Origin of the sequence: Zhongshania aliphaticivorans, assembly GCF_902705855.1 — a bacterium.
Taxonomy (GTDB): Bacteria; Pseudomonadota; Gammaproteobacteria; order Pseudomonadales; family Spongiibacteraceae; genus Spongiibacter; species Spongiibacter aliphaticivorans_B.
In genome coordinates, this window is sequence record NZ_CACSIJ010000003.1 from 1 (window position 1) to 56818 (window position 56818).

At 49.9% G+C, this 56818-nt stretch carries 54 protein-coding genes and 1 pseudogene (1 of these 55 cut by a window edge); 21 read left to right on the forward strand and 34 right to left on the reverse strand.

Annotated elements, in window-relative coordinates; genetic code table 11:
* A pseudogene (locus GVJ32_RS18285) lies at nt 1-185 on the forward strand (IS30 family transposase); the annotation flags it as partial.
* A 102-nt stretch (nt 186-287) separates the two neighbouring features.
* Complete coding sequence (locus tag GVJ32_RS03740; protein ID WP_159238725.1) at nt 288-1151, forward strand: dienelactone hydrolase family protein; 864 nt, start codon at nt 288-290, stop codon at nt 1149-1151.
* A 46-nt stretch (nt 1152-1197) separates the two neighbouring features.
* Here GVJ32_RS03740 and GVJ32_RS03745 read toward each other — a convergent pair whose 3' ends face one another.
* From GVJ32_RS03745 to moaA, 6 genes are all read right to left on the reverse strand, one after another.
* Nucleotides 1198-2658 carry a TrkH family potassium uptake protein gene (locus tag GVJ32_RS03745; protein WP_159238726.1) on the reverse strand — a complete coding sequence of 487 codons (1461 nt, stop codon included), beginning with the start codon at nt 2656-2658 and terminating at the stop codon, nt 1198-1200.
* 48 nt (nt 2659-2706) lie between these two features.
* Entirely contained in the window at nt 2707-3330 is a 624-nt protein-coding gene (locus GVJ32_RS03750; protein ID WP_159238727.1) for a DUF502 domain-containing protein, read from the reverse strand.
* A gap of 91 nt (nt 3331-3421) precedes the next feature.
* Entirely contained in the window at nt 3422-4810 is a 1389-nt protein-coding gene (locus GVJ32_RS18390) for a VWA domain-containing protein (protein ID WP_159238728.1), read from the reverse strand.
* A 5-nt stretch (nt 4811-4815) separates the two neighbouring features.
* On the reverse strand, nt 4816-5748 hold the full coding sequence (locus GVJ32_RS03760; protein ID WP_159238729.1) for an AAA family ATPase: 933 nt from the start codon (nt 5746-5748) through the stop codon (nt 4816-4818).
* A gap of 25 nt (nt 5749-5773) precedes the next feature.
* Nucleotides 5774-6259, reverse strand: coding sequence for a cupin domain-containing protein (locus GVJ32_RS03765; RefSeq protein WP_159238730.1), 486 nt, complete (start codon nt 6257-6259; stop codon nt 5774-5776).
* Between the two features lie 11 nt (nt 6260-6270).
* Nucleotides 6271-7275: a GTP 3',8-cyclase MoaA gene (moaA, locus tag GVJ32_RS03770; protein ID WP_159238731.1), complete on the reverse strand. Its 1005-nt coding sequence runs from the start codon at nt 7273-7275 to the stop codon at nt 6271-6273.
* Nucleotides 7276-7394: 119 nt separating this feature from the next.
* On the opposite strand from moaA, the gene GVJ32_RS03775 reads away from it, so the two are divergent.
* The 3 genes from GVJ32_RS03775 to GVJ32_RS03785 all read left to right on the forward strand — a co-directional run bounded on the left by GVJ32_RS03775 (nt 7395) and on the right by GVJ32_RS03785 (nt 9728).
* Complete coding sequence (locus tag GVJ32_RS03775) at nt 7395-8036, forward strand: hypothetical protein (RefSeq protein ID WP_159238732.1); 642 nt, start codon at nt 7395-7397, stop codon at nt 8034-8036.
* Between the two features lie 230 nt (nt 8037-8266).
* Nucleotides 8267-9274: an aromatic ring-hydroxylating oxygenase subunit alpha gene (locus GVJ32_RS03780; protein ID WP_159238733.1), complete on the forward strand. Its 1008-nt coding sequence runs from the start codon at nt 8267-8269 to the stop codon at nt 9272-9274.
* 115 nt (nt 9275-9389) lie between these two features.
* Nucleotides 9390-9728, forward strand: a complete 339-nt coding sequence (locus GVJ32_RS03785) for a hypothetical protein (RefSeq protein WP_159238734.1) — start codon at nt 9390-9392, stop codon at nt 9726-9728.
* On the opposite strand, the gene murI is transcribed toward GVJ32_RS03785, so the two are convergent.
* Complete coding sequence (gene murI / locus GVJ32_RS03790; RefSeq protein ID WP_159238735.1) at nt 9715-10500, reverse strand: glutamate racemase; 786 nt, start codon at nt 10498-10500, stop codon at nt 9715-9717. The genes GVJ32_RS03785 and murI overlap by 14 nt on opposite strands.
* Nucleotides 10501-10523: 23 nt before the next feature.
* A complete protein-coding gene (locus GVJ32_RS03795) occupies nt 10524-11003 on the reverse strand; it encodes a peroxiredoxin (protein ID WP_159238736.1) in 480 nt (159 codons plus the stop codon).
* Nucleotides 11004-11177: 174 nt separating this feature from the next.
* Here GVJ32_RS03795 and GVJ32_RS03800 point away from each other — a divergent pair, with 174 nt between their 5' ends.
* The 4 genes from GVJ32_RS03800 (at nt 11178) to GVJ32_RS03815 (ending at nt 14050) form a co-directional block, all read left to right on the forward strand.
* The gene (locus GVJ32_RS03800; protein WP_200841331.1) at nt 11178-11942 is read left to right on the forward strand and encodes an adenosylcobinamide-GDP ribazoletransferase; all 765 of its coding nucleotides are present in this window, start codon (nt 11178-11180) and stop codon (nt 11940-11942) included.
* A gap of 127 nt (nt 11943-12069) precedes the next feature.
* Nucleotides 12070-12624, forward strand: coding sequence for a glycine zipper 2TM domain-containing protein (locus GVJ32_RS03805; RefSeq protein ID WP_159238737.1), 555 nt, complete (start codon nt 12070-12072; stop codon nt 12622-12624).
* An 81-nt stretch (nt 12625-12705) separates the two neighbouring features.
* Nucleotides 12706-13107: a PA2779 family protein gene (locus GVJ32_RS03810; protein ID WP_159238738.1), complete on the forward strand. Its 402-nt coding sequence runs from the start codon at nt 12706-12708 to the stop codon at nt 13105-13107.
* Between the two features lie 67 nt (nt 13108-13174).
* A complete protein-coding gene (locus GVJ32_RS03815; protein WP_159238739.1) occupies nt 13175-14050 on the forward strand; it encodes a PA2778 family cysteine peptidase in 876 nt (291 codons plus the stop codon).
* 107 nt (nt 14051-14157) lie between these two features.
* Here GVJ32_RS03815 and GVJ32_RS03820 read toward each other — a convergent pair whose 3' ends face one another.
* The 4 genes from GVJ32_RS03820 to GVJ32_RS03835 form a co-directional block, all read right to left on the reverse strand.
* Entirely contained in the window at nt 14158-16473 is a 2316-nt protein-coding gene (locus GVJ32_RS03820) for a Tex family protein (protein WP_159238740.1), read from the reverse strand.
* An 84-nt stretch (nt 16474-16557) separates the two neighbouring features.
* The gene (locus tag GVJ32_RS03825) at nt 16558-17238 is read right to left on the reverse strand and encodes a TetR/AcrR family transcriptional regulator (RefSeq protein WP_159238741.1); all 681 of its coding nucleotides are present in this window, start codon (nt 17236-17238) and stop codon (nt 16558-16560) included.
* 141 nt (nt 17239-17379) lie between these two features.
* Entirely contained in the window at nt 17380-17862 is a 483-nt protein-coding gene (locus GVJ32_RS03830) for a phasin family protein (RefSeq protein WP_159238742.1), read from the reverse strand.
* 181 nt (nt 17863-18043) lie between these two features.
* Nucleotides 18044-18520: a hypothetical protein gene (locus GVJ32_RS03835; RefSeq protein ID WP_159238743.1), complete on the reverse strand. Its 477-nt coding sequence runs from the start codon at nt 18518-18520 to the stop codon at nt 18044-18046.
* A 310-nt stretch (nt 18521-18830) separates the two neighbouring features.
* On the opposite strand from GVJ32_RS03835, the gene GVJ32_RS03840 reads away from it, so the two are divergent.
* Nucleotides 18831-19634: an alpha/beta hydrolase gene (locus GVJ32_RS03840; protein WP_159238744.1), complete on the forward strand. Its 804-nt coding sequence runs from the start codon at nt 18831-18833 to the stop codon at nt 19632-19634.
* Nucleotides 19635-19653: 19 nt separating this feature from the next.
* Here GVJ32_RS03840 and GVJ32_RS03845 read toward each other — a convergent pair whose 3' ends face one another.
* The 9 genes from GVJ32_RS03845 to GVJ32_RS03885 form a co-directional block, all read right to left on the reverse strand.
* Nucleotides 19654-20856, reverse strand: coding sequence for a class I SAM-dependent methyltransferase (locus tag GVJ32_RS03845; protein WP_159238745.1), 1203 nt, complete (start codon nt 20854-20856; stop codon nt 19654-19656).
* Between the two features lie 131 nt (nt 20857-20987).
* Nucleotides 20988-22640, reverse strand: a complete 1653-nt coding sequence (locus GVJ32_RS03850; protein WP_286187524.1) for a phosphoenolpyruvate carboxykinase — start codon at nt 22638-22640, stop codon at nt 20988-20990.
* A 69-nt stretch (nt 22641-22709) separates the two neighbouring features.
* The gene (hslO, locus tag GVJ32_RS03855; protein WP_159238747.1) at nt 22710-23561 is read right to left on the reverse strand and encodes an Hsp33 family molecular chaperone HslO; all 852 of its coding nucleotides are present in this window, start codon (nt 23559-23561) and stop codon (nt 22710-22712) included.
* A 56-nt stretch (nt 23562-23617) separates the two neighbouring features.
* Nucleotides 23618-24025, reverse strand: coding sequence for an RNA-binding S4 domain-containing protein (locus GVJ32_RS03860; protein WP_159238748.1), 408 nt, complete (start codon nt 24023-24025; stop codon nt 23618-23620).
* Nucleotides 24026-24039: 14 nt separating this feature from the next.
* Nucleotides 24040-24708, reverse strand: coding sequence for a GMP/IMP nucleotidase (gene yrfG, locus GVJ32_RS03865; RefSeq protein ID WP_159238749.1), 669 nt, complete (start codon nt 24706-24708; stop codon nt 24040-24042).
* Nucleotides 24709-24734: 26 nt separating this feature from the next.
* Nucleotides 24735-24914, reverse strand: a complete 180-nt coding sequence (locus tag GVJ32_RS03870; protein ID WP_103685121.1) for a hypothetical protein — start codon at nt 24912-24914, stop codon at nt 24735-24737.
* Nucleotides 24915-25119: 205 nt separating this feature from the next.
* Nucleotides 25120-26346, reverse strand: a complete 1227-nt coding sequence (locus tag GVJ32_RS03875; RefSeq protein WP_159238750.1) for an acyl-CoA dehydrogenase family protein — start codon at nt 26344-26346, stop codon at nt 25120-25122.
* 30 nt (nt 26347-26376) lie between these two features.
* Entirely contained in the window at nt 26377-27471 is a 1095-nt protein-coding gene (locus GVJ32_RS03880; protein ID WP_159238751.1) for an acyl-CoA dehydrogenase family protein, read from the reverse strand.
* A 140-nt stretch (nt 27472-27611) separates the two neighbouring features.
* Nucleotides 27612-28190 (reverse strand): TetR/AcrR family transcriptional regulator, encoded by a 579-nt coding sequence (locus GVJ32_RS03885; RefSeq protein ID WP_159238752.1) that lies wholly within the window; start codon nt 28188-28190, stop codon nt 27612-27614.
* Nucleotides 28191-28389: 199 nt separating this feature from the next.
* Here GVJ32_RS03885 and GVJ32_RS03890 point away from each other — a divergent pair, with 199 nt between their 5' ends.
* Nucleotides 28390-29481, forward strand: coding sequence for a ketoacyl-ACP synthase III (locus GVJ32_RS03890; RefSeq protein WP_159238753.1), 1092 nt, complete (start codon nt 28390-28392; stop codon nt 29479-29481).
* A gap of 61 nt (nt 29482-29542) precedes the next feature.
* Here the strand turns inward: GVJ32_RS03890 and GVJ32_RS03895 are convergent, their stop codons facing one another.
* The 3 genes from GVJ32_RS03895 to GVJ32_RS03905 are packed head-to-tail and all read right to left on the reverse strand — an operon-like array spanning nt 29543 to nt 32938.
* Nucleotides 29543-30787 carry an SAM-dependent methyltransferase gene (locus GVJ32_RS03895; protein ID WP_159238754.1) on the reverse strand — a complete coding sequence of 415 codons (1245 nt, stop codon included), beginning with the start codon at nt 30785-30787 and terminating at the stop codon, nt 29543-29545.
* Nucleotides 30788-30815: 28 nt separating this feature from the next.
* The gene (locus GVJ32_RS03900; RefSeq protein WP_159238755.1) at nt 30816-31601 is read right to left on the reverse strand and encodes a DUF1365 domain-containing protein; all 786 of its coding nucleotides are present in this window, start codon (nt 31599-31601) and stop codon (nt 30816-30818) included.
* A complete protein-coding gene (locus GVJ32_RS03905; RefSeq protein ID WP_159238756.1) occupies nt 31598-32938 on the reverse strand; it encodes an NAD(P)/FAD-dependent oxidoreductase in 1341 nt (446 codons plus the stop codon). Before GVJ32_RS03905 ends, GVJ32_RS03900 begins: the two co-directional genes overlap by 4 nt.
* 104 nt (nt 32939-33042) lie before the next feature.
* On the opposite strand from GVJ32_RS03905, the gene GVJ32_RS03910 reads away from it, so the two are divergent.
* Nucleotides 33043-34281: an MFS transporter gene (locus GVJ32_RS03910; RefSeq protein WP_159238757.1), complete on the forward strand. Its 1239-nt coding sequence runs from the start codon at nt 33043-33045 to the stop codon at nt 34279-34281.
* The gene (locus GVJ32_RS03915; protein WP_159238758.1) at nt 34274-34822 is read left to right on the forward strand and encodes a chalcone isomerase family protein; all 549 of its coding nucleotides are present in this window, start codon (nt 34274-34276) and stop codon (nt 34820-34822) included. Before GVJ32_RS03910 ends, GVJ32_RS03915 begins: the two co-directional genes overlap by 8 nt.
* 55 nt (nt 34823-34877) lie before the next feature.
* Here the strand turns inward: GVJ32_RS03915 and GVJ32_RS03920 are convergent, their stop codons facing one another.
* The gene (locus GVJ32_RS03920; protein WP_159238759.1) at nt 34878-36002 is read right to left on the reverse strand and encodes a beta-ketoacyl-ACP synthase III; all 1125 of its coding nucleotides are present in this window, start codon (nt 36000-36002) and stop codon (nt 34878-34880) included.
* Between the two features lie 262 nt (nt 36003-36264).
* Between GVJ32_RS03920 and GVJ32_RS03925 the strand changes: the two genes are divergently transcribed.
* Both GVJ32_RS03925 and GVJ32_RS03930 read left to right on the forward strand, forming a co-directional pair.
* Nucleotides 36265-38706 (forward strand): acyl-CoA dehydrogenase, encoded by a 2442-nt coding sequence (locus GVJ32_RS03925; protein ID WP_159238760.1) that lies wholly within the window; start codon nt 36265-36267, stop codon nt 38704-38706.
* A 15-nt stretch (nt 38707-38721) separates the two neighbouring features.
* On the forward strand, nt 38722-39030 hold the full coding sequence (locus GVJ32_RS03930; RefSeq protein ID WP_159238761.1) for a DUF2007 domain-containing protein: 309 nt from the start codon (nt 38722-38724) through the stop codon (nt 39028-39030).
* 195 nt (nt 39031-39225) lie between these two features.
* Here GVJ32_RS03930 and ilvD read toward each other — a convergent pair whose 3' ends face one another.
* Nucleotides 39226-41067, reverse strand: a complete 1842-nt coding sequence (gene ilvD, locus GVJ32_RS03935; protein ID WP_159238762.1) for a dihydroxy-acid dehydratase — start codon at nt 41065-41067, stop codon at nt 39226-39228.
* A gap of 227 nt (nt 41068-41294) precedes the next feature.
* Here ilvD and GVJ32_RS03940 point away from each other — a divergent pair, with 227 nt between their 5' ends.
* On the forward strand, nt 41295-42410 hold the full coding sequence (locus GVJ32_RS03940; protein ID WP_159238763.1) for a mechanosensitive ion channel domain-containing protein: 1116 nt from the start codon (nt 41295-41297) through the stop codon (nt 42408-42410).
* 55 nt (nt 42411-42465) lie between these two features.
* Here the strand turns inward: GVJ32_RS03940 and GVJ32_RS03945 are convergent, their stop codons facing one another.
* The gene (locus GVJ32_RS03945; protein WP_159238764.1) at nt 42466-42945 is read right to left on the reverse strand and encodes an NUDIX domain-containing protein; all 480 of its coding nucleotides are present in this window, start codon (nt 42943-42945) and stop codon (nt 42466-42468) included.
* 135 nt (nt 42946-43080) lie between these two features.
* Between GVJ32_RS03945 and GVJ32_RS03950 the strand changes: the two genes are divergently transcribed.
* Nucleotides 43081-43869, forward strand: a complete 789-nt coding sequence (locus GVJ32_RS03950) for an SDR family NAD(P)-dependent oxidoreductase (protein ID WP_159238765.1) — start codon at nt 43081-43083, stop codon at nt 43867-43869.
* A 21-nt stretch (nt 43870-43890) separates the two neighbouring features.
* Here GVJ32_RS03950 and hemW read toward each other — a convergent pair whose 3' ends face one another.
* Nucleotides 43891-45039, reverse strand: coding sequence for a radical SAM family heme chaperone HemW (gene hemW / locus GVJ32_RS03955; protein ID WP_159238766.1), 1149 nt, complete (start codon nt 45037-45039; stop codon nt 43891-43893).
* A 134-nt stretch (nt 45040-45173) separates the two neighbouring features.
* Here hemW and GVJ32_RS03960 point away from each other — a divergent pair, with 134 nt between their 5' ends.
* Nucleotides 45174-46367, forward strand: a complete 1194-nt coding sequence (locus GVJ32_RS03960; RefSeq protein WP_159238767.1) for an IS4 family transposase — start codon at nt 45174-45176, stop codon at nt 46365-46367.
* A 132-nt stretch (nt 46368-46499) separates the two neighbouring features.
* Here the strand turns inward: GVJ32_RS03960 and GVJ32_RS18295 are convergent, their stop codons facing one another.
* The 6 genes from GVJ32_RS18295 to trxA form a co-directional block, all read right to left on the reverse strand.
* The gene (locus GVJ32_RS18295; RefSeq protein ID WP_235035035.1) at nt 46500-46958 is read right to left on the reverse strand and encodes a septal ring lytic transglycosylase RlpA family protein; all 459 of its coding nucleotides are present in this window, start codon (nt 46956-46958) and stop codon (nt 46500-46502) included.
* Nucleotides 46959-47132: 174 nt separating this feature from the next.
* A complete protein-coding gene (locus tag GVJ32_RS03970) occupies nt 47133-48266 on the reverse strand; it encodes a PepSY-associated TM helix domain-containing protein (protein WP_159238768.1) in 1134 nt (377 codons plus the stop codon).
* Nucleotides 48267-48290: 24 nt separating this feature from the next.
* Nucleotides 48291-50390 carry a TonB-dependent receptor gene (locus GVJ32_RS03975; RefSeq protein WP_159238769.1) on the reverse strand — a complete coding sequence of 700 codons (2100 nt, stop codon included), beginning with the start codon at nt 50388-50390 and terminating at the stop codon, nt 48291-48293.
* A gap of 1020 nt (nt 50391-51410) precedes the next feature.
* Nucleotides 51411-52874 carry a 4-hydroxy-3-polyprenylbenzoate decarboxylase gene (ubiD, locus tag GVJ32_RS03980; protein WP_159238770.1) on the reverse strand — a complete coding sequence of 488 codons (1464 nt, stop codon included), beginning with the start codon at nt 52872-52874 and terminating at the stop codon, nt 51411-51413.
* A gap of 131 nt (nt 52875-53005) precedes the next feature.
* On the reverse strand, nt 53006-54274 hold the full coding sequence (gene rho, locus GVJ32_RS03985) for a transcription termination factor Rho (RefSeq protein ID WP_103685142.1): 1269 nt from the start codon (nt 54272-54274) through the stop codon (nt 53006-53008).
* Nucleotides 54275-54498: 224 nt separating this feature from the next.
* Nucleotides 54499-54825: a thioredoxin TrxA gene (trxA, locus tag GVJ32_RS03990; protein WP_159238771.1), complete on the reverse strand. Its 327-nt coding sequence runs from the start codon at nt 54823-54825 to the stop codon at nt 54499-54501.
* Between the two features lie 84 nt (nt 54826-54909).
* Between trxA and GVJ32_RS03995 the strand changes: the two genes are divergently transcribed.
* The 3 genes from GVJ32_RS03995 to waaA form a co-directional block, all read left to right on the forward strand.
* A complete protein-coding gene (locus GVJ32_RS03995; protein WP_159238772.1) occupies nt 54910-55875 on the forward strand; it encodes a Ppx/GppA phosphatase family protein in 966 nt (321 codons plus the stop codon).
* Nucleotides 55872-56525: an isoprenoid biosynthesis glyoxalase ElbB gene (gene elbB / locus GVJ32_RS04000; RefSeq protein ID WP_159238773.1), complete on the forward strand. Its 654-nt coding sequence runs from the start codon at nt 55872-55874 to the stop codon at nt 56523-56525. The genes GVJ32_RS03995 and elbB overlap by 4 nt, the downstream gene beginning before the upstream one ends.
* A gap of 94 nt (nt 56526-56619) precedes the next feature.
* Nucleotides 56620-56818 carry the start of a lipid IV(A) 3-deoxy-D-manno-octulosonic acid transferase gene (waaA, locus tag GVJ32_RS04005; protein ID WP_159238774.1) on the forward strand. It continues 1079 nt past the right edge of the window, so 199 of the gene's 1278 nt are visible here — the first part of the coding sequence; the start codon lies at nt 56620-56622; its stop codon lies off the right edge, out of view.

Consider the following 56818-nt stretch of genomic DNA (forward strand, 5'->3'; position numbering starts at 1 on the left):
GATTAAATGAAAATACGAATGGGCTACTACGGCAGTATTTTCCAAAAAGCACAAATTTGAAGTTGGTGTATAAGGCAGAGGTAGATAGAGCTGTGAACCGACTAAATACCCGCCCAAGAAAAGATTTAGGTTTTAAAACACCGGGTCAATTAATGGGTGATTACCGGGCTGCGATTGCAGCTTAAACCTTGATGCACTTCGGATTTGAAACCGCGATATACAAAATTCAAGAAGGTACAATCATTACGTTAAATAAATACGCGTGAATCAATTAGGTAAAAATAATAATGTCTAAGCACAGCCTAGATACACCCGAATGGAAATCCGGCACTTCGAAATCCGCTCCCATCGTTGAGGATTACCCCGATTTTGAACCGGGGAGTTATACCTTTAACGGTGTGTCTCGGCCTGTTTATAAATCGGGAGAAGGCCCTGCGATTATTGTGATTCATGAAATTCCGGGAATTTATGATGAGGTGTGGAATTTCGCTCGTCGTTTAAATAAAGCAGGATTCACAACGTATTTACCATCTTTGTTGGGTTCCCCTGGGATGCCTTACACGACAGGGAATCTGCTTAAGTCGATGACAAAGCTGTGTGTCTCCAAGGAATTTAATCGCTTTGCATTTCGAGAAGAGGCGCCTATTGCTGAGTGGTTAAGAGCCCTAGCGCGTGATGCGCACCGCAGTTGCGGCGGGCCAGGTGTGGGTGCCATTGGTATGTGTTTTAGTGGCGGCTTTGCTCTGGCGATGATGGCGGATGAGGCGGTTATTGCACCGGTGTTATCTCAGCCTTCTATGCCGTTAACCATAAGCAAAAAATTGCGTCGTGATATTGATGTGAACGCCAGCGATATTCCTAAGATTAAAGCGCGAATGGAGCGGGATGATATTTGTCTTATCGGGCTTAGGTTTAGCGGCGATAAATTGGTGCCGGGAACACGATTTAAATATTTAGTTGAGACCTTCGGTGAGAAGTTTGTTGGTATTAGTATCGATTCTTCTAGTGGGAATGCACATAATATTAAGTCGAATGCGCACTCGGTGTTAACCCGCGATTATGTAGATGAAAAAGACCATCCAACGTATCAGGCGTTTCAGAAGGTGTTGGCTTTGTTTAAAAAGCAGCTTTTTAGTGCCAGTGAACAGTGATTAAATTTACTAATAGAAGCAAATAGCGGGTCTTATACAGGGCGCGCTAACTTTTCCAATAAGTTGGTGTTAGCACCAAAATAATCGTCATAAATTCTAATCGGCCTAATAACATTCCTACACTTAGAATCCATTTGCTGCTGTCTGGCAGCGTAGAGAAATTACCGGCTGGACCAATGGTGTCGCCAAGACCGGGGCCGACGTTCATTAATGCAGTAGCTGCGCCAGTGAGGCTGGTGGTGAGATCTAAGCCGCTTAGCGCGAGCAGCAAAGTTATAACAACGAGTGACAACAGCATAATAAATACGAAAGTCACAGCAGATAGCACAATGCTGTCGTCTACTGCACGGCCGTTGTAGTGGCGTCTTATCATGGCGCGAGGATGTACTGCGCGCACGATGCTTTCTTGCATCATCATAAATAATAATTGGAAACGGAAAATTTTAATGCCGCCGCTGGTAGAGCCAGAGCAGCCGCCAATAAACATGGCGAAGAAAAAGGCTGCTACCGCGAGGTTGCCCCACTGTGAATAGTCGCCGCTGGCAAAACCGGTGGTGGTAATAACAGACACTAAATTGAATGTGGCGTAGGTGAATGCGTGTAGTAAATCGATGCCGGTATCTGACATGAGGTGCAGCGTCACGATAATGCTAATAATTAAAATAGTAAGTAAAAAGCCGCGAATTTGTTGGTCGTTAAAAACTCGCCAATTGTGTTTAACCAAAAAGTGAACATAGATTGCAAAGGGTAGAGCGCCGAGGATCATAAAGGTGATGGCGACCCAGTGACTGCCTAAGTCAGCGAATTGTGCGAAGGAGCTGTCGGAGGTGGAATAGCCGCCGGTGGAAATGGTGGTCATGGCGTGATTGACGGCGTGAAAGCCGTCCATGCCGGTGAACATAAATGCGAGTGTGCACAGAAAAGTGAGAATGATGTACACGTAAATGATCATCGTAACCATGGTGCGTGAGCGCGGCATAGCTTTGTCGGACCAGTCGGATGATTCGGTTTGAAATAATCGCATACCACCGACTTTCAAAAAGGGCAGAATCGCAACCGCCATGCCGATAACACCAAGGCCGCCAACCCATTGCAACATGGAGCGCCATACCAATATGTCGTGGGCCATAGTGTCTAGGCCGGTGAGTACGGTGGAGCCGGTGGTGGTGAGACCAGACACCGATTCAAAAACCGCATCGCTTATACCGCAAAAGCCGGGAATTAATAAAAACGGCAATGCGCCGGTCAATGAAATTAATACCCACGAGGTTGTGGTGATTAAAAACATTTGGCGCGGGGTGAGCATATTAATGCGGTGCGAGCGGGACAGCAGCCATCCCGCAGCGGCTAGACCTACGGTTAGCGCAATGGCATTGCTGAAGGCAGCGGTATTGCCAGTGTGGTAAATGATCGCCATTAACAGCGGTACCGTCATCATCAGCCCAAAGACCAGCAGAATTAAACTGCAGACTTTTAGCACCGGTTTGATGAGGGTGAACTGGGTCATTATTGGATCGCTGTCATTGTCTTTTGAATGCTCGCTTATCGAAGCAAATTAATTAACTGGCGATTTGATAATACCCAGCTCAGCAGAGCCAGCACCACAGGAAATAATTGATTTAAAGGCGACATCGAGTTTTATATCGGGTCGCGGTTCTACGCATTCTGGTGGTAGGTGGTAGACAAAGCCAGAGGTGGGGTTGGGGCCGGTGGGTACAAACACCGTGTACCAGCCATTGCTGTGGCGGCTGGTAATGATCGCGGTGGCCCGCGCAGGGCTTTGGATGCCGTACAGTTGCACCACGGCGGCTTCGCCCTTGGTAAACGGCGAGTTGCTATTGGCACCGAACATTTGTTGGATAATATCGCGAATCAGCCGATAGCCGGGGGCGAAACGGGCCAAATGCGCGTCGACAAAATTTTGAATCCAACGGCCGGCACTGGTCGCGACGATGGTGCCAACAATAAAGCAGCTAAGCAGAATGAGCGCTATGACTAGCACGTCTATGATAAGTGGCGGCGCGCCGGTTAAGCGGACTAGCGGACCAGTCATGGGCGCAATAAGCGACTGCACACTGTTAACCGCCCAACGCAGACCTAGCAGCAGAATAATCACGGGCGCGATAACTAAAACGCCACCGATAAATGACTGACTGATGAAATGTTTAATTCTATTCATGATGGCCCGAGCTACGCGTGGTTTACCGCAATAGTAGCGATGATGTGTGACAAGGATACCGCATTTGCGGCAAATGTAGTGCTACTGTTCTTTATCGCAGCAGGCTTAGTAATTGATCGAGCAGCCGCTCTAGTTTACGCAGCGAGCCGCATTCGGCCACGTAGTGACTGGCACTTTGGTAGCGGCGAATTTCCGAGTCGCCAGTATTCCAGCTGTAATGTGACTCTGGGTTAAACCACAGCACCAGCTTGGCTCGATGATAAATACTGCGTAGTGCCTCGATGCCGGTGTCGCCGCCGTTGCCGCGGCCGTCGCCGAGAATGATCACACAACTGCGGCGATTGAGTTTGTCTTCTATTTGATTCCAAAAGCTATTTAGCGCCAAGCCGTAATCGCTGCCGCCCAGACCATGGCGCTGCTGAATTATGGCCATGGCCTCGTCGGCGGGATATTGCTTAAACAAGTCGGTGACTTCAATACTTTGGCCGCAAAAAATAAAGCTGCGGGTATTGGGCAGCACATCGCTCAGGGCTTGCACAAAGAGCAGCAAGACCCGCGACCACGCACTGACCGAGCCGCTGATATCGCAGAGCACAAAAATGTCGCTTTTATCTTTGCGGGTGGTTTTCCAAAACCGGTGGAAGGGAATGCCGCCGTAAGCAATATTTCGACGCAGGGTTTTACCTAAATCAAGTTTGCCGCGACGTGCGCGCTTGTGGCGTTGGCGGTGTCGTGAAGCCAGCTTTTTAGCAAGTTTGCGGATCAGTGGCGGCAGGCGTTCGCGATGATAATGTTCCATTGCCGACAGCGAGGTGTCTTTTAAGGTGGCGTCGCGCAGTTGTTTGCCGGCGGCATCGTTGTTTAATAATAGTTGCCGGTCGATGACTTCTTTGACTGTCGCAATTTGGTGCTGGCGTAATTGCTCTAATAAATGGGCTTGTTCGTCTTCGCCAGCGTCTAAGAGCTGTTGAATGTCGCTTTGCTTTTGTTCGTCGTTGAGGGCATTTAAAATTTTGCGCCGATAAACCCCACGTTGGGTGCGGAATTGAATATTTTCTAAGCCCGCTTCCGCCGCTGCACGGATTACTTCGTTGAGGGTCGCGCTGTCCCGTTGGCTGCTTCCGGTTCCGCCGGAGCCTTGGCCATTTCCAGCTCCAGCTCCAGCTCCTTCGCCTTCACCGGCGCCGTCTCCTTCGCCATTATTTTCAGTATCGTCGCTAGGTTTGTCACTTGTGGTGTCGCTCGTCTCATTGGGATGAGCGCCGACTTGAGTTTGAAAAAAGCGCTCAAAGCATTCAGCAAAATTACTGTGATCATCGACGGTTTTGGCAAGGCAGCTGGCGAGGCCATCGCGCAGAAGTGAGGGGTCACTATAGCCGAGGGTGGCGACTACACGCATTGCGTCTAGGGTTTCTGCCGTCGATATCGCCAAGCCATGATTTCTCAGGTGGCGAATAAATTGCAGTAGGGTTTCGTCCACGGCGGTTACAGATTGCTATCGGCGCGTTTGATCAGGCCGTGTAATTCTGGGCTGACCATATTGATGTCTTCTTCGTATTTGAGCAGTACGTTGAGGGTATCTTCGACTAGCTCCCGCGATAGGCTATTGCAGTGCAGCAGTAACAGACTGCGAGCCCAGTCGATGGTCTCGCTGATGGCGGGCTGTTTCTTTAAGTCGAGTTTGCGAACGCCGTGGACGAAGTTGACCAGTTGGCGACGCAACTCGTCTGGAACAGCGGGTACGCGACTTTGCACAATGCGGCTTTCCAGTTTTGCCTCCGGAAAGGGAATATATAAATGCAGGCAGCGCCGTTTAAGTGCGTCGCTGAGATCGCGGGTGTTATTACTGGTTAGAATCACCAAGGGTTTATGAGTTGCTTTGAGGGTGCCGATCTCCGGCAGCGTCACACTGAAGTCGGCGAGAATTTCTAGCAGCAGCGATTCAAACTCGTAGTCGGCTTTGTCTATCTCGTCGATGAGCAATACCGCACCGTTCTCGCTTTGCAATGATTTGAGCAAGGGGCGCGGTTCTAAAAAACGTTCGGAATAAAAAATATCGTCAAAATTATGTAGGCGCTCAACCGCATTCGCTAAGCCATCGGTACCGTCGAGAATATCGTGGAGCTGTTCCTTCAACACCTGCACATATAAAAGCTGCTTGCTGTATTTCCAGTCATAGAGCGCCTTGCTTTCATCTAGACCTTCGTAACATTGCAGTCGGAATAAAGGCTTGGCCAGCATGGCGGCGGTGGCATTGGCGAGTTCGGTTTTGCCAACCCCCGGTGGCCCCTCGATAAGGATGGGGCGTTCCAATTGCTGTGCAATATAGAGCGTGGTCGCAATGGCAGAACTGGCGATATAGCCCTGTTCGGCGAGCTTGGCGATGAGCTGGTCTATGTCCTTGCGGGCGTCGGTCATATGCTAGTCCGAAATGTTATGTAATTTAGCCAGAAACGAGCGGCTTTAGGGCCGGCCAATGTTGGGGAAATTCGCGCTGGATTTGCTCTGCAGTAGCGAGGTGGTGATCTTCAAAATCAAAGCCTGGGCACACTGCCTCGGATATCAAACCGTGGTCGCCATCGTGTAATTCAGAAGCCTTCCAGTATCCGCCGGGCACCAGCATTTGTAACTGCTGGCCGGCCGCTAAATCTGGTCCCATCACATGTTCGCTAAGACTGCCGTCGGGCGCGACTAAGGTGTAATGTATGGGGCTGCCGTGCTGCCAAAAATGCAGAATATCGGAACGGTTGCGATGTAAGTGGCCGATAGGGTTGGTTTTGGTCAGCAGGTAAAAAATGGACGACATCGCCGCGCGGTCATTTATTGTATGGCCGGATGCAAAGGTTCTGCAGAAGTAACCACCTTCAAGATGTGGCTCTAAATTAAGCTGCTCAATGAGGTCTTTGCTGGTGGTCTGTGTGCTAGTCATAGAGTGCAGCGTTAACCGCCCGTGGTGTTCATAAATCGAACAATTTGGGGCTCGTCTTCATCTAAGGAGAAGTGATGGCGTTCGGGCTTTAGGTCCATGGCTTTAATGATGGCCTCACGCAGTTTTTCGTGGTCGCCGGGGTACTCGTCGACAAGCTCTTTGAGACTGACCGAATGTTCATTGCCAAGGCACAGCAATAGGCGGCCTTCTACGGTGAGGCGCACGCGATTACATAAATGACAGAAGTTATTACTGTGGGGGGAGATAAAGCCGACCCGCGATGTGCTGTCTGCCATGCGGTAATAACGCGACGGTCCGCCGGTGTTTTCGGTGGTGGGAGTGAGGCCGTGGCGCGTTTCGATGGTGGTGCGAATTTGCTCGCTGCTGATAAAGCTGAGTGCGCGGTCGTGCTCGCTAATATTGCCCAGCGGCATTTCTTCTATAAAGCTAATGTCGATGTGCTTGTCGCGGGCGAAGTCGACTAAATCTAAGATTTCGTCGTCGTTGCGGCCCTTAAGTATCACGGCATTCAATTTCAGGCGTTGAAAGCCAGCGTCGCAGGCGGCATCGATGCCGTTAAGCACTTTTTTCAGTTCGCCAAAGCGGGTTAACTCTTTAAAGCGATCTGGCTGTAGGCTGTCGATGCTGATATTCATACCGGTCAGACCAGCGGCCTTGAGCGGCGCGGCAAATTTGTCGAGTTGGGCGCCATTGGTGGTGAGGTGCAGTTGTTCTAACTGTTCCAATTGTCCTAGACGCTCAACCAATGACATCACATTGTTGCGCACCAAGGGCTCGCCGCCGGTTAGACGTATTTTTTTGACGCCTAAGCGGACAAAACTACTGGCGATATCGTATAACTGCTCCAAGCTAAGAATTTGCGCGCGAGGCAAAAAGGTCATATCTTCCGACATGCAATACACACAACGGAAATCGCAGCGATCAGTGACCGATAAGCGCAGGTATTCAACTCCGCGGCCAAAGCGATCTTGTAGTGGGGAATCAGTGTTCATCATGGCTTGGATGTTATCACATGTGTTGAATACTGACTGCGTTACCAATATAGGATGTTCTGGAATTTATTGGTGGTTAATATAGCGATAAGGGATATTTAAATTTAATTTAGGGGCAATACATGAAAGTTTTCAATACATTAGCTTTAATTTCAGTTTGTGCAGCACTGCCTGCGTATGCGGCGGGGAGTGCGGCAAACGCTAGTAATTCGGCTGCGGCAGCGCAACCCCAGCAAAGCCAAGTTGCTCAGACTGAGACTAGCGCTAACGTGCAGTCTGGTGCTATATACGATCGTCATGGTCAACCCGTAACGGCCATGCAAGTCGGAAAAGCGCGAGCAGCCGAAGCGGCGGTGAAAAAGGCGGGTGTGGCGCCAGACTCAACTGAGGCGGCGATGATTCGCATTGGCGCGGGTCAGTCACCAGAAACCGCCTATGAACCATTTGATGGTATTTACGACGCCGAAGGTAACCGTATTAGCAGCAAGCAGGCGGCTGAAGAGCTGGCGGTTGAAGAGGTGATTCGTCGCAGCGGTGCTGAGCCAGGGTCAGAGCGCGAAGCGATAATTCGTGCTGCCGCTGGCGGGGAAGATGAAACCGATGAGGGTGACGAAGTAGACGGCGAAACCATGGAAGAGGTTGCAAAAGAAATTGCGGTTCAACAGGCTATTTTGCGCACGGGTGTGCAGCCCGGTTCAGCCAACGAATCGCTGATTCGTATGGGTGCAGATGTGATGATGGATCGTTATAAAAGCTGGAAGTAATGCATCACGTTGCGGCAATTATTGTGATTGCCGCAACGCTATAATAAAAAGTAGTTTATCGTTGTAGTTGGCGTTTTTTGCCAGTTTCCTGTCTCATTTTGTCATTGTCTCTCCAGCTTCAAAGAGTAAAGTGTGGGGCAATTGTGGGGTTCTATACGCGAACCCGCTACACACCGTACTGAGCTCAGATCGCGCAGCGGCGCGGGGCCGATTCAGCCGAGGATAAGAATATGAGTACCGATACCATTAAACGCTACCCCATGCCGATGCCTTTTGGCTGGTTTGCGGTTTCTTACTCTGACGAATTAGCGCCGAGCGAGTCTCGTGCCGTGCATTATTTTGGTCAAGAGCTGGTGCTGTTTCGTACCGAGGCGGGGAAAGCCGTGTTAATGGAAGCCTATTGCCCGCATTTAGGCGCGCATTTGGGGCACGGTATTCATGAGCGCTCGGGTACCGGCGGTGGCCGTATCGAAGGAAACAATATTGTTTGTCCCTTCCATTCGTGGAAATTTAATCCCGAAGGTGAATGCGTAGAAGTGCCCTACGCGAAAAATATGCCGCCAAAAGTTGCCGGTAAAAAATGCCTTAAAAGCTTTCCGACCCGCGAAACCAATCAGGTAGTTTGGGCTTGGTATCACCCCGATGGCGTTGCGCCTTTGTGGGAAGTGATTAGCCATGATGAAGCCAATAGCGACGATTGGTCACCGCAGGATCGCTACGAGTGGATCATTCACACGCATCCGCAAGAGATGGCGGAGAACGCCGCGGACCCAGCGCATTTTAAATATGTCCACGGCACCGCGTCTTTCCCAGAATGGGAAACCACCTATGACGGTTATTTTGTAAGCGGTTTACAGGTGGCAAATATGCCGACCCCGCGTGGCGAAGTGAAAGGTTCTATTCGCACCGGCAGTGCTGGCCCCGGCCAAGGCTTTACCAAGTTTGAAGGTATTGCCGATACGTTTTTACTTGGTTTAACCACGCCAATTGATGAGCACAAAGTGCAGGTGCGTTTTGCCTTTATTCAACCCAAGATAAATGGTGAAGTGAAAAAAGGCGGCGTTAACGCGGCAATTATCGCCAATATTGTTGGCCAGTTAGAAGAAGACAAGCCAATTTGGGAGCATAAAATTTATAGGCCCTTGCCGATTCTTTGCGACGGTGATGGGCCGATAGCGAAATTCCGTAAATGGTATAGCAAATTTTATGCGGACGGATTTGATCCGCGAGCTTTATAAGCAACTAAATTCTTTAATTATTTATAATTCTGTTTTCGTGTTGTGATCCGGTTGGGCTGTGTCCTGCCGGATTTTCTGTATACTCTGGCAAACAGTAAAACCGCCGGGCAGTGTAATGCGTATTTTTAGAACGAGTTTTATTTTTTTAACGCTGTGCGCTCCTCTAGCGCAGGCTGCGTGTATTTTACCTTTGCCACCACAACACTTTCCCGAAGGCGCGACAGCCGATGCGGAAGCGATGAAGTTTGCTAAGCGTAGAGTTGAGCGCTACCTTGAAGATAGTCGGCGTTTTTTAAAATGTTTAGATACCATGGACAAAACAGCGGTAGGTACTGGCCGCGATAATGAAGAACGACGTAAGGCACGAATTAATAACTATAACGTCGCTATGGAGAATGCGGCGATGGTGATTAGTGAGTATGAAGAAAATGTTCGGCAGTTTAATAATCGATAAGGCTCAGCCCCATATCCTTTAGGCCTTGTATTAATATCGGTGTAGCCTGTTCCTTCCCCAGAATCACTACTTCTCGCGTAGTGACGCCACTATTTAGGGCTAGCGGTAAACTTAATTCATTTAAAACGTGAAGCACTCGGCGGGCAATTGCTTCGCCAGAATCTATCCATTCTAGGTTTGGCATTAAGGCTGCTAGCGGCTTTTGTACTAATGGAAAATGGGTACAGGCCAATACCACTGTGTCCATTTCGATGGCGCGGGGGTGGCTGTAGAGTTCGGCCTTAATTTGTTCCAATACGGTATCTATCGGGCTTTCTTGCCAAAATAGTGACTCAATCGCGGGTGCGAGAACGCGGCTGCCGACGGGGATGATGCAACAATCGGAAGCGAAGTCATTGATTAACTGTGCGGTATAGGCGCGGGTAATTGTGCCGGGGGTGGCAAGCAGGCCGATTACTTTGCTCTGGCTACGTTGTGCCGCAGGTTTTATTGCCGGTACTACACCAACGACGGGTATGTTTAACGTATTTCGCAGCGCAGGTAATACAGCAGTGCTGGCCGAATTGCAGGCCATCACCAGAATATCGGCGCTGTGCTTTTGCAGCAGGGCGCTTACAGCCTGACAAATGTGCTCAACTAGCGCGCCTTCCTGCCATTCTCCATAGGGAAAGCCGCCGTGATCCATAGCGTAGAGTAGGTTTGCTTGGGGAATGAGCTGATGAATTGCGGCGCCGATGCTCAGAGAGCCGACGCCGGAATCAAAAATGAGCACGCGGGGCGCGTGCACCTCGGGGATCACAGCAGGGCGAGAATTTTTTCTGCCGCACTGACATCAACCGCGCCAGTGGGTTCTAAGGCAAGATGACTTACCGTGCCATTGTCGACGATCATTGCATAGCGGCGCGAGCGATTGCCAAGACCAAAGCCTGAACCGTCCATGACTAAGCCTAGGGCCTCGGTAAACGTGCCATTGCCGTCAGCTAGCATTAGTAATTCTTCGGCGTTTTGGCTTTTGCCCCACGCGTCCATCACAAAGGCGTCGTTCACAGAAATACAGGCGATAGTGTCTACGCCCTTGGCTTTGATTTTGTCGGCATTTACGATATAGCCTGGTAAATGCGTCATGGTGCAACCTGGTGTGAATGCGCCGGGAACGGCGAACAATACCACTTTCTTGTCAGCAAAAATGTCTTCGCTCGTAATGTCTTGTGGGCCTTTTTCACCCATAACCTTGAGTGTAACTGCGGGGATTTTGTCGCCGGTCTGAATACTCATAATGGAACCCTTTTATGTTTAGCGAATGTGGAAGCTGCTTAGTTTAGCAGAGCAACGCGACTCTGGTAACGCGCTAAAAACGTCACAATCTGATTGCCGCAGCCTGTTAGACGACTTAGCGTACAATGGTTCGCTTTACGAAGATAAAGTTTCTGCTCTAGATGGAGTTCGTCGGTGCTAGCACGTCAAAAAATACAGCGGGAGTGGCAGGTGTTCTTACTTGCGGTGGGGTTTTTAACGCGCATCCCAATTCCTGCCGATCCTGACTTTAGTGATGAAAAACTAAACGGGGCATCGCGCTACTTCCCTTTGGTGGGGCTGCTGGTGGCTGGCGTGGCAGCGCTGGTATTTATCGCGGCGCTCGCGATATTTAACAATCCCCTTATTGCGGTGTTGTTTTCAATGGTGGCGTCGATACTGCTGACCGGCGCTTTTCATGAAGACGGTTTTGCTGACAGCTGCGACGGTTTTGGCGGCGGCTGGCGTGCAGAAGATGTGCTGCGAATTATGAAAGATTCCCGTATCGGGACCTACGGCACGGTGGCCTTGGTCTTGGTGCTTGGCTTAAAGGCGGCGGCCTTGTCAGCCATGCCGTCAACCGGAGTAGTGGTAAGCGCCTTGCTGTTCGCTCATGTGCTGAGTCGCTGGCTGGCAACATCCTATTTGTTGGATTTGCACTACGTGCGCGGCGAAGGGAAGTCTAAGCCACTGGCAACTACTATGCCCTTGTCGCATTGGCTGTGGTCGGGTCTGCCGGTTTTGGTAGTACTCATAGTTATCGATTTACCGGCGTTGCTTCCTTTATGCCTCGTTTTACTGGTTTTTCGCTTTGCTTTTGCCGCTTACCTACGCCGTCGTATTGGTGGTTATACCGGCGATGCACTGGGTGCGGCGCAGCAAGTTGCTGAAATTATTATATATTTATCATATTTAACCTGATTTCATCAAAGTCGAGTGTGAATACTTCACTACTTTTCTTAGGAGATCATAGGCACTCTGAGGAATAGCATAGGTCATAGTGTTACAACGATATAAAGTCTGAGACACAGGAATTGAGGATACAGACATGAATACAAATTTATTGATTGGCGGGATATTTGGTGCGGTTGCTGTAACGGCGGCGGGTAGTTATGCAGGTTACAACAGCTATGTTGAGGACAAAAAGCCCAGTTTTGCTGAGGTTGTTGAGTCTAAAGCGGTGACTGAAACGTATTACACCAACCGTGAGGAGTGTTACGACGAAGTCGTTCAGCATCAGGCTGAAGTGAAAGACCAGAATAAGATTACCGGTACGCTGATTGGCGCGGTAATTGGTGGCGTTATTGGTAAGCAAGTTGGCGGCGGGAATGGCAAAAAACTTGCGACCGTAGCCGGGGCCGCTGCTGGTGGTTACGCAGGTAATAAAGTTCAAGGCAATATGCAGCAAAATGACGTGTACAGCACTAACGAGCGTCGTTGTAACACAGTTCAAGATCCGCAGCAGCGCGTGACTGGCTACAGCGTAACCTACACATTAAATGGGGAAACCGGCACCGTTGTTATGGATCATGAACCGGGCGATACAATCCCTGTTCAAGATGGCCAATTGGTATTGAACAAGCCGCAAACTCAAGAGCTATAAGTTTAACGAGTACTCGGAAAATAGTATGGCCGGCACGTGCTGGTCATACCATTCACCATCGTGAAATAAAGGAAGTAAATTATGCCTAAGACAACATTAAAACGCAGCGCCACGGCAATTGTGATGAGCGGTTTCATGGTCTGGACCGGCGTGATGGCGACAACAGCATCTGCTGGCGTTATTAGCACCGATCGCATGGTGGCGGAATATACGGTAGATGAGAATCGTGCCGAGATGAAAGCGGCTCTATCGCAGGACAATGTTCGTGAGCGTCTAATTGAATTGGGCGTGTCGCCTGCAGACGTTGAGGCGCGTATCGATGCGCTAACGCCGACAGAATTAGCGATGTTACAAGAAAAAATGGATCAACTACCCGCCGGTGCCGGTGCTGTTGGTTTGTTAGCCTTAGTAGTATTGATCTTCTTCATTACTGATATTTTGGGCATTACCGACGTATTCCCCTTTGTGAATGCGGCTAACTAGTGTTCTTTTCACATGCCTGTTTCTACAGGCATGTGCATCTATTCCCTTAAATGATGCAGTTTATTCATTGCCCCCACAGCGGCAATTAGACGTCCCTTTTGTTGCACAGCAAGAATATTATTGTGGCCCAGCAGCACTCGCTGAAATAGCTCAGTTTTGGGGCTTGACGGTTGAACAGCAGTCTTTAGCTAAACAGCTCTTTATTCCCGGAAAAAAGGGCTCTTTAGCGATTGAGATGCAGGCAGCGGGGCGTCAGCTTGGTTTGTTGTCTTACCCGCTTTCTAAAAATTTGTCTGCGATACTTAGCGAGGTCAATGCTGGCAATCCGGTGTTGGTGTTTCAAAACCTTGGCTTTTCTTGGTGGCCCCAATGGCACTACGCCGTGGTTGTTGGCTACGAGCTGGGTGAAGAAGAGCTCATTTTGCATTCTGGCAGCCATGAAAATTACCGTCTGTCCTTTAAAACATTTATGGCGACTTGGGCGCGAACCAATCACTGGGCACGGGTATTAACTGACAGTAGTCGTCTACCCGAGACGGCTAAACCCGCGCAATACATTGCAACAGCGAATGAATTTGAACAAGTAGGTGATCTTGATCTTGCGATGTCGTTCTACGCCTTGGCCGCTGAAAAATGGCCGAACTCAAAGCCGGTGTTAACTGCATTGGCGAATGCGGCTTTAACGCAGGGCAATACCCGTCGTGCGGTAAATCTGTTTAGCCAAATACTGCTGACAAATCCTGATGATCCCGCGCTGTGGAATAATTATGCCTTTGCGCTGCTAGAAGAAAACTGCCGCGCCGAAGCCTTGGTTGCGATTAGCAAGGCGGTGAGTTTGGCAGAAGATAAGTCGCCGTATCAGCAAAGTCGCGAGGAAATCCTCGCTAGTGAGCCTCATCAAGATAAGGAATGTACGGCGGCGGTAATGCCGCGCGAATTATAACGACAGTGCTTAAACGAGGGCGGGCATTATGATCAAGCCTAATATATTAAGCTTAAATTTATATGATGCGGCGGCGATACTATCTCGGTATCGCCGCCGTGTTTGCTTTACAGGCGACCTTTGCCGTTTTGCTTAGCTTGGGCAAATAGTGCCGCCATAGTCGAGTTGGTATCTTTCTGCGGTGCTTGCTTGGGCACAGCGGGCGCTCTGCGGCTACCGCGCCGATCACCGCCGTTATTGCTCGATTCCTGCTCGCTGGCCTTGTCTTCTAGGCGCATAGACAGTGCAATGCGCTTGCGCTGGGCATCCACTTCCATCACTTTCACTTTGACGATGTCGCCGGCTTTGACGACAGTACGCGGGTCTTTAACGAACTGGTTTGCCAGTGCCGAGATGTGCACCAAGCCGTCTTGGTGAACGCCGATATCCACAAACGCACCGAAGTTGGTGACGTTGGTGACCACACCTTCCAAAATCATGTCGGGTTCAAGGTCTGAGATCTTCTCGATACCGTCTTTGAAGGTCGCGGTTTTAAAATCGGGGCGCGGGTCGCGACCTGGTTTGTCGAGCTCGGCAACGATGTCAGTGATGGTGGGAATCCCAAAGCGCTCGTCGGCGTATTCGCTAGGCTTGATGGACTTGAGGAAGCTGCTGTCACCGATAACGTCGTTGACTGCACGGCCACAGCGGTTAACGATTTTTTCTACCACGCTATAGGATTCTGGATGCACGGCGGAGCCATCAAGCGGGTTGTCGCCGCCCATCACTCGTAAGAAGCCCGCTGCTTGCTCGAAGGTTTTGGCACCAAAGCGGCTGACTTCCATTAATTGCGCGCGATTTTTAAAGGCACCGTGCTGGTCACGGTATTCCACAATATTCGCCGAAATGCTTTGGTTTAGGCCAGAAACCCGCGCTAGCAGGGCCGGTGACGCGGTGTTTACGTCTACGCCTACGGCGTTTACACAGTCTTCAACTACAGTTTCGAGGGTGCGAGATAAGGCAGTTTGCGATACATCGTGCTGATACTGACCAACGCCGATGGATTTGGGGTCGATTTTAACCAGTTCTGCTAGTGGGTCTTGCAGGCGGCGGGCTATGGATATAGCGCCGCGAATGGTCACGTCCAGATTCGGAAATTCCCGTGCGGCGTATTCAGAGGCCGAGTAAATCGAGGCACCAGATTCGTTAACCATGACGCTAGTACAACCGAGTTCGGGACGAGCCGATAACAGGTCTTTTACAAAACGCTCGGTTTCACGGCTGGCGGTGCCATTACCAATCGCGATTAGCTCGACGTTGTGCTTTTTGATCATTGCCAGCAAGATTGCGGCGGACTCAGCGATCTTGTTTTGCGGCGGGGTTGGGTAAATAGCGCAGTGATCGAGTACTTTGCCGGTGGCGTCGATGGCGGCCACTTTCACACCGGTACGCATGCCGGGGTCGAGTCCGATGGTGGCGCGCTGACCGGCGGGGGCGGCTAAGAGTAGATCCTTGAGATTTTGGGCAAACACATCAATCGCGGCGGTGTCGGCAAGTTCGCGTAATTGACCCAACAAGTCGGTTTCTAAGTGGGTGTATAACTTGATGCGCCAAGTCCAGCGAATGACTTCTTTAAGCCATGTGTCGGCAGGGCGGCCTTCATCCACGACGTTCCAGTGCTTGGCCACCATGATTTCGCAGGGGTGGACGCTGCCTTCGTCTTCGCTAAATTTAATCGCCAAGCTGAGAATACTTTCATTGCGGCCGCGGAACATGGCCAGCGCGCGATGCGAAGGTGTGGTTTTTAGGGCTTCGCTGTGGGCGAAATAATCGCGGAATTTTTCGCCTTCTACTTCTTTGCCGGTCATAACGGTACTGCACAGCAGACCTTCATTCCACAGGAAGTTACGCAGTTGGGCAAGCAGGTCAGCGTTTTCGCTGAGGCGCTCCATAAGAATGTACTTGGCACCGTCTAGCGCGGCTTTTACATCGGCTACGCCTAGTTCTGCATTAATGTATTCAAGAGCAAGGATTGCTGGGTCTTGGTTTGGGTCGTCGAATAAAGTGTCTGCCAGCGGCAGCAGACCGGCCTCTATCGCGATTTGGCCCTTGGTGCGACGCTTTTGCTTATAGGGAAGGTAAAGGTCTTCGAGCCGGTTTTTGGTGTCGGCGGCAAGGATGTCGCGCTCTAATTCGGGAGTGAGTTTTTCTTGCTCGCGAATGCTGTTAAGTATGCTTTGCCGACGATCATCCAGCTCCCGCAGGTAGCCCAGCCGCGATTCCAGTTCCCGCATTTGGGTGTCATCTAAGCCGCCGGTGACTTCTTTGCGGTAGCGGGAGATGAATGGAACGGTTGCGCCCTCGTCGAGCAGTGCGACAGCGGCGCTAACTTGGGCTTCTTTGACGCCTAGTTCTTGGGCGATACGGCTGGGGATGGAATTCATAGGTCGTTATTGTCCGGTTTAAGAAGCCGGACATTATGCAAAAACTATGGAGCAGGTGCGAGCCTTGACAGCGCACATTTCGGTCTAATCTGAAATGGCCAAGGCCTCGAACAGCGCACAACACTCGTCATAGAAGTAGCGGTACTCTGGGCGTAAGTGTTGTGAGACCAGTGACATCACCTGAAAAACACCTTGGTGAATCATAATCTCATTGCTGGTATTGCGTTCGCGAAGCTGGTTGTAGTTGAGCCAGAAAGTGAGCGACATGGCGACGTTGTCACACAGGCGTTCAAGTAGGGCATCGTCTAGGTCTATAAAACTCTGAGCGCGTAATTCTTGTGCGACAGCACGAACCGCCTGCACTTTTAATTCTAGTAATTTTGAAAACCGCTTACTGATGTGTGGATAGCGTTGCAGTATGTCGTTGAGATTACGATATAAGTAGCGGTGATTAAATATGTGTTCAAACACAATATATAAATAAAACCATGCGTCTTTGGCGCCGAGGGTTTTTTCTATCGGCGCGTTTAAAATATCGTTGAGCTCTACTTCGAAGGCGGCAAACAACTCTTGAATAATTTCTTCTTTGCCGTGGAAATGGTAATACAGATTTCCGGGGCTGATGTTTAGCTCATTGGCAATGTCGACGGTCGTAACATTGGGTTCACCTTCTGCGTTGAATAAGCTTAGGCTGGTTAATAGTATTTTGTCGCGGGTCTTCATCCGTACAGCAGAACTCTCGTGAACGAGGTCACAAGGTGCCATGAAGCGAAGATGCTGTCTAGGTTTGAGCTGCCAATGCTTGGATTTTAAAACAGATATGTAACCGCAGAACGAAAATAGCCCCTCAGCTAGCGTATAGATGAAGGGCTATTGTGCGTCTGGGCAGCCAAGACTGCGCCAGCTTTACTCAGCTTTAGCAGCAGCTTTTTTCACAGGCGCTTTGCGAACGGCTTTCGCTTTGGGCGCGGCGGCAGGGGCTTTAGCAGCAACAGCAGGCTTACTTGCCTTGGTTAAAGCATCAACTTTCTTGCTTAAGGCGTCGAGCTTCTTTTCTAAACGTTGCATGTCATCTGCGCTGGCAGTATGACCAAAGCCAAGGCTAGCACGCATTTTACTGATGCGTTCTTCAATCGATATAGTTTTACCGATGCTAGTAACTTCGCCGAGCTTTTCGCGAGCTTGGCTTTCAAGGCGGCTGCCTTTGTCTACCAAATCGGTGAATAAACGTGGGGTTTCTTTGCTGGCTTTCTCATAACGGTCGTGAGCTTCGTCGTAAGCACGGCCGTAAGCGCCAAGACCGGCAAGCCAAATGCTTTTTGCCAGTTCACTAGCCTGATTGGTTACTTCTTTAAGGTCTTGCAGGCTTTTTTTACTGTCTTTGCTCATGGTTTTCTCCATTGCAAATGGGTCACTGAATAGAATGGTAAATAATCGTTGTTAACTACCAATCTGAAACTTGTTCTGCGCTCGAGTATGAAAAAAGCACGATGGCCAATTGGCGCATCGTGCAAAAGCATAGGTGAGATACAGACCTAGGATTTGATGCCTTAAGACAGGCATCGAATGCTTACGATGCGGTGGCTTCAGCTACGGCTTCAACAGCGTCATCGGCACTGCGAGAAACTTTGCTTTTTACTTTCTCAAAGCCTTCGCGCAGGGTTTTCATTTGACCTTCAACAGCCGCATTGCTTTCACTTTTCAGTTCTTCAAATTTAGCAATGGCCTGTGATTTAGAGTCTTTAAACTTGCTAACGACTTGTGACTTGCCGTCTTCAATTTTGCTAGTTAATTGGATTTTGCTTTCTTCAAATTTAGAAAGCGTGTCGCTTTGTACTTTCTCGCCGCGAGCTACCAAGCTGTCGAAAAATTCGTTGCGCTTGCTGTAAGCGTCTTTGCATTTGCTTTCAGTTTCTTTAAGCTTGGCTTCAGTTTGCTTCAGCAGATCCTGGCTTTGTTCAAACACTTTACCGGCCAGACCAAGGTTTGCTAGAAATACTTCTTTTGCTAGCGCGTTGGCTTTTTCGATTTTGCTTGCTTCAGTCATTCTGATGTCCTCATCTAAAAATTAGGGGTTTATGAAAAATCCAGCTCAGCTAGGACTGCATAAACTCGCTGATTGAAACCAAGGTTACGGATAAAAATTAGAAACCGCATACTAAAAACGAATTTAGCTCCGTGATTCCCCTTATTTTCTTCATTATTTAATCTTCGCTACTGTAATTACTCGATAAATCCAGATTGCACCGCTGCCAATATTGCGGTTATATAGTTGTTACTTTATGTGGGCCTTGCTGTTTGAGGTTTGCCCCAGCTGTATTAAGCGGGTCGCCGCTTCGATCGTTTGAGGGGACAAAATGAATAATAAGAACAATCTTGAGCGTGTTGCTAGCGTCAGCGCGCCGAGTATTTTCAATACCGCCAAAGAATTGCGGGTTATTTTTGAGATGTTGGCTTTGGCATCGTTTCGGTCGCGCCTAGACAGCATTAAGTGTGGTGACGGGCACCCCGTCGTTGTCGCGCCTTCATTTATGACCGGCGACGGTGGTACCGCCGCGCTGCGTACATTTTTACGGCGTTCTGGTTTTGCTGCCTACGGTTGGGAGCAGGGCCGGAATACGGGCTTGCGCGAGCAGGTGTATCTCAACTTTGAACGCCATATTAAGGATTTAGCTGCACGCTACGGTAAGAAAGTAAGCGTGGTGGGTTGGAGTTTAGGTGGGGTTTATGCGCGAACTGCTGCAAATAAAAATCCAGATCATATTCGTCAAGTTATTACCTTAGGCTCGCCAATTCATATTCCAGATATGAGTGGCGTAACCGGCCCAGTATTGAAATTGTATGAAATGCTAAATCCCGGTGCGATGACCGATCCGATGTTGGAATGGGGCGATTGCTGGCGCGATACCCCTAAGGTTCCTTCCACGGCGATCTATAGTGAGGGCGACGGTATTGTCGATTGGAATCTGTGTGTTGATAAAGATTTGGCGGCTCATACCGAAAATCTGCGGGTGCCGGGCAGTCACGTTGGTCTAACCCACAATTTGGCTGTGATGTACGCGGTTGCGGAACGTTTGGCTCAGCGAGAAGGGCACTGGCGTCCCTTTGATTTAAGTGGTTTAAGAGGTCGCGTTTACGGCCGAACTCCCGCAATTGCCTAGTGTCAGCAGACCCTACTATCTATTTTTCTTGTAGCAGCTGCTCTAGGCAATGCTCTTTAATGCCATAAAAGCGTTTTAGATGGGCGATTTGCGCTAAGACTTCGCCGTTATCACGGGGCTGTGAGCGCTTTTGAGCCAAAATCATTTTGTTTTTATTGGTATGTTCCAGCGATATAAACTCAAAAACCTGAGTGTCGTAACCGTTCGCTTCAAGTAGCAAGGCGCGCAAGCCGTCGGTGACCATTTCTGCTTCTTGCCCTAGATGAATGCCATGTTGTAATAGCGGTGCGAGTATTGACGGGCTTTTCAGCTGGGGGCGAATCTGTTTGTGGCAGCATGGCGAGCACATAATGATGTTGGCTTTGCTGCGAATCCCCATATTAATTGCGTAGTCGGTGGCGGTGTCGCAGGCGTGTAGTGCAATCATGATATTGATATTTTGTGCCGCGAAATGCTGAACATCCCCTTGCTCAAATTTAATGCCGTCGAGGTTTAGCTTGGCGGCGGTTTGATTGCATAAATCGACCAAGTTCTGCCGCAGTTCTACACCAGTGACTTGCGGTTTAATGGCTAGGCTGTCGTTAAGATAGTCGTGGACTGCAAAGGTTAGATAGGCTTTGCCAGAACCGAAGTCGGCAATATGAACTTCTGCTTGCTTTGTGAGACCGGTGTTTTCGATCGCGCCTGATAGTACCTCTATAAACTTATTGATCTGTTTCCATTTGCGGGACATGGCCGGAACGATTTGGCCTTGGGCGTCGGTGACACCTAGCGCCGTTAAATAGGGACGGTCTTGCTTAACGAAGCGGTTTTTCTCACGGTTGTGTGACAAATGCGCATTGGCTTCGGGCTTCGCCTTAGTGGTTTCAGAGCGATGCTCACTGAGCAGCGCCTTACCTTTCTTGCTAAAGCGCAGCTGAATTTCTGCCGATTGGCTGACGAGGTGAGCGTTTTTAAAGTCCGCTCCCAGCCATTGTGATAACAGTACGAGAGACTCGTCGAGACTGAGATTTTTGGTGATGTGATTGGTTTGATATTCGTAGAGAAAAGACAGTAGCAAGTTGTTTTTAATGAGCACGGGGCGCACGGTTATGCGCTTTAGCTCGCTGTCATCGCCCTGATATTTTGACAAGACTAGGCGTTGAAGCATGCCGTTATTGAATGCCTGCTGGTATTGATCACGAAAGTATTGGATCTCTTCAGGCGTGTTAGTGATGGACATGAGCTACCTAAGTTTGGAATTTGCCAAAGGGCTGAAACAGTAATTGCAGACAGTATAGTGCAAGGGCAGTGTATTTTGTTCAGACGAAAAAAAGGGCAGCCACGCTGCCCTCTTCAGCACTATCGGTTTGCTTAGGCTTTAGGGCCGGCTGCGATAATGGCGTCAGAAACATCAAACTTCTTAATGTTTTCTTGGAACAGCTTAGCAAGTTTACTGGCTTCGGTGTCGTAAGCGTCAGCATCGCCCCACGCTTTACGTGGGTTGATGTACTTGTCGTCTACGCCAGGAATAGACTTAGGAATGGTTAAGTTCAGTGCTTCTAGCGTCTCGGTTTCTGCGCCGATCAGTACACCGTTTTGTGCAGCGGCAACCACTGCGCGGGTTACTGGGATCGGGAAGCGTGAGCCAGTGCCGCCAGAGGCACCTGAGCCACCAGTCCAGCCAGTGTTGATCAGATAGACTTGTGAATCGAAGTCGTCAATACGCTTCATTAACAGTTCTGCGTATTCGCCAGCTGCGCGTGGCATAAACGGTGCGCCGAAGCAGGTAGAGAACGTGGGGTGAATACCCGCTTCTGCACCAAGCTCAGTAGAGCCAACGCGTGCGGTGTAGCCACTGAGGAAGTGGAATGCCGCAGCTTCTTTAGACAGAATCGAAATTGGTGGAATAACACCAGAGACGTCGCAAGTGAGGAAGATAACAGTTTTCGGTTCGCCAGCAGCATTTTCAATAACGCGCTTATCAACATTTTCTAGCGGATAGCAGCAGCGGCCATTTTCGGTCAGGCTGGTATCGTCGTAGTCAGCGTGGCGGGTGTCTTCGCCAATCACTACGTTTTCTACAATAGAGCCAAAGCGGATGGCATCCCAAATAATGGGTTCATTTTTTTGGCTAAGATTAATGGTTTTTGCGTAGCAGCCGCCTTCAATATTGAAAACAGAGCCCTTTGCCCAGCCGTGTTCGTCATCGCCGATCAAATAGCAGCTTGGGTCAGCAGACAGGGTGGTTTTGCCCGTGCCAGAAAGACCGAAGAACAAGGTGGTTTTACCTTCTTCGTCAACATTCGCCGAGCAGTGCATTGGCATAACGTCTTTTTCTGGCAGCAGGAAGTTCTGCACAGAGAACATCGCTTTTTTCATCTCGCCTGCGTAACGCATACCGGCTAGCAATACTTTGCGCTGTGCGAAATTGATAATAACGCAGCCATCAGAGTTGGTGCCGTCGCGCTCAGGTTCGCAAACAAAGCCAGCGCAGTTGAGGATAGTCCACTCTTCCTTGCCTTTAGGGTTGTATTTGCTTGGGCGTACAAACATATTGCGGCCAAACAGGCTCTGCCATGCAGTCTGGGTGTTAACAACAACGGGAATGTAGTGATCTTCGTGGGCGCCAACGTGCAGGTTGGAAACAAAGCTGTCGTGGTCTGCGAGGTAGTCTTGTACGCGATCCCACAGGGCGTCAAATTTTGCGCCGTCGAAGGGACGGTTTACGCTGGTCCAGTCAATAGAATCTGAAGTAGAGGGCTCTTGCACGATGTAGCGGTCGCCGGGTGAGCGGCCGGTGCGTTTGCCGGTAGTGACTACCAGTGCGCCGGTGTCTGCCAGTTGGCCTTCGCCACGGCTCAGTGCCTGCTCAATCAATTGCGCGGGGGTTAAATCTCTGTAAATCGTCGTTTCAGCACTCATTCTCTGTTTTCCTGTCACGTAATCCTGAGAGCAGCCTGGGTCTAGCAGCGGGGTCGGAGAGCAAGGAGAACCCCCATAGTGGCTGGTAATTTGGGGCGCCATTATTACAAAAAAGCCATAGTAGCGCTAACGTTTGCTAGCATAAATCTGCGTTTGGGTAATTTTGCAGAATTAATGTCGCGTAATACGGGTACTTTCATCGAACATCGCGGCGATATCAGACGGGCTAAATTGGTATAAGCGGTTGCAGAATTCACAGTTGGTTTCTACTAAACCCAATTCAAGAACGATGTCGTTGAGTTCGCTTTGCCCAATCGACATGAGTGCCTTTTCTACTCGTTCGCGATTGCATTGGCAGCGTGCAATTAGGGGCTTGGCTTCAAATAAGCGCACCGCATCTTGGTGATATAGCCGGTAAAGCAGTCCATCCGCATCTAGTGAAAGGAGTTCTTCGCTTTTGATGGTGTCGGCAATGGTGGTGAGGTGTTGCCACCGATCTTTGTCTGGGGTCTTGCTGGGAAGCTCTTGTAACATTAGACCGGCGGCACTGTTGGCGTCGGCACCAAGCCAAATACGGGTAGACAGCTGCTCGCTTTGTTCAAAATAAGTTTCTAAGCAGCGTGCCAAGCTTTCGCCATCTAGGCTGACGATGCCTTGGTAGCGTTTGCCGTGTTTGGGGTCAATCGTCATGGCGAGCTGACCATTGCCAATCAGGGTTTTAAAGTCGAGGCTCATGGCTTCATTCGCGTCGCGAGCGATGGCACGCAGTTCACGCTCAGAATTTGCCTCGGCCATAATAAGTGGCACTTCGCCGTCGCCACGAACTTGTAGTATCAAGGACCCTTCAAATTTTATGGTTGCGCTAAGCAGGCTGGCGGCGGCCAGAAACTCGCCTAGCAAATTCGCGACACCCGGCGGGTAGTGGTGAATATTGAGGATGTCTTGGTAGCTTTTTTCTAGGCGGACGTGTTCACCGCGAACGTCGGTTTTGTCAAAAATAAAGCGGCTGATTGTGTCGCTCATGAGCGTAGGGGATTCCGTGACTGAAGTGGCGCGCAATTATACCGTTTCTGCCTCGATTAGTCTGTGTCGGAGACTATTCGCTGAAAGCGATGAATCTGTCGGCGCTGCTTTTTGTTGGGCCGCTCTGGGTGAGCGAATGCTGAGCCTAGGGCTTTACGCTCAGCGGCTTGCTGTGCTCTTTGCTCGATACTTTCAGGTGTTTCTTCGTACAGCAGGGCGGCTTCCGGTGCGCCACGCCGCTGGTCAGACAGCGCGATAATCGTGACGACTTTGGTGTCGAAGCCGACTCTAAGGCTTAACTCAGCGCCTATTTGTACTTCTTTGCTGACTTTGCAGCGGTCACCATTGTACTGAACTTTGCCACCCTCGATGGCTTGTTTCGCTAAGCTGCGGGTTTTGTAAAAACGTGCGGCCCATAGCCATTTGTCGAGACGGATGCCGCTTGTGGGAGGTATTTGTGCCATATCAATTTTATGCGTCAGAGAGTTCGAGGTGGGATAGGTAGAATTTCTGCGAAACTTAGTACCGCAGGATAGTCCAAGGCGTCACGCACAGCTTGTTGGCTATCGGGTTGGCGTAGTGTAAGTAAATGCTGGATACCAAAATGGGCCGCCGCATCTAACACCGTGGCGGTATCGTCGACCAACAGCGTGCGCGCGGGATCAAAATGCCAATGTTGTTGGAGCTGGCGCCAAAAATCTGGATCTTCTTTGGGTTTGCCGAAGTCGTGAGAACTGATGATTTTGCTAATGTGCTGCCCAAGATCGGTGTGTTCGAGCTTGAGATCTAGACTGCCCTGATGGGCATTGGTGACTAGCCACGTTTCGCAATGACTGGCGTTGAGCGCATTCAGAAAATCTTTGGTACTGGGATGGGGGGCGATTAGGTGGGTCACTTCGCGCTTAAGTGCAACAATATCGACCTTAAGTTGAGTTGACCAATAGTCTAAGCAATACCAGTTTAGCGAGCCCTTTTCCGCCATAATTTGCTGCATTAGCTGTTCGCTAATGGTTTCTGGATTACCGCCATGTATTTGTGCATAGCGGAGCGGAAGATGTTGGGTCCAAAAGAAGTTGTCGTAGTGTAGGTCTAGTAGCGTGCCATCCATATCGAGGAGGACGGTGTCTATCGCTTGCCAGTTAATCATAAGGTGCCATAGTTTATGGCACTGGCTTAATTAGAGACCCGCGCCGGATTCAATTTCATGCTGACGGCATCGCGCATATCGATAACTTCAGCGTAGTTTACGTTTAACCACCACTCGGCGCGTTTGCTGCCAAACTGGCTTATTGCGTTTAGGTTGCGACGTATTTCTTGGAATATTACGCTGTCTTGCTTGCCTGAACCATTCATTGTTAAAACCCTCGTGCTCCAATGACTCGGTAGATTGTGCTTGCTGAGTGATCAAAGTACGGAGAGGGCCGTGTTTGGAGTATAGGGAAAACCACCTATTGAGTGAACCTACGTGTTGGAACTGTGAACAGGGTTTGATTTTAGTGTGTCACAGCGACAGCCGATGTCATCCCGCGCGGACAAATTCGGCTATCGCTGGTCGGTATTACCTACTTTGGTTGCCGCTAGGAATCTCATTAAACGCCAGACCTTTGTCTGCACGTGGCTCTTGGGGAAGACCGAGAACCTGCTCTGCTATCACATTGCGCATGACTTCGTCGGTGCCCCCAGCTAGTCGTATACCAGGCGAAAACAACACGGTTTTTTGAAAGTGTGCTTGCTGCTCTGCAAACGCGGGGTCGCAAATCACGCCGGCATCGCCCATCAGCTGAATGGCGTAGTTGGCGATGTCTTGGTTCATGACGGCGCCAACTAATTTCCCTAAGGCGGCTTCTGCGCCGGGCATACCCCCTTTGGCAACTGCCGTGAGCATACGGTTAGTCGAGGCTTTTATGCCCGCATGTTTGTAATACCACTCCGCTAAATGCTCACGCACGGCGGGGTTGGCGCTGATTGGATCGCCGTCAATATGAAGGGTTTTGACGAGCTTTAGAAACTCCGGAAAACCGTCAGGCTGTACCCCAGCAATCGCCAGTCGTTCATTCATCAGCACCAGCAGTGCGGCGCCCCAACCGCCCCCTACCTCGCCCAAGCGGTAGGTGTCGGGAATGACCGCGTTATTGAAAAACACCTCGTTAAAATGAGAGCCACCATCCATTTGTTTAATTGGCTTTACTTCAACACCAGGCTGATTCATGTCGATAAAAAACATGGTCATACCACGGTATTTAGAAATAGTCGGGTCGGTGCGGCACAGTATTACGCCGTAGTCGGAGTGCTGGGCGCCCGAGGTCCAAATTTTTTGGCCGTTGATAATCCACTTGTCACCGTCGGCAACTGCGGTGGTGCGCAGGCCGGCAACGTCTGAACCGGCACTAGGTTCCGAGAACATTTGGCACCACACGGTTTCTGCGCTGGCCATGGGGGGCAGTAGCTCTTGTTTCTGCTCCTCGGTGGCGAAATGCATGATGGCTGGGCCGCAATTGCCAATACCAATCACAAAATAGCCATCGGGTTCGGCGTAGTTCGTCACTTCTTGTGACCAGATGACTTTATGTATATCGCTGAGTCCGGCACCGCCGTACTGTTTGGGCCAGTTCAGACAGGCGTAGCCCGCGTCCGCCACTTTTTTGTACCAGACTTTGGCGTCTTGATAGGCTTCTGATTGATCTTTGCGGCCGCCGGCTGCTGACTTTGGTGTCGCGTTCTTGCTTAGCCAGTCGCGTATTTCGGCGCGAAATACAGCCTGTTCTGCTGAGTCTTTAAAGTCCATAACATTGTCCTTGGCAAATTGGTGTGCTGCTTAAGCGGCGAGAAGGCGGTCGACTAGCAAGCTTTTCCAATAGGGGTTGCCGCCTAGCAAAGTTGATAAATTCTGGGCGCGCCGATAGTAAAGATGGCAATCAAATTCCCATGTGAACCCCATGCCGCCGTGGGCCTGAATATTTTCTTTGCTGCAGAGATAGTAGGCGTCAACGGCGCTGACGCGGGCGGTAGCGGCGGCGAGGGGCAGTTCTGGTGCGTCGGCAGCTAAAGCCCAGGCGCCGTAATAGGCATTGGATTTGGCGAGTTCTTTGGCGACAAACATATCGGCTAGTTTATGTTTAATGGCTTGAAATGAGGCAACCTGCCGACCGAAGGCGTAGCGATCAGTGGTGTAAGCCTTGGCCATGTCGATGGCTGCTTCGCAGCCGCCGACCTGTTCAAATGCGAGTAAGACTGCAGCGCGGTCGAACAGAGTGTGCAATGCCGACGCGGCTGGAGTTTCGCCTGCTAATTGAATAACGGGGGTTTTATTAAAAATCAGTTCGGCGCGGGGTAGGCTGGGGTCGAGACTGTCTTGAGACGCGCGGCCGACACTGCTATCGCTAAGATCAGCGAAGTAGAGTCCAAGGTCACCATTTTCATTTTTGGCGGACACAATCGCCTTGTTGGCGATCATACCGTGCAGCACGGCGGATTTACGGCCACTGAGTTGATTATTAACCACGCGGCAATCGACGTGGTTAGTATTCCCCTCGCTGATGGCGACGGTGCTAATGATGTCGCCGCTAGCTAGTGCTGGCAGCCATTCCTGTTGCTGCGCCGGTGAGGCTGCGGTTTTAATTAATTCGGTGCCTAGGTATACCGATGCAATAAACGGAATGGGTGCCAGTGAGCGGCCCAGTTCGGTGGCGATAACGCAGAGCTCTAAATAGCTTAGTCCTAAGCCACCGTGTTCTTCGGTGATGGTGATGGCGGGCCAGCCCAGTGCAACGACTTGCTGCCAAAGCTCGGCGTCAAAGTAGTGTTCACCGTCGATAACATCCCGAACTCTTGCGCTGCTGCATTCTTTGGCTAGCATTGAGCGCGCTTGTTCTTGGATGTTTTTTTGGTCTTCAGAAAAGTCGAAATTCATTTTTTGCTCCTAAGCATCTCACCGCGATGTGGCGCGGAATGACGATGCGTTGAAGCTTAGGCGGGTGCTGGGTGCGGCACAATGGCAAAACTGACCAAGCGAATACCGGATGGGGCCAGCGGGCGAGCTGCCCGCGTGACTTACAGCGCCAGTGCTTTTAGGCTGGCTTTGAACTGCTCTTTAGTAGCCGGTAATTGCCGGTAGGAGAGTACCAAGCGGCCAACAATTCTGATGAGATCATCTAGATTGACGTTGCGATTATTCCGCTCGTTATAAGCGTTTAGCGGTTCTTCTAATAGCTCTCGCCAGTGCTCATCAGATTCGTCGTTGTCGATGTGTGGAGCTGCTTCGGATGCGTTTGCGCCAGACACAAGATCGAGTTTTCCAGCCTCGGGCGGCTTATAGCTCGCGGCAAACCAAATGCACTCTTCGAGCATCAACGGAAAATTATTGTCGTAAAGCTTGGCAATGTCATGAACCTTCATGAACATGCGATCGCGTTCAATATCGATCAGCGCGGCAATGATGTCAGACTTGCCATTAAAGTAGCGATACACCGTGCGCCGGGTGACGTTGGCGACTTTGGCGACATCTTCTATGGTGGTGGACTTGATGCCTTTAGTGATGAAGCAATCTACTGCCGATTTAAGGAGAATTTTTTTCCCAGTATCGAGGTCGTCAACTCGGGCCCCGTTTCCCCAGCGTTTGTTTGTTTTCATTTAGTGCACCTTGCTAAATTTGCATTGTCACTATCTTAGCATGTTGTAATCTTGCGTTTACGTTTCAAAACGGCTTATTTCATAGGGGATTATACGTATTTAACCTGTGAATTTTACTCGTATCTGAGCCGCCACTTTGGTGACAGTGCTAACATTGCTGGGCATAATGTTGGCCAATAAAACCGATTTCGAGCTTGTTATGCAATACGCAAATATAACTGGTTGGGGAAAATGCTTGCCGCCCGCCGTACTCAGCAACGAGGATTTGGCGACATTTTTAGACACCTCCGATGAATGGATTTCTACCCGCACGGGAATTAAAGAACGACGGATTTCCCATGTATCCACTGCCACACTTGCCAGTTTAGCCGCCAAGCGTGCCTTGGCTGCTGCTGGTTTAGATGCGGCAGAATTAGATATGGTGATTTTAGGCACTGCCTGCCCAGATACCCTCATACCTAATTCAGCCTCGCTTGTGCAGGCAAACATTGGTGCGGTGAATGCGGCGGTGTTTGATCTTAATGCGGCGTGTACTGGTTTTGTTTATGGCCTAAGTATCGGCACCGGCATGATACGCAGTGGCGCCATGAAAAAAGTACTGGTGATTGGCGCAGATCGTATTCCCTACTTCCTAGATTATAGCCAACGGGATGTTTCTGTATTATTTGGCGACGGTGCAGGGGCTGTGGTGTTAGAAGCCTATGATGAAGAGTGCGGCTTAATAGCGGAGAAGTTGGGCTGTGACGGCGAAGCGCGGGATATTTTGGCCGCTCGAGATTCAGGTACGGCGCGGGAGCGCTTCGCAGGCGTTGATGGCTATTTTGATGTGAATTTTGAAGGCCAAGAAATCTTTAAGCGCGCTGTTCGCGGTATGGGCCAGGCAATAACGGGTGTGCTCGAAAAGTTAGAATTAGAGCCCGAGCAAATCGATCTTCTAATACCACATCAAGCCAATGTCAGAATTATCGATACTTTGGCAAAGCGTATGAAAGCGTCGCCGGAAAAAGTCGTTGTGAATATAGAAAAATACGGCAATACCTCCGCTGCCACAGTGCCGATTGCATTGTGTGAGGCTTTAGAAGAAGGCCGCATTAACGCTGGCGATAAAATTTTAACGGCTGCCTTTGGCGCTGGCTTAACCTGGGGCGCTGCAGTGATTAAGTGGGGGCCGCGGACTACGCCTGTGGGGGAGTGCAAAGAAGAACTACCGCAAAGTGATAAAACCGCTCTAGATATATTGATGCCGTGGGTTAAAGGCTGCCAAGAAGCGGCGGCTAAAAAAGCCGAATAAGTTGAACACTGGATTGAAAAAGGGTCGCGCAATACGACCCTTTTATATGGCGTACGTAATTTTATTGCGCAGTGGGTTTTTCCAACACAAATTGATAAACATCGATGGAGTTGCCGCGAAAGCCACCCTCGCAGTAGGTTAAATAATAGTGCCACATTCTTTGAAAGCGTTTATCAAATCCTAGCGGTGCTATTTCTTCCCAGCGTTGATGAAATTTACTTCCCCATTCGCGTAGTGTGCGGGCATACCCTAGGCCAAAGGCCTCTTCGTCGCTTACTGTTAGGCCGGCGCCTACGGCTTGTTCTTTAAATTTGTCTGGGGTGGGTAACATGCCGCCCGGGAAAATATAGGTCTGAATAAAGTCAGGATTGCTGCGGTATTGCTCAAAGCGTTTGTCTTCAATTGTAATGATTTGAACGGAAGCGCGGCCGCCGGGTTTGAGGCGTTTGTGAACGGTGTCGAAGTAGGTCGGCCAGTATTTTTCACCTACTGCCTCTAGCATTTCTATCGATACAATGTGGTTGTATTGGCCAACGGTGTCGCGGTAATCGGTAAGACTAAATTCTGCTTCGCCTAGGGTTTCCGCCTTGGCTAAACGCTGCTGGGCAAATTCAAGTTGACGTTCAGACAGGGTAATGCCGTGCAATTTCACCTTTTTCTGACTGCATACCTGTTCAGCAAAGCCACCCCAGCCACAGCCGATTTCTAAAATGGTATCGCCATCTTTAATGTCGAGAAGATCAATAATACGTTGGTATTTCGCGTATTGTGCCTCGGCCAAAGTTTGTTGCTCGCTGGTGTAGTAGGCGGCGGAGTAAGTCATGCTGGGATCTAACCACTGCTGGTAAAACTCATTACCAAGATCATAGTGGTAGGAGATATTACGACGGCTGCCGCGCTTGCTATTGGCATTGCGTTGATGGCGCCACTTTTGAAATGCACCTTCAATTTTGCCGCTGTCTAGCATGCCGCCAAAGTACTCTTCATTAATGACAATCCATTCGACTAGCATGGCGAGATCGGGGCTGTCCCAGTCGCCATCCATATAGGCCTCGCTCCAACCCACCGAGCCGCCGGTAAAGGCTTTGCGCACGGCCTTCCAGTTGTGGAGCACAATTACAGGATTGAAGTGTTCGCAGGGGTGATCGCCAAATTCGATGCTATTGCCATTAGGCAAGGTAAGGCGCAGAACGCCGCGCGCCGCATTGGACAATGGTGCCAGAACTTTTGCGACCATTTGTTGTTGGCGCTTAGCCCACCAGCCAGAACCTATATTATTTTCGAGAGCAGCAGTGGCTGTCTTCATAGTTGACCCTTAAGTATTTGTCACACAGTTACTGGTCAATACGTGAGATTGCAGATTTTGGTTCAGCGGGACGGGGCACAATTTTTACGCCCTTGATAAAAAGCTTCAACGCTTCCCAGTGTATACCTAGTACAGCCTTGATCGTCATAAATGGCAAGCTGATAAGATTTTTGAGAAGTTCGGTGTCGGTAAATGGCCGGTGCTCGCCGCGAAATACCGCATGGAGCAGGGCTTTGCCCTGTTCGGTTTCGCGAATAGCTAGGGCGATACGCTGCTTGGGTAGGTGCATACGGAAATGGTAGCGCGCTTCCATAGGGATAAACGGTGACACATAAAAATTTTTATCGCACTGCTGGCGAATAATGCCCTTGTCTTGATCGCTGGCCGACACCGGAATCAAATAACTGTGTCGCTGCTTAAAGGTATTGCTGACTTCGTAAAGAATGGCAAAGAGTTGTTTATTGTTCTTATAGCAGTAGTACACGCTCAGCGGATTAAAGGTGTAACCGAGAATGCGTGGATAGCACAGTAGGCTGGCGGAGCTGAGGTGCTCATGCACACCGTGTTCCCGCAGGGTGCGCTCTAAATATTGGCGTGGCGCTTCGCCGCTACCGTCGCCGATGTCGCGATGATAAAAGCTAAAAAAATTGAATTTATTAACTGAAAACAGTTTGCAGCGCTGGGCGGTGTCGTTGAGTTTGTCTAGATCAAATAAAAAGCTGCTCATGCGATAAACAAAGCGATGTTTACGGGGGTAAAAGCGATGATGCATTACCTCGCCGCAGTAAATTGCCGTGTCGTCGTCACTCGTCATGCGGAGGCGTCGTTCGGGCTTAGATAGATGCGGTCGCTAGCCTTGTCGCTACTCCATGGCCGCAGGTTGCCACCGAGCTGCTCGGCAACGGCCAAACCAGATTGAATGCCGTCTTCGTGGAAACCGTAGCCAAAATAGCTACCGCAGAACCATGTGCGTTGCTTGCCCTGCAGGTTCCACAGCTGCTTTTGTGCGATTAGCGCGGCGTCGTCAAAGACCGGATGTTGATAGCTAAATTGCTGGTAGACCAAATCTTTGCGTGGCGCGCGTAGTGGGTTAAGCGTGACGATGATCTGCTCTGAACAGGGCAGGTGCTGGAGTGAGTTCATCCAGTAACTCACTGACACTTTACTACCTTGTTGTTCGCTGTCTGCAAGGTAATTCCAGCTGGACCATACCTGTCCTAAAACGGGCATCAGTTTTTCATCGCGATGAAGCACCGCTTCGTTTTCTTCGTAGGCAAATGCGCCGAGCAAACGCGTTTCTTCGTCGCTGGCATCGTCGAGCATGGCAAGGCTTTGGTCCGCATGGCTGGCCATAACGACGTGATCAAAGCGATGATCTTTATCTTGGTGGTCGGTGATCATAATGTGATCTGTGAAGCGTCGAACCTTGCTGACTCCGCAGTTTAGGCGGATATCGCCGTCGAAGATTTGGGTAATTCGCTTTATATACTCCCGCGAACCACCGACCACCGTTTGCCACTGGGGGCGCTCATTTACCTGCAGCAAACCGTGATTGTCGCAAAAGCGTAGAAAGGTTTTGGCGGGGTAGGCCATGAACTTCTCTACCGGCGTTGACCATATGGCCGCCCCCATCGGCAGTAAATGATCTTCGCGAAAGCCGGCGCCGAATTTCTCTCGGGTCAGTAATTCGCCCAATGACATTTCATCAGGCAGTGACTGCAGCCAGCCCGCACTTTGCTTATAAAAGCGCAGCAGGTCGCGGATCATGCCCCAAAATCGCGGCCGGAGCAGATTGCGCTTCTGGGCAAACAGGGTAGATATCGAATCTGAGCCGCTGTATTCCAAGCGGCCTTTGTCTAGCGATACGCCGAAGGACATATCAGTACTCTGATAAGCCACGCCAAGTTCTTTAAATAGTCCGACTAAGTTGGGATAGCAGCGTTCGTTGAAAACGATAAAGCCGGTGTCGACGGCGATAGTGCCGGCGCTGGTTTTAATGTCTACGGTATTCGTGTGACCGCCCAAGCGCGAGTCTTGCTCGAACAGGGTGACATTGTGATTTTTGCTAAGTAACCACGCGCTACTTAGGCCGGAAATACCTGAACCGATGACAGCGATATTGAGCGCGCTAGTTTTCGATGAATTTTGCATAGAATTATCAGTGATCCCACAGTCTTGTTATTACGTATAGCATCATTATTCAGATCACAGTCAGTGGGTCTGTATTGCCCGTCCTTGACCGTAAGGGAGTTAGAATGCGGAGCTCATCCCAGTATTGGCGATATTTTCGTTATGCATTGCCCGGTTTACCTCTTGCCGCATTGGGCCTTCCCTTCTATATCTACGCGCCGCTGTGGTTGGCCGAACAGGGCGGTTATGGCTACACCTTAATTGGCGCCATTTTTTTCTTAGCGCGAATCAGCGATGTCGCTAGCGATTTACCCGTCGGTGCTTGGGTAGACCGTCGCGGTAGTCATCGCATGCTGTGGCTAGGGTCATGGTTATTGATCGCCGCCAGCGCAGTGGCATTGATAGCACTGCCACACCCTTGGCCATCAAGTGTACTAGCCCTTGCGCTGGTATTACTCATGCTGGGTTGGACGGGTATTACTGTACCTTGGTTGGCCTTGCCTGTGAACTTGTCGCGCAACAATATTGATCGATTACGTTATAACAGCAGTCGCGAGGGGATGTTGTTATTCGGCACGCTTTTAGCCATGTTGGCACCGGCTATGTTAGCGCCCGCAATGCTGCCCTCGGCGCTGGTCGTATTGCTATTTGTACTACTTATTGCGGTTGTTTTGCAGGGTAGTCAGGTCGCAGCGGCGTCGGCCAGTCCGACCTTAGGCTTCAAGGTGCTATTAGGCGATACGCGGGTGAGAAAATTGGCCCTGCCGTGGTTTGTGAATATGTTAGCCAATGCGATCCCCGGCACGGTGTTGCTGCTCTTTATGCGAGAAGTTTTGCATGCAGAAGATGCCGTGCCACTTGCCTTATTGAGTTATTTTTTGGCGGGTTTAATCGGTGTGCCATTTTGGTATTTCTTAGCGAAGAAGCTTGGCGATGTGCTGTCGTGGCGAATTGGCCTGTGTAGCTCGGCGATTTTATTCAGTTTTGCGGCCTTGCTCGGCGAGGGCGACGTGGCGTGGTTTATTGCGATTAGTGTTGGTACGGGGCTGGCGCTGGGGGCTGACCAAGCACTGCCATCGGCCATGCAAACAGGCCTCGCACAAGATTTGTCTAAAGAACACAATGGCGCGGCCATTGGCGCACGCATGTTTGCCCTGTGGAGTATGTTGAGCAAGGCGGCAATGGGTTTAGCTGTGGGAGTGTCGTTTTTGTGGCTCGGCAGCCAAGCCGAGATGACCATACCGCCGGTATGGGCCATCACCGCCGTTTATGTTGTAGCACCAGTGGTATTGAAATTATTGGTGTTTTTTATGCTGGGACGATCACCGCTAGCCTACCAAGGAGAAAAGCCCGTTTATGAATAAGCACATAAAAGTTTTTTTGGCTGCGGCCTTGCTGTTTAGTCACTCTTTAGTGTTTGCCGCAGATTGGCGCACGGTGAGCAGTGAGACGTATACCCTGTTGTGGAAAGATCTGACCTTTACGCAGCTCAAGGTTGACCCCAATCAAAAATTTCCCGAAAGCGGCAACATATTAGATCCGGCCTACGCCAAGCAGATTGTTATTGAATACAAAGTTGGGGTGTCGGCGGAGCGCTTTCGCAAAATGACCAATAAGGCATTGGCGGGCGCCTTCAGCGCTGAGACGCTAGCTGCGGCAGCGGAGGATATTGCGAGGTTTTGCACTTGGTATATTGCCGTTGAAAAGGGTGACAGCTACCAATTAACGTGGTTGCCGAAAGAGGGCCTTACCTTGACGATGAACGATACTGATCTCGGCACAATCAACTCGTCAGAGTCGGCTGCGTTAATATTAAGCGTATGGCTGGGGCGGGCTGCGGTCAGCGAAGATCAGCGTGACACCATGCTCGCCGCATGGCGAAAGGCATTGGCTGATAACAAGTGACATTAGTGTTGGCGGTGTGGCTGATGACCCTCCCGCGAAAGGGTCATCAAAGCGGCTAGCGCTTTTTAAGTATCAGGCTGCCGATAGAGTAACCGGCGCCAAATGAGCAAATTACGCCAATATCGCCGGCGGCTAAATCCTCATGGTGTTTAGCAAAGGCAATAATAGAACCCGCTGAGGCGGTATTGGCATACTCGTCGAGAACAATCGGCGCCTCTTCAAGTGTGGCGTCACGCCCTAATAATCGTTTGCTGATCAAAAGATTCATATTGATATTGGCTTGATGCAGCCACCAGCGCTTTAAATCAACGACCTGAATGTCGTTGCTGCGCAAATGAGTCTCAATGTGGTCAGCGGCCATGGGGCAGACTTCTTTAAATACTTTGCGACCATTCTGATGAAATAGTTTGTCCGCCGCATACGGGTCTTCGTCAGTCACGCGAGTGGTGTAGCCAAAGTTCGAGCGAATATTATTGGAGTATGAGGTCACACATTTAGTGCTCACAACATCAAAGGCGTGGGCAGACGTGCAGGATTCACTACTTTCTACCACCACGGCCGTTGCTACATCACCAAAGATAAAGTGTGAGTCCCTGTCCATGAAATTCACTTGTGGAGAGGTAAGCTCAGGATTTATGACTAGTACACCCTTGGAGGTACCGCACTTTATTGCGTCAACCGCCCGTTCTAGGCCAAAGGTGGCCGCAGAGCAGGCGACTAACATATCAAATCCAAACCCTTCAATTCCTAACGCGGCTTGTACTTCGATGGCAATGGCAGGGTATGAGCGCTGCGTGTAGGCGCAGGACACAATCACCATATCAATATCAGCGGCGGTTTTGTTTGCAGCAGTGAGTGCTTTTTTCGCGGCGGCAATGGCCATTTCTGCTTGATGTGAGACTTGCCCGTCGTCGCGTATTTCAAGCAGCGGACGCATACGATGGATATCTAAAACGCCTTCTTTCGAGTAGACGTAGCGACTTTTAATGCCAGATGCTTTTTCAATAAAAGCGGGGCTAGAAAGTGGCTTTGCTGCTAGCTCTCCGGCTTCAATGGTTGCTTGGTTTTGCTGGTTAAAATGCTCCGCCCAAGCGTTGTAACTTTCGACTAGTTCTTCGTTGCTAATGCTATTTTCTGGAGTCCATAGGCCCACCCCGCTAATAACGACTGAGGAGTTCATGTCAGTAATCCCGATATTATTTCAAATTAGATATAAAGAGAGAGTGTGGCCGACATCGTCCATTCAGTCCACATATTGAAATAACAAATGCAAAATTGAAGATTTTCGCTACCGGCGGTGTCCATGTAACAACACCTTTACGTATTTTGCTTGGCTGCTTAGATGCGGTAATGCAATCGTCGCAGCTAGGGCGTAGCATGATGAGCCACATTCACTGATCTAGTGTTTGCCTCGCAAACGACAACAGCTCAGAGAGGGTACTATGATTGGCCTACTAGCATTTCTTGCAATAATTATTGTCACCGCGTTTATCTTTTATTTTCATTTGTCTCGTCGTAGCGGCTGTGCGGTGTTTGTTGCTGCGTGGTTACTAGCCGGAACCTGTAGCGAATTTTTTGTTCATCCCCTTGTGTTGTTAGTGGTACTGGCGGTATTGGCGGTGATTCTTGTCGATAGTCTGCGTATTAAGTTTGTTAGCGCACCGGCAAAAAATGCCTTGAAAAAAATGATGCCAGCCATGAGCAGCACCGAGCGTGAAGCGCTGGACGCTGGCACCACGTGGTGGGAAAAAGACGTGTTTTCTGGTCAGCCAGATTGGTCTAAGTTTGAGAAAATCGAACTTTCATCACTTAGCGAAGCAGAGCAGGCCTTTATCGACAATGAAACCGCAGAACTATGCGAGATGCTCGATGAGTGGCAAATTCACCATCACGATAAAGATCTCTCCCCGGCGGTTTGGCAATTCATTAAAGATAAGGGCTTTCTCGGCCTGATTATTCCCCGCGCTTACGGCGGCCTCGAATTTACGCCTTACGCCCAAAGCCGCGTGGTCAGCAAAATCGCGAGTCGCTCTACAGTGGCGGCGGTGAGTGTCATGGTGCCGAATTCCTTAGGCCCCGGCGAGTTGTTGCTGAAGTACGGCACCGACGAGCAAAAAGACTTTTGGCTGGCGCGTTTGGCGAAAGGGCAAGAACTACCCTGCTTTGGTTTAACCAGCCCAGAAGCCGGCTCAGATGCGGGCGCGATTCCCGATACCGGTGTGGTGTGTGAGCAGGAGTTTAAGGGTGAGAAAGTCTTAGGCGTAAAACTTAACTTCTCAAAACGTTGGATCACACTGGCGCCAATCGCCACGGTGGTGGGTTTAGCGTTTCGACTGAGTGACCCAGATGGCTTAATTGGTGACGAGGTTGAGCGCGGTATTACCTGCGCCCTAGTGCCAGCGGATTTGGCGGGGGTGGAAATTGGTCGCCGTCATTATCCTGGCTCTGCATTCATGAATGGCCCGATTACCGGCGTAGATGTTTTTATTCCCATGTCGATGCTGATCGGCGGGCAGGAATATATTGGTCAAGGCTGGATGATGCTGGTGGAGTGTTTGGGCGCGGGGCGGGGTATTTCATTACCCGCACTGTCTACCGCGGGTGGCGAAATGAGCTACTTGATGGTTGGCGCCTTTGCACGCATTCGCCGCCAGTTTGGGATCTCGGTGGGTAAGTTTGAGGGTGTTCAAGAAGCCAGCGCTGAAATTGCTGCCGGCGCCTATATGCTAGAGGCCTACCGCGCTTTAGTAACCCGCGCGCTGGCCGATGGCGCGCCGTCGGTGCTAACCGCAATGGCTAAATATCATGCAACTGAAACTATGCGTGGGCTGGTTAATCACAGCATGGATATACTTGGTGGGCGCGCCATTCAAATGGGCCCGCGCAATTTTATGGCCTTGGTATACCAGACCATTCCCATCGCGATTACGGTGGAAGGCGCCAATATTCTCACCCGCTCGATGATTATTTTTGGTCAGGGGGCTATGCGTTGCCATCCTTATTTGGCTGATGAGCTTGAGGCATTGTCTGACGAAAGCGACGGTGCACTTGAAAGCTTTGATGGCCTGCTGAGTGGCCATTTAGCACATACCGCGGGTGTCTTTAGTCACGGATTCCTAAAGGGCTTAACGGCAGGTAAATTATCTAAACCACACTGCGGCAACAGCGAGCTGTCGGCGCAGTGGTATCCGGTGATAGACCGCTATAGCGCTGTGTTTGCCGCGACCGCGGATTTTGCTTTGTTACTGCTTGGGGGTGATATTAAGCGTCGAGAATTACTGTCGGCACGCCTCGGTGATGTTCACAGCCAGCTGGTTATTGCCTGCGCCATTCTAAAATTTCATGACCATCAACCCGCTAGCGAAGCAAATACGCTACACGCACAGTTTGCCTTAAAACGCAGCTTTACGGCGGTAAATACTGCCTTGCTTGGGTTTTATCACAATATGCCGCAACGCTGGCTGGGTAGTGTATTGCGAGTTCTGTTCTTTCCTTGGGGCATGCCTAATTTTAACGTGTCAGATAATGATATTCGCGCTTTGGGCGATATGATTATGACCCCCAACCCCGTGCGTACTTTATTGGCGGAGGCGGTGCACGTCAGTGACAATGACTTAGATGCACAGGGCCGTATTCATCGTGCGTTTCAATTGCTAACTGAAATTGACAAGGACTACGACGCGTTTCTTGAGCACGATCATCGGGGCCGCTTACCGGGCGAGACAATGGCCGCCAAATTACAGTTGGCGGTTAGCGAAGGTCTGTTTAGTGAAGAGCAGGCAGCGCGTTTAGCTGAGTACGATGAGCGGCGTTACGACTGTTTACTGACCGATGCTTTTGATGAACACTTAAACGATGTGGATGTGCGCCCAGTCAGGCCATAAGCCTTGGAGCCGTAAGTGGAAAAGATATTTACTGACCCCAATATCATGCTGGTTGTGCATGTGCAGAACCAGCTGCAGGCTGAGGATATTGTGGGCGAATTGCGCAACGTTTACGCGGGTGGCGCCTCTGGTAGTTTGGCGTTTACGGAAGTGTGGCCAGAGCTGTGGATTGATGAAAAACATATTGAGCGCGCAGAGTCGCTATTAAAGAAGTTAAATAGCGAGCCAGAGTTTGTTTGGGTTTGCGCGGGCTGCACAGAAGAGAACGCCTCGAGTTTTGACTATTGTTGGCACTGTGGTGAGTTGGCGCCAAGCGCGACGTGATGAGTGTAATACCACTACAAAGCTTAAGGGTAATTGCTTATCTACCTTAAACGGAGATTGGACTATATTGTTACTACAGATCTTTTTGTTTAGAGCGCAAAAAGATGTTGGGACAGGTACAGTCTTCTGTTGCGTGAAGACAATGCCAAATTTGAAGGGGCCGTTTGGCCCCTTTTTTGTGTCTAAACCGCCAGCTTAAAGCTGGCTTATATCCCGCACTGCGCCAGTGTCAGCACTGGTAACCATTTTGGCGTAGGCTTTTAAGGCCGCAGATACTTTCCTTGGGCGCTCTTTCACCGGCTTCCAGCCATCGGCGCCTTTGGCGTCCATTGCTTTGCGCCGCTTGTTAAGCTCGCCTTCATCAACCAACACATTAATGCCGCGGTTCGGTATGTCGATGCGAATAATATCGCCTTGCTCTACCAAACCAATGGCGCCGCCGGCTGCAGCTTCTGGCGAGGCGTGGCCGATAGATAAACCAGAGGTGCCACCGGAGAAACGACCGTCAGTAAGTAATGCACACACTTTGCCCAAGCCTTTAGATTTAATATAGCTGGTTGGGTAAAGCATCTCCTGCATGCCGGGGCCGCCTTTGGGGCCTTCGTAACGCACAATAACAACATCACCGGCTTTAACGCGGTCGTGAAGAATGTCATCAACGGCGCCTTCTTGGCTCTCGCAGATATGCGCGGGGCCTTCAAACACCAGAATGCTCTCATCAACGCCAGAGGTTTTTACCACGCAGCCGTCTTCAGCAATATTGCCGTACAGAACCGCTAGGCCACCTTCTAAAGAAAAGGCGTGTTCCAAATTGCGGATGCAACCACCTTCACGATCGGCGTCGAGTGACCCCCAGCGCGTGTCTTGGCTAAAGGCCGTTTGGGTTGGAATGCCGGCGGGGCCAGCTTTAAAGAAGTTTTTCACCGCGTCGTTGTCAGTGGTCATGATGTCCCACTGGGCCACTGCTGCGCCCATGGTACTGGCGTGCACGGTGGGAAGATCGGTTTCGAGTAAGCCGGCGCGATCAAGTTCGCCAAGAATAGCGAAAACACCACCTGCACGGTGTACGTCTTCCATATGGTATAGCGGCGTATTCGGGGCCACTTTACACAGCTGGGGTATTTCACGAGACAGCTTGTCGATATCTTTCAGGGTAAAATTTAGCTCCGCTTCTTGGGCGGCGGCCAATAAATGCAAAATGGTATTGGTTGACCCGCCCATCGCGATATCCAGAGCCATTGCGTTTTTAAAGGCGCTATACGAGGCGATATTCCGTGGCAGCACGCTGGCGTCGTCTTCTTCGTAGTAGCGTTTGGCTAGCTCAACAATGCGGCGACCCGCTTCTAAGAAAAGTTTTTTGCGGTCAGCGTGGGTCGCTAACATCGAGCCGTTGCCTGGCAGTGACAGGCCGAGGGCTTCGGTTAGGCAGTTCATGGAGTTGGCGGTGAACATGCCTGAACACGAGCCACAGGTTGGGCAGGCAGAGCGCTCGTATTCTGCGACTTTTTCGTCTGATGCGTCGTCGTCTACGGCGATAACCATGGCATCAACCAAGTCGAGCTTGTGTTCAGACAGCTTGGTTTTACCGGCTTCCATTGGCCCGCCAGACACGAATACCACGGGGATATTCAGGCGCAGTGCGGCCATTAACATGCCAGGGGTGATTTTGTCGCAGTTAGAAATACATACCATGGCATCGGCGCAGTGGGCGTTGACCATGTATTCCACTGAGTCAGCGATAATGTCGCGGCTGGGCAAGCTGTACAGCATACCGTCATGGCCCATCGCGATACCGTCGTCGACAGCAATAGTGTTGAATTCTTTGGCAACGCCGCCGGCTTCTTCAATTTCACGAGCGACTAATTGCCCCATGTCTTTCAGATGGACGTGGCCGGGAACAAATTGTGTGAAAGAGTTAACCACCGCCACAATCGGCTTTTCAAAGTCACCGTCTTTCATGCCAGTTGCGCGCCACAGAGCGCGGGCGCCCGCCATATTACGGCCAGCAGTAGTGGTTTTGGAACGATAAACAGGCATAAATAATCCTCGTAGGCAGTCGCCAAGCCTTGTCTTGCTATAGTGTAAAGTGCGCCAGTTTAACACAGCGTGCGGCTGGCCCGCATGATGTAAAACGCGGGGAATTTACGTCGCTAATGCGCTAATCTGCGTATAGTAAGTAAATGATCTACCTTGTTGGAACAGGGGTCAATTCTGCGAGTGATCGTGGTCATTACATAAAAACAGATTAGCCGTGGAGTTAAATAATGGATGAAGCTTTGGGCGCGGTGACTAGCGTCGCACCGGACTGGTTAGGTGAGTGGGGGCCGTTTGCGGTACTCATGGTGTTGATGTTCGGTGTTTGGATGTTCACCCGCAAGATTTTCGCCGTTCAAAAAGACCACGGCGCAGATATTCGCTACCGCGAACAAGGCACCAAACTGGTATTTCGACTCAGTGGCTTATTGTTGGGTATCACCACTTTCCCCATGGACAGTGAGCTGCGCGGCCAATTATTGAGCTTGGTTGGCTTGTTACTCAGTGCTGCGATTGCACTGTCGTCTACCTCGGTGATGGGAAATTTAATGGCGGGCTTCATGCTGCGTACGGTGAATAGTTTTCGCGCCGGTGACTATATCGAGTTTCGCAATGAGCTGGGCCGAGTCTCGCAGCGGGGCTTACTGCATGTCGAGTTTCAAAACGAAACCAGCGAGCTGGTGACGGTTCCCAATTTACTGTTAGTGCAAGAGCCTTATAACGTGGTGCGCTCATCAGGCACGGTGGTGTCAGCGGAGGTGTCCTTGGGCTATGACGTCGATCGCCGCGATATTGAAACCGCGCTACTGAAAGCGATTGAAGGCGCTGAGCTGGGCGACGGCTTTGTGCAAATTCGTAATTTGGGTGATTACTCGGTTAATTACCGCGCCAGTGGCTGGTTAAAAGAGGCAGGCCTATTAGTGAGTGCGCGTTCGCGTCTGCGGGGCAAAATGCTAGACGCATTACATGATGCGGGAATTGAAATTGTGTCGCCGTCGTTTATGAATCAGCGACCTTTACCGCCGGAACTAAAATTTATCCCTGAACGCAAGAAAATGATGCGAGCAGAAGAGGATAAAAATGGACACGCCGAAGAGATTTTGTTTAGCAAGGCGGAGGTGGCCAGCGCGGTAGAAAATCTCGAAGGGAAGATTAAAAAATTAAAAGAAAAATTAAAAGCTGAGCCTGAAGGCGACGGCGAAGATGTAGACCGTGAGGCGGTCAAAGAAGAATTAAGCACCCTAACCGACGAGCTTGAGCGGGCAAGAGAAAATGCCAAAGAAGAGGCGGCAAGAGATCGTCATGGCAAAGATGATGAGGTTGAAGACGCGGATCAAGAAAAATGATCCACGGCCTCAAATCAAGTAGCTGCAATAGCAGCTACTTGGCGTGATAGCTTGATTAACCGATTTTCGTTTTTATCCAATCTGTTAACGCCAGCCCAGTGCCCATTGGCCAAGGTTTGATTTCTGCTGCAGGCACAATTTTATAATCGTCTAACTCGTGGTTAAGTTTAACTTCACCAGCTGCTTTGACGTGATACGCAATGATGACCTGATTTTGCTGGGCAAATGGGTAAACACCAACCAATGTGGTTTCTAGTGCGTGCAGATTAAGCTCTTCCATCGTTTCTCGGCGTGCACATTCTTCTGGATCTTCCCCCGCTTCTAAAAAGCCAGTAATAATGGAGTAGAAGCTTTTTGGCCAACTCACGTTATGGGCCATTACCACGCCGCCCTCGACCTCAACAATCATGGCAACCACGGGCACCGGATTATTCCAAAGTACAAATCCGCAGGCGGTGTCTGGGCAGCCTTTGCGAATTTCACCGTCTATGACTCTTTCGGCGATTGGGCTGGCGCATTGTGGGCAAAAATTCATGGTTGGGCCTCGTCGTTATTATTGCGTGATGGTTGCGTAAAATAGCTAATCTTGGGATTTTGCCACAGACAGCCGGTGTGCGACCATGTTTACAACGAAGCTAATTTATATAACAAGTAGAACGAGTATGCTGCTATGGATTTGAAATTGAAAAATAAGACGGCGTTGGTGACGGGAAGTAATCGCGGTACCGGTGAGGTCATTGCACAGACTTTGGCGAGGGAGGGCGCTATTGTTGTTTTTCATAGCAATGAAGAGGACGCAGCGGCTGAACTAGCTGTCAGCACAGAATCCGCACACGCTGTGTGGGGTGATATTGCAACTGACACAGGTTGTGAGCAGGTTCTTGCACAAACTAAAAACGCGGTGGGTGACGTCGATATTTTGGTAAACAATTATGGCACTGCAACGGCAGGTAAGTGGAGCACGAGCGCTAGTGACGATTGGCTGGATATGTATCAGAAAAATGTGCTGTCTGCCGCGCGCCTAATTCAAGGGTTATCGCCGGCAATGAAGGCGCGGGGCTGGGGACGCATTGTGCAGCTAGGTACCATTGGCAGTCATCAACCCAATAATATTATGCCGCATTACTATGCCTCTAAAGGGGCTCTAGCGACCATGAGTGTGAGTTTAGCGAAGGAGCTTTCTCATACGGGGATTACCGTAAATACAATTTCCCCCGGCTATATTCGTACAGCAGAATTAGAGGCGGGTTTTCGTAAGCGCGCAGAGAAAAAAGACTGGGGCGATGACTGGAATGAGATCGTGAAAAAAATCGTTGAGACGGAATACCCCAATCCCAGCGGCCGCATTGCCGAGCGGCAGGAAGTGGCGGATCTAGTTGCTTTTATTTGCAGCGATCTAGCGGGCTTTATCAACGGCCAGAATATTCGCATAGATGGCGGTGCGGTTTGCTATGTTTAAGCCGCTTAATGAATGATGGCGCTATTCTGGTAAAAACTCGGCTAACACACTGTCGAGCATATCGTAGCCTCTGGCAGTGGGTGAGTAATTATTGTCCTGGTATTGAATCAGACCATCAGCGATAAAGCGCTCAAGTTTGTTTGCAATGGTTGACCACGGAAGGGCAGTGCGAGCGGTAAACAAGGCGGCTGAAAATCCCTGCTGTAAACGTAGCGCATTCATCATAAATTCTAGGGGTAAATCTGCCTGCGCGATGGTTTCGGTTTTACTTGTTCGAGACGGCGCGCGGCTTAAATAATCTTCCGGCTTGCGGGTTTTTTGATAGCGAATAACATCGCCCTGCGCTTGGGTGATTTTGCCATGAGCGCCAGCACCAATGGCGAGATAGTCGCCGAATTGCCAGTAATTAAGATTATGCCGCGATTGGTGATTAGGCTTTGCAAAAGCGGATACCTCATAGCGCGAAAAATTGGCGGCGCTGAGGGTTTCAAAGCCAGCACTTTGAATGCGGTGCATTTCGGTTTCTATGGGCAGAGTTGGCGGGCGTTTAAAAAATTCGGTATTGGGTTCTATGGTGAGTTGATACCAGCTTATATGAGGCGCGCCTGCATCTATGGCAATCTCTAAATCACGTAATGCATCTTCTTTGGTTTGATCGTTTAGCCCGTGCATTAGATCGACATTAAAATTATCGAAGCCTGCATTTTGCGCACAGGCTATGGCGCGCAAGGCGTCGTCACTATTGTGTATTCTACCGAGCTTTTTAAGCTGCGCGGGATCAAAACTCTGCACACCAATAGAAAGCCGGTTTATACCCACCTGCCGATATGCGTTGAAACGCGCTTGCTCAACAGTGCCGGGGTTGGCTTCTAAGGTAATCTCTATATCGTCAGCGAATTTAAGTCGCTTACGCAATTCGGCAAACAATGTTTGGTAAGCGCTCGGAGAAAATAAACTTGGTGTGCCGCCGCCGATAAAAATACTTTGTAATTCGCGATTTTGAATAAACCCTAAATCCTGATCGAGGTCTTCTAACATCGCCTCGATATAAGCCTGCTCAGGTAGCTCGCTCTTCTGCTCATGGGAATTAAAGTCGCAGTAAGGGCATTTGCGCACGCACCAAGGAATATGGACGTAAAGCGATAAGGGCAGCTGGGTGGAATCAGTCATAAGCAATATTTGGGGTCAGTGTCTGAGGTATCCCCACGAATTTCATAGGAATAACAATTAGTTAATGCAAGAAAGGAACGTTCATGGCCCTTGGTGATCAATAATTTCGCCAAAAACAACCAAGCACGAGAGCCATGAACGCGACCACTATTTTGAACACAATCCTTCCTCTTGTCAGCCCTAATATGCATAAACTCCGGCGTAATGCGTTAACTGCTTGTATCCATAGCCTCGCGCACGGAAGCCTAGGAACTGTCACGAGTATAGGCCGAGGTATTCAATCTAAAGCCTTTGAAAAACATCGTATCAAGCGCTCTGACCGAGTACTTTCTAACCCTCATTTACAACAAGAAGCTCTTTCTATTTACGCTCATATGTGCCGCCTGTTTACGAAGAGTGGCCGCCCCATTATCAGTGTTGACTGGTCTGATCTTGACGGCCGAAAACAGCACTTTCTCATCAGGGCAGTAGTGGCGTTTCAAGGTCGACCCTTTACTTTATATGAAGAAGTGCATGGCATAAAAACCAAGGAAAAACCGCAAACACACAAGCGTTTTCTTGCCGTACTGGCCTCTCTTCTTCCAGAAGAAGCCAAACCAATTATTGTGACAGATGCGGGTTTTAAAATGCCTTGGACCGAATTAGTAGCAGACTTAGGCTGGGACTACGTTGGGCGTGTTCGTCGACCCCGTAAATTTTTTGATGAAATCAGCCAGTCATGGCGATGTATCTCGCATTTGTTTGCTAGTGCAAACAGTACACCAAAGCTATTAACGTTGAATTTAGGGCAATCAAAGCCTCATCGTTGCCATCTAGCGCTCTATAAAGCAAAATCCCAAGGACGACATTTATTGAACCAAGACGGATCAGCTAAAGCATCTAAAACCTCGTTAACAGCGGCCCGTGGAGCAAAGGAGCCTTGGTTGTTGATCTCATCGCTACCAAGGAACAGTTCGTTTGCCAAAAAAAGCGTAAACGTTTATCAAACTCGTATGCAAATTGAAGAAAGCTTTAGAGACATGAAAAGCACGAAATTTGGGTTGGGATTTGAGCATAATCACACAAGAACAACAGCACGAATGAAGCTATTGATTTTGCTTACAACGCTAACGGCTATGGTGCTTGTTTTGCTAGGTAAAGTCGTGGAGCTAGCTGGGTTGTCGTATCGTTTTCAATGCTCGAGTACTCGAAAATATCGAGTGCTCTCGCACTTTTTCTTAGGCAAAAGAGCCTTATCCACCCATTTAATAATCACCGCTCAACAATGGCGAGACGGGATTCGTCAATTTACCAAGCAATTGCGCGAAGGAGAAAGTTTTATAGCCTAAATTCGTGGGGATACCTCAGGGGCAGTGTAAAAACTATGGATTATAGGACGCATAAGAGCTCAAGGTATTCTATAAGTTGAAGTTTTCGCTGCGTCTAGGTGAAGAGTTTTTACACTGACCCTAAATATCTACCTATTCAATGAGTTCAATATCAACTTTGATCAAACCGGAAGAGATATTGCCAATTTCAGCAAAGGCCACCTTAGATAGATCGATTACACGACCCCGAATAAATGGCCCACGGTCATTGATTGTAACCACCACACTAGCGCCGGTTTTCTTATTCGTTACTTTAACACGACTGCCAAATACCAGGGTTCTGTGGGCCGCGGTGTAAAGTTCGTGTCGGTAGCGTTCACCGCTGGCGGTCGTTCGATTATGGTATTTATCATCATAGAAGGAGGCTAGGCCAGATTCCATGACAGCGGTGGGGGCCTCCGTGGTGACTGGGGCCGGAGCTTCCTCGATCGTATCTTCATTCAGTGGCACAGACGAACAGCCTGCTAGCGAGAACAGTATTGCGATGGTAATTAAAGCGATGCAGCTATTCGCGGCGCGGCGGCGAAAGCGGTAAGTTAATATTTTTGACAAGAACACCCCCAAAAGGCATTTAGTGTGAATACACGCGCTCTAATCGATCTCGGCAATGAGAAATAGTTCCGATGTAGGTATATTTGGGGGCAGTGTAAAAACTAAGAATCTGGGGTGCTCAGCGTTGTAATGTAGGCGGTGTGCAGATGTTTCGCTGTAATAATGGCAGAGTTTTTACACTGACCCCAAATTTTTTTCCGCGTTGCGACGCTGATTATTGATTCGACGTTGGCGCTTTTTCCACCAAAGGTAGGAGCCGCTGCCAAATAGGATAGCGGGGCTAAGACCTGAGAATACTAACAGCCAGCGTCCGCCAAGACCTAAAGCGTCGCCGCTGTGGAGGGGGAATTGCCAAATCAGAAAGCTATTCCCGCTGGGTGCGGTTAATGGGTTCCAGCTTGCTAGTATTTCGCCACTATATTGATCGACCCAAACTTTGCTGGCGCCATAATTTGTCCAAGCCTCGTCAGCTTGGGCAAAGAGCAACTGGTAGCTGGCTGTGGCACTGGTGGGTAGATATATTCTTTTTAATACCGCATCGGGGAAAACAGACTTCGCGTTTTTAACAGCGGTATCTGCACCAATTGCTAGTGATTCAGCTGTATTTTTGAGAGTGGATTCGGGCGACGGCAATTCGATTACGGGACTAATAAAATTCACTGCCGCTTTCATTGGGCCGTGAAAAATTAAACTGATACCGGTAAATGCAGACACGCCAAGTAATATTGAGAATACGATGCCAACGAATTTGTGAAGGTCGTAGTTTAGTCGGATCGACCCTTGATGACGGTTCACACGCAAGGCATTGCGCCATTGCCCGCGGCGGGGCCACCAGATCACAATGCCGCTAAGGCTAAAGAAAAGTAGTGCGACCCCCATAGCTCCCACGATGTATTTACCCGTCTGGCCGGCGGTAAGGTCGTGGTGAAAACTGTAGAGCCAGGTCATGGGGTACTCGCCCCAAACACGCACCGTGACTGCCTCCGCAGTATCTGGCGAGATGCTAACTTCTACGGTCTTGCCATCGCCCGCTGCGTTGGGAAATCTTGCCGTGTGGGGGCTGCCCGGTGCGCGGGATATATAAAGTCGGTTGAGGGTGGCATCGCTGGGGGCGGCGGCCTTCGCTGCAGCAATGACTGCATCGAAGCTGGCAAGTTTTGCGTTTGGATCACTGCGTAGAGCAGGTGTTAGTGTTTCATCAATGGCGTGATCAAAAACGAGCAAGCTGCCGCTAATACCAATAAGGCTGAGCAGCAGGCCAAATATTAGGCCTGCGTACTTATGCAGCTTTAGCAGGACTCTGCGCATTAGCGATTACTTAGCTGGCGACAATTAAAATTGCTTTGCAAAGGACACGCTAACACTGCGTCCTATACCTTTAAAGTTGCGCGCATCTGAACCTGTGGTTTGCGAATAGTAAGTGAAATAGTCTTCGTTGCTAAGGTTTTGCACGCCTAGGCTGAGTGTGCCAAAGCTGGCGGCGTAATCGATATTGGTGTCTATGGTGGTATAGCCTTTGAATTTGGTTGTTGTTTGGCCGCTGCTATTTTTAAAATTGCGGTCTTGAACATGGCTAAGTTGCAGGCGAGAGTTGAGTTTGTCGGTCCATTCACGATCCCAGCTCAGATTGATTCTGTTGGGGCCGATATTGGCGCCCGCCATATCGGTGTCTACTTTACCGTCGGCGTCTGAATCGTATTCACCCTCTTGTCGAGCAACGCGAAGGTTTAAGGTGTCTACCTCACTGGCAAACCAAGTGCTTCGGAATTCAATGCCGCTGATTTCTGTTTTTTCACGCTTAACAGTATAAATTCCATCGGCGTTGGCTTCTAAGCGCTGCCCAAAATCTGAATCTGACTGGTAATAGCTTAGTTGCACTTGAAAGTTGCGATTGGTGTATTCCGCGCCAATTTCTGTGTTGTCAGTAATGATAGGTTCTAGGTCTAGGAATGTTTCGACACTTTGATTTGCTGTGTTTATTCCCCGTAGTACGCGGCCGACATCGGCCATTGAAAAGCCTTCAGAGGCATTACCAAATAGCCGCCAGGTGTCGGTGATTTTGTAGGTGGCGCCGATATTGAATAGGGTGTCGTCAAATTCAGGATTGCCGCCCTTTACAAATTGGCCGCCGTTATACGACGCTAGGGTGGTGAAGTCGCCGACTGCTAATTCTGAGTTTTCTTGGCGAACACCGGCGGTGAGTGTGAGGTCTTGGACGCCGACATACTCCACTTGTAGGAAGGGCGCGTAATTTTCATACTCGGTTTTAGGAACCCAGTAACGGCCAGTGGTTATCAATTTTTGGTATGTGGTATCGGTGAAAATATCCATACCATAAACTAAGTTCACGGGCAGGCCAGCGACCTCATCTTTGATCAAGGTAATTTTAATGCCTTGCTTCTCAGAGTTATTTTGCGATTGATCAAATACCGATGCACCAATGGCGGGGTCTTGGAATGTAGCTGCGACACTGCCACCATAAGTTGCGGCAAACTCTTGAGTAAATACGTGGGCGCGGAGTTTATGACCCAAAAAGTTTTCGTTGGTGTAATTAAAGCTCAGTAGGGTGACTTCATTACTGACCGGTTCACCCTGCACATTGCCTTTTTCTGCGGTGGTAGGTACACCGGCGTCGATGTCTCCGTCTACGCCAACCCAGTCATTATTTCCTGAAATATCATAGTGATTCACCGTCATTTCAAGACGCTGATCGGCCCAGTTGTAACCTAGCTTCAAAAAGACATTGGCCATCTCAGAGTCTAGCGTGTCGCCCTGCGCATTATCAAAACCGATGATGTCGCCATTGGCGTCATAGCCTATGCCGCTCTCACGGTAACCAATACTTGCCAAACCATCAAAATTATCCCAGCTACCTGATGCGCTGTAATTTACACCGTAGCCCAAGCTTTCACCGAAATCTTCTTCTTGGAAGAAGGACTCTATGCGAATGCTTTGCTCTGTGGTGTCGCTGGGGCGCTTGGTGATCAGATTGATAATCCCGCCTGATGCGCCCAAGCCGTGAATCGCATTGGCGCCGTGTATAACTTCAACTCGTTCAAGCATCAGAGGATCGATGGTGTGAGCATCGCGACCGCCGTCCCGCAAAGGATTGGATTGTGGTACGCCGTCGACTAGATATAAAGGCTTACGGCCGCGTAGACTTTCTCCGGCGCTGGTCATTTTTTGGCGGCTTGGTGCAAAGCTGGGAATCAGATTACCAAGGATGGTAGACATATCACTGGTAACGCCCATTTGCTTGATTAGCTCTTGTTCGTTAATAACCGTGACGGTATTGGCAATAGTGCTGAGTGGGCGCTCTGAGCGGCTGGCAGTAACAACCATTTCCTCGGTGAACTCTTTGGCGGTAGCGCTGCCGCTAGCGGCGATTAGCGCCAGTGTCGTCAAAGATAATGATTGTTTGAAATTGCTCATAGAAGCCTCATGCACGGCGTTGCCGCGTTGTGGGTGTTTTTAAAATTTGTGAATTGTATGGCTTATGAGAATCATTATCAATATTGGCGCAAAGAACCTTGAAGCTGGGACATGTGAGCGACGCGATTGCCATCGAGTATCATCGATTAGCTTTCCAGTTTATTGCCAGTCTTGGTTTGGCCCTCGCTGGGCGACTTACTTTATTCGGCACTCTGTGCCTCACCCTACGGGTCGCCAAAAAGCGGCGATCAAATAGAAAGCTTTGTCTTTTTGCTTGCCCAAAAAGAAAGTAAGCAAAGAAAAAGGGCACCCTGCATCACCGTCGATGGCAAAAAGCGCCATCGATTCCCCTCCGCGCTTCACAAGTAACGGCGCGGGAAAAACTCGTCTTCGGCTCAAACAGTTTCCCGCTTAACCCGTTACTTGCTCCAGTGCTCAGCGGTGCTGAAGGGAAATTGGCGTATGCTGCGAGTAACGTTGTTAAAGTGGTACTGTTTGTCTAATGTCGGAATACTGCGCCGGCCTTAGTCCCGCTTTTGAACTCACCGAGCATCGCAGAAATTCAATGGGATGCTTTTAGCGAGGACTGTCTGAGCTGAAGGCGAGTTCCGCAGCGATCCCATTGGATTTTTGTGAGCGCAGGGTACCCGAAGGGTGAGTGATAGCGGNCGGATTTCTTGCTTACTTCTTTTTCCGAGAAAAGAAGTAAGTCGTCCAGCGAGGGCGAAATAATAACTCACAGATAGCTGTGACACCGCTATACGGGAAGGTTTTCAAGTATAAATTTATTACTCTACTTTTAAAATCAAAGAATTAACTTCGTAACTATTTTCTGCATAACCCCATCATTTATGGATTCACGCTAGTTGATCTAGCGCATAAACTCATGTCGGCTCAAATAGCCGAGCAATGCGGCGGCCACGCGGACTTGTCTAAGTCGTAATCCGCTAGAAATAACTTCACAAGCCATTCCCACGGAAAATGAATGCGGGGTTATGAGGCGAAGGCTAAACGCCGAACTTAGCCCAGCCCTAACTCGTTCCAGATATCATCTATTTTCTGAATAACAGCAGGATCTTTCACAATGGGACGGCCCCATTCACGGGTGGTTTCACCGCCCATTTTATTAGTGGCGTCCATCCCCATTTTGGAGCCGAGGCCGGAAACCGGTGATGCGAAGTCTAAGTAGTCGATGGGGGTGTTTTCAACTAAGACGGTGTCGCGGGCGGGATCCATGCGGGTGGTGATGGCCCAGATGACGTCGTTCCAGTCGCGGGCGTTGACGTCGTCGTCGCAAACAATAACGAATTTGGTGTACATAAACTGGCGTAAAAACGACCACACGCCAAACATGACGCGTTTGGCGTGACCGGGATATTGTTTCTTGATGGTGACTATCGCCATGCGATAGGAGCAGCCTTCTGGTGGTAGATAAAAATCTACAATTTCCGGAAATTGTCTTTGCAGTAATGGCACCAAAACTTCGTTCAGCGCTACGCCTAATACAGCAGGTTCATCCGGCGGTCGGCCGGTATAGGTGCTGTGATAAATAGGTTTTTTGCGATGACTGATATGGGTAACGGTGAAAACCGGAAAGCTATCTACTTCATTGTAGTAACCGGTGTGGTCGCCATAAGGGCCTTCGTCGGCAACTTCTTGGGGGTCTATATACCCTTCAAGAATAAATTCTGCGGTCGCGGGAACCTGTAAATCATTGCTTAAACTTTTGGTAAGCTCGGTCTTGCTACCCCGCAATAAACCGGCGAAGGCGTATTCGCTTAGCGAGTCAGGTACCGGGGTTACCGCGCCAAGCGTGGTGGCAGGGTCTGCACCGAGCGCGACGGACACGGGAAATTTTTCACCGGGATTACTGGCTTTAAATTCTTGGAAATCTAGCGCACCGCCGCGATGGGATAGCCAGCGCATAATCAGCTTGTTCTTGCCGATTAATTGCATGCGGTAAATGCCGAGATTTTGCCGTTCTTTATTAGGGCCGCGAGTAATGACCAGCGGCCAGGTGATGAGCGGTGCGGCGTCGTCGGGCCAGCAGGTTTGGATGGGTAGGGTGTGTAAATCTACCGCGTCGCCTTCAATAATGCATTCTTGGCAAGGTGCATTACTCACCATTTTAGGCCCCATATTCAATACTTGTTTGAATACCGGTAGTTTGCTCCACGCGTCACGCAGGCCTTTTGGTGGATCAGGTTGCCGTAGGAAGGCGAGTAATTCGCCCACTTCGTGCAGTGCTTTTATGTCGTCTTTGCCCATGCCCATGGCGACGCGCTTTTCGGTGCCGAATAAATTCGCCAGCACTGGAATGTCGTAGCCAATGGGGTTTTCAAATAATAAGGCAGGGCCGCCCGCGCGTAAGACACGGTCGCAGATCTCGGTCATTTCCAGATTGGGATCAACAGGATGGCTGATGCGTTTCAGCTCACCTTGTTTTTCTAAATGCCGGATAAATTCTCTGAGGTCTTTATACATAAAGGAAGGTCTGATGTCGGAAGTCGGGTGTCTGAGGCTGCTCGGTGCGGCCTCAGATTCATACTATCAAACTTAAATTGCGGTGTAGCTTATGGGTTGTAGCGTCGGACGTTAGACATCCGACGCCCGACTTACTTACGCTTCATCGAGTCAAAGAAGTCCGCATTGGTCTTGGTGTCTTTGAGCTTGTCGATTAAGAACTCGATGGCTGCAGTGTCTTCCATGCCGTGAAGTAATTTACGCAGAATCCACATTCTGGCCAGCTCTTCTTCACCGGTAAGCAATTCTTCGCGACGGGTGCCTGAGCGGCGGATGTTGATAGCGGGGTAAACGCGTTTCTCAGCAATTTTACGGTCGAGATGCAGTTCGTTGTTACCCGTACCTTTAAATTCTTCGTAGATAACCTCGTCCATTTTCGAACCGGTATCAATCAATGCCGTTGCGATAATGGATAAGCTGCCGCCTTCTTCTATATTACGCGCCGCGCCAAAGAAACGCTTTGGGCGCTCTAGGGCGTGGGCGTCTACACCACCGGTTAATACTTTGCCGGAGCTAGGTATGATGGTGTTGTAGGCACGAGCTAGACGGGTGATCGAGTCGAGCAGGATAACAACGTCGCGTTTGTGTTCGACCAAACGTTTGGCTTTTTCGATAACCATTTCCGCCACTTGAACGTGGCGTGCTGGGGGCTCATCAAAGGTCGAGGCCACAACTTCGGCGCCGCGAACACCTACCGAGCGTTGCATCTCGGTCACTTCTTCTGGACGTTCGTCAATCAATAATACGATGACATAACATTCTGGGTTGTTGCGAATGATGCTCGACGCAATATTCTGCAACATTAAGGTTTTACCCGCTTTTGGCGGTGCGACGATCAAGCCGCGCTGTCCTTTACCGATTGGCGCTGCCAAGTCGATGATACGGCCTGTTAGATCCTCGGTCGAACCAGTGCCCATTTCTAGCGTCAGGCGCTCATTAGGAAACAGGGGGGTGAGGTTTTCGAATAGAACCTTGTTCTTGGATTGCTCGGGGCGGGTGAAGTTAACTTCGTCTACTTTTAGTAGTGCAAAGTATCGCTCGCCTTCTTTAGGCGGTCGAATTTTGCCTGCAATACTGTCGCCAGTGCGCAGGTTAAAGCGTCTGATCTGGCTGGGAGAAACATAGATATCGTCGGGGCCAGCAAGGTATGAGCAATCAGCCGAGCGCAAGAAGCCAAAGCCGTCTTGCAGTATTTCCAGTACGCCGTCGCCGTGAATATCTTCACCGCTTTTAGCGTGGCGTTTTAGTATGGAAAAGATGATGTCTTGTTTACGAGAGCGGGCGATGTTGTCTAGGCCGCCTTCTTTGGCAATGTCGAGTAATTCTTGAGCTGATTTTGTTTTTAGATCGGTAAGATTCATAGGTATATGGGTTTAGTGGTATCAATTAGACAGGATATAAGCGAGACGTGGGATCGGCAGAAATAGGGAAGCCGGAACGAACTCGACGAGTTAAGCTGAAGCGAATATAAGGTTAATTATTGGGTGTTCTTTGAAGGATCTTGCGCACTCTATCATTGAAAAGCGAGGGCGTCTAGCTTTTAGAGTGAGCCCGTGCAGTTAAATTCTGAACGGGCTACAAAGGCTTACAGTGCTGAATTTACGAAATCGAGCAGCTGAGTTTTAGACAGAGCGCCAACTTTAGTGGCTTCTGCGTTACCGCCTTTGAAAATCATCAGTGTTGGAATGCCGCGAACGCTGAATTTAGCAGGCGTGTCGCTGTTGGCATCAACGTCGATTTTACAGATCTTCAATTTACCGGCGAATTCGCCAGAAATTTCGTCAAGAATAGGGGCAATCATTTTACATGGGCCACACCACTCAGCCCAGAAATCAACCAGCACAGGCAAGTCAGACTTCAGCACGTCTTCTTCAAAACTACTGTCGGTGACGTGAACGATGTTGTCGCTCATGTTAGTACTCCGAATAAATATCACAAAATAAAGGATGTGCGATGATAGCACAGGAATTACGGCGATGTGAAAAGAGGTAACAGTGTGAATTTGACCGTTGGCACATATATAGCGGCTATCGATATGGGGTCTAACAGCTTCCATATATTAATTGCGCAGGTTCAATCCAAAGTCTGGCGGACCATATATACCGATGAGCGTAAGGTGCAATTGGCAGCAGGCAGTGATGCCGGTAACTTGCAGCGCGACGCGCAGCAGCGAGCGATGACATGTTTAGGCGAGTACAAGGACGTGTTAGCGGGTTACGACATTACCGAACTACACGTAGTTGCGACTGCGTCGTTGCGGGGTGTCAAAAATGCCTCACCTTTTTTATCTGCTGTCGAAGATCTGCTGGGGGTAAGGCCTGAGATTATTAGCGGTGAGCGCGAAGCCAAGTTGGTATACCTCGGCGTTAGCGCCACATTACAGGACGCGGATGATGAGCGAACTTGCTTGGTGGTTGATATTGGCGGTGGCAGCACTGAACTTGCGTGGGGTTCCGCGGCCCATATGAAGGTGGGTGTCAGTACGGAAGTCGGCTGCCTGCGGTATTTACGTTATTTTCCAGAGGGTGAGTTGTGCCAAGAATATTTTAGCGCAGCGGTAAACGCCGCTAAGGCGATGTTTATACAGGCGCTGATTGAGTTCCCCTTGTCGTTTAGGGAATCACCACCATTTGTTATTGGTTGCTCGGGTACTTTGCTCGCAGTAGAGCAAGTGCTGTTGGCAAAATCTGGGCGGGAGGATGGCGGAATTCATTTGAAAGAACTGCGGAGCTTGGTTGAGAATCTCTCCTTATTTAGTTCTATAGGTGAAGTACGTTACCAGGGTTTAGCAGAAGATAGGCGATCAATTTTTGCCTCGGGAGTCGCGATCGTGTTGGCGCTATTTGACGTATTGAATATTGATACTATGCAGCTTTCGCCGCGCGGACTACGTGAAGGTATTATCGAAAATCGGCTCGCGCATGGCGAGCTGGCATTCCAGCAAGGAGGACAGCAACAATGAAAAAAGTCGCACTGATATTATCCGGTTGTGGTGTTTATGACGGTTCCGAAATATATGAATCGGTACTCACCATGTTGTCATTAGAAAATCATGGCGCGAGTTACCAGTGTTTTGCACCGAATATTGAGCAGTTCCATGTTATTAACCATTTGGCGGGCGAAGTGGCAGAGGGTGAAAGCCGCAATGTACTGGTTGAATCGGCGCGTTTAGCCCGTGGCGAGGTAAAGGATTTGGCTGAAGCGCAGGCAGCGGATTTTGACGCGGTGATTGTGCCCGGGGGCTTTGGCGCAGCTAAGAATTTGTCTGACTTCGCGGTAAAAGGCGTGGAAATGAGCGTGCAAAAAGATGTGCTGCAATTTGTTCAAACCATGCATAAGGCAGGTAAGCCTACCGGCTTGATATGCATTGCACCGACGATGGCGGCGCGAATTTTTGGTGATGGTGTGAAATGCACGGTGGGTAATGACGCTGATGTTGTTACGGCTATTAATAATATGGGTGCGCTTCATCAATCGTGTTTGGTTGATGAAGTTTGTATAGACGAGGCAATGAAATTGGTGACTACGCCAGCGTATATGTTGGCTGGTAGTATTGCCGAGGCTGCAAAAGGCATTAATCGCTGTGTGCGAGAAGTGCTAAATATGTCCTAAGGGTATTTGTGCGGTTTTGAGCTTACGCTGGCCTGAATCTGTGTTGGCCGTTATGCTTGCCGCACTTGCTTGAGTATGGGAACGCATTCGCGACATGCCCCGATTTTTATATAGTGTATTTTCTTATCTTCTTCTGCCGCTGATCCTACTGCATTTGCTATGGCGTGCTTGGCGGGCGCCGGCGTATCGGCATCGTATTGCCGAACGCTTTGGTTTTTTCAAGGCGCCAACACAGCAGCATGGTTTGTGGGTTCACGCGGTTTCTGTTGGTGAAAGTATCGCGGCGGGGCCAA

Excerpts from the sequence above, each read along its gene's own strand:
- GVJ32_RS03740 (WP_159238725.1), top strand. The coding sequence starts at position 288 with ATGTCTAAGCACAGCCTAGATACACCCGAATGGAAATCCGGCACTTCG.
- GVJ32_RS03745 (WP_159238726.1), bottom strand. The coding sequence starts at position 2,658 with ATGACCCAGTTCACCCTCATCAAACCGGTGCTAAAAGTCTGCAGTTTA.
- GVJ32_RS03750 (WP_159238727.1), bottom strand. The coding sequence starts at position 3,330 with ATGAATAGAATTAAACATTTCATCAGTCAGTCATTTATCGGTGGCGTT.
- GVJ32_RS03760 (WP_159238729.1), bottom strand. The coding sequence starts at position 5,748 with ATGACCGACGCCCGCAAGGACATAGACCAGCTCATCGCCAAGCTCGCC.
- GVJ32_RS03765 (WP_159238730.1), bottom strand. The coding sequence starts at position 6,259 with ATGACTAGCACACAGACCACCAGCAAAGACCTCATTGAGCAGCTTAAT.
- moaA (WP_159238731.1), bottom strand. The coding sequence starts at position 7,275 with ATGATGAACACTGATTCCCCACTACAAGATCGCTTTGGCCGCGGAGTT.
- GVJ32_RS03775 (WP_159238732.1), top strand. The coding sequence starts at position 7,395 with ATGAAAGTTTTCAATACATTAGCTTTAATTTCAGTTTGTGCAGCACTG.
- GVJ32_RS03780 (WP_159238733.1), top strand. The coding sequence starts at position 8,267 with ATGAGTACCGATACCATTAAACGCTACCCCATGCCGATGCCTTTTGGC.
- GVJ32_RS03785 (WP_159238734.1), top strand. The coding sequence starts at position 9,390 with ATGCGTATTTTTAGAACGAGTTTTATTTTTTTAACGCTGTGCGCTCCT.
- GVJ32_RS03795 (WP_159238736.1), bottom strand. The coding sequence starts at position 11,003 with ATGAGTATTCAGACCGGCGACAAAATCCCCGCAGTTACACTCAAGGTT.
- GVJ32_RS03805 (WP_159238737.1), top strand. The coding sequence starts at position 12,070 with ATGAATACAAATTTATTGATTGGCGGGATATTTGGTGCGGTTGCTGTA.
- GVJ32_RS03810 (WP_159238738.1), top strand. The coding sequence starts at position 12,706 with ATGCCTAAGACAACATTAAAACGCAGCGCCACGGCAATTGTGATGAGC.
- GVJ32_RS03820 (WP_159238740.1), bottom strand. The coding sequence starts at position 16,473 with ATGAATTCCATCCCCAGCCGTATCGCCCAAGAACTAGGCGTCAAAGAA.
- GVJ32_RS03825 (WP_159238741.1), bottom strand. The coding sequence starts at position 17,238 with ATGGCACCTTGTGACCTCGTTCACGAGAGTTCTGCTGTACGGATGAAG.
- GVJ32_RS03830 (WP_159238742.1), bottom strand. The coding sequence starts at position 17,862 with ATGAGCAAAGACAGTAAAAAAAGCCTGCAAGACCTTAAAGAAGTAACC.
- GVJ32_RS03835 (WP_159238743.1), bottom strand. The coding sequence starts at position 18,520 with ATGACTGAAGCAAGCAAAATCGAAAAAGCCAACGCGCTAGCAAAAGAA.
- GVJ32_RS03840 (WP_159238744.1), top strand. The coding sequence starts at position 18,831 with ATGAATAATAAGAACAATCTTGAGCGTGTTGCTAGCGTCAGCGCGCCG.
- GVJ32_RS03845 (WP_159238745.1), bottom strand. The coding sequence starts at position 20,856 with ATGTCCATCACTAACACGCCTGAAGAGATCCAATACTTTCGTGATCAA.
- GVJ32_RS03850 (WP_286187524.1), bottom strand. The coding sequence starts at position 22,640 with ATGGCGCCCCAAATTACCAGCCACTATGGGGGTTCTCCTTGCTCTCCG.
- hslO (WP_159238747.1), bottom strand. The coding sequence starts at position 23,561 with ATGAGCGACACAATCAGCCGCTTTATTTTTGACAAAACCGACGTTCGC.
- GVJ32_RS03860 (WP_159238748.1), bottom strand. The coding sequence starts at position 24,025 with ATGGCACAAATACCTCCCACAAGCGGCATCCGTCTCGACAAATGGCTA.
- yrfG (WP_159238749.1), bottom strand. The coding sequence starts at position 24,708 with ATGATTAACTGGCAAGCGATAGACACCGTCCTCCTCGATATGGATGGC.
- GVJ32_RS03870 (WP_103685121.1), bottom strand. The coding sequence starts at position 24,914 with ATGAATGGTTCAGGCAAGCAAGACAGCGTAATATTCCAAGAAATACGT.
- GVJ32_RS03875 (WP_159238750.1), bottom strand. The coding sequence starts at position 26,346 with ATGGACTTTAAAGACTCAGCAGAACAGGCTGTATTTCGCGCCGAAATA.
- GVJ32_RS03880 (WP_159238751.1), bottom strand. The coding sequence starts at position 27,471 with ATGAATTTCGACTTTTCTGAAGACCAAAAAAACATCCAAGAACAAGCG.
- GVJ32_RS03885 (WP_159238752.1), bottom strand. The coding sequence starts at position 28,190 with ATGAAAACAAACAAACGCTGGGGAAACGGGGCCCGAGTTGACGACCTC.
- GVJ32_RS03890 (WP_159238753.1), top strand. The coding sequence starts at position 28,390 with ATGCAATACGCAAATATAACTGGTTGGGGAAAATGCTTGCCGCCCGCC.
- GVJ32_RS03895 (WP_159238754.1), bottom strand. The coding sequence starts at position 30,787 with ATGAAGACAGCCACTGCTGCTCTCGAAAATAATATAGGTTCTGGCTGG.
- GVJ32_RS03900 (WP_159238755.1), bottom strand. The coding sequence starts at position 31,601 with ATGACGAGTGACGACGACACGGCAATTTACTGCGGCGAGGTAATGCAT.
- GVJ32_RS03905 (WP_159238756.1), bottom strand. The coding sequence starts at position 32,938 with ATGCAAAATTCATCGAAAACTAGCGCGCTCAATATCGCTGTCATCGGT.
- GVJ32_RS03910 (WP_159238757.1), top strand. The coding sequence starts at position 33,043 with ATGCGGAGCTCATCCCAGTATTGGCGATATTTTCGTTATGCATTGCCC.
- GVJ32_RS03915 (WP_159238758.1), top strand. The coding sequence starts at position 34,274 with ATGAATAAGCACATAAAAGTTTTTTTGGCTGCGGCCTTGCTGTTTAGT.
- GVJ32_RS03920 (WP_159238759.1), bottom strand. The coding sequence starts at position 36,002 with ATGAACTCCTCAGTCGTTATTAGCGGGGTGGGCCTATGGACTCCAGAA.
- GVJ32_RS03925 (WP_159238760.1), top strand. The coding sequence starts at position 36,265 with ATGATTGGCCTACTAGCATTTCTTGCAATAATTATTGTCACCGCGTTT.
- ilvD (WP_159238762.1), bottom strand. The coding sequence starts at position 41,067 with ATGCCTGTTTATCGTTCCAAAACCACTACTGCTGGCCGTAATATGGCG.
- GVJ32_RS03940 (WP_159238763.1), top strand. The coding sequence starts at position 41,295 with ATGGATGAAGCTTTGGGCGCGGTGACTAGCGTCGCACCGGACTGGTTA.
- GVJ32_RS03945 (WP_159238764.1), bottom strand. The coding sequence starts at position 42,945 with ATGAATTTTTGCCCACAATGCGCCAGCCCAATCGCCGAAAGAGTCATA.
- GVJ32_RS03950 (WP_159238765.1), top strand. The coding sequence starts at position 43,081 with ATGGATTTGAAATTGAAAAATAAGACGGCGTTGGTGACGGGAAGTAAT.
- hemW (WP_159238766.1), bottom strand. The coding sequence starts at position 45,039 with ATGACTGATTCCACCCAGCTGCCCTTATCGCTTTACGTCCATATTCCT.
- GVJ32_RS03960 (WP_159238767.1), top strand. The coding sequence starts at position 45,174 with ATGAACGCGACCACTATTTTGAACACAATCCTTCCTCTTGTCAGCCCT.
- GVJ32_RS03970 (WP_159238768.1), bottom strand. The coding sequence starts at position 48,266 with ATGCGCAGAGTCCTGCTAAAGCTGCATAAGTACGCAGGCCTAATATTT.
- GVJ32_RS03975 (WP_159238769.1), bottom strand. The coding sequence starts at position 50,390 with ATGAGCAATTTCAAACAATCATTATCTTTGACGACACTGGCGCTAATC.
- ubiD (WP_159238770.1), bottom strand. The coding sequence starts at position 52,874 with ATGTATAAAGACCTCAGAGAATTTATCCGGCATTTAGAAAAACAAGGT.
- rho (WP_103685142.1), bottom strand. The coding sequence starts at position 54,274 with ATGAATCTTACCGATCTAAAAACAAAATCAGCTCAAGAATTACTCGAC.
- trxA (WP_159238771.1), bottom strand. The coding sequence starts at position 54,825 with ATGAGCGACAACATCGTTCACGTCACCGACAGTAGTTTTGAAGAAGAC.
- elbB (WP_159238773.1), top strand. The coding sequence starts at position 55,872 with ATGAAAAAAGTCGCACTGATATTATCCGGTTGTGGTGTTTATGACGGT.